This window comes from Pseudomonas sp. NPDC088414, assembly GCF_044753325.1.
GTDB lineage: Bacteria > Pseudomonadota > Gammaproteobacteria > Pseudomonadales > Pseudomonadaceae > Aquipseudomonas.
Genome location: NZ_JBIVMY010000010.1, coordinates 115,344 through 158,499 on the forward strand (window position 1 = coordinate 115,344; position 43,156 = coordinate 158,499).

Genomic DNA, 43,156 nt, shown 5'->3' on the forward strand with positions numbered 1-43,156 from the left:
GCTCAGTGAACTGATGGTCAACCGAATACTGGACGGCCGACGCATCCCGAACTAATCACGCGGTCCCCCGTGTAGGAGCTGCCGAAGGCTGCGATCTTTTGATCTTGTTTTTCAAGATCAAGATCAAGATCAAGATCAAAAGATCGCAGCCTGCGGCAGCTCCTACAGGTCATCATTCATTCAAAGTACCTCGATCGGAGTTCCAGCTGATGCCCGAAACCCCACCCAATGCCTGTCCTCGGCCACGGTCATGCTCAGCGATTTCGCCGGCACGCTAGAGGGGCCGGGTCGCATTACGGCGCTGGGCATTGCGCAGGTAGTGATGCTGGGGGAGTTGGCGGTGAATCAAGCGCTGGACAGAGTCGTGCCGAAGGATTAGGCCTCCAATGTAAAAAAAAACGCCACCCGGGGAGGGCGGCGGTTTTTTGTTCGGTTGTGGACTCAGGCTGCGCTGGTGGCGTGGCTGGTGTCCTCCGGCGAATACATCCAGCGCATCAACGAATGTCGGCCACTGATCCCCAGTTTGATCGCCGCGCGCTTGAGATAGCTTTCCACCGTGTTGACCTTCAACTGCAACTGCTCGGCCAGCTCCGGCGCGGTACGCCCGGCGAGCAGGCCGATGCACACTTCGGTTTCGCGATTGGACAGGCTCAGGCCCAGTTGCTGCAAACGCTCGTTGAAGCGTAGCCGCAGGTTTTCCAGGCCCTGTTGCGCGCCGTCAGCGCTGGACAACGGGTCTTCTGTGTTGGCCTGCTGGGGTTGCAGGGCGTGAATGTGTTTTTCCAGCATCGGCAACAGCACCGGAGAAATGTCCTGCAACAAGCTCTGCTCCTGAGCCGAGAACCGTTGCGACTGGTCGTTGCGATACACCGAAATCACGTAGCGGTAGCCGTCCTTGCGCCGGGTCAGGTGCAGTTGCGAGGCATCGGCGCTGGCCGCGTCCGGCGTATCCATCGGCTCGCTCGAGCGTGCGGCAATCTGTTCGCAGAATACCGTTTCAGCCTGCTGGGCCGAGTCTTTGCCGGGTTCCGGTAGGTGGCGATGGGCGGGGCGGCCCACCGGCTCGACGCGCATCTGGCGAATGTGTGTGGCGTCCACCGCCAGTTGCGTCTGGATCAGGTCATGCAGCATCCGCGGAAAGTGCCGGCTGCCGGTGCTCGCAATGACTTTACCGATATGGGGAAACAGGTGTGAATTCATAAACATCATCCATGAGTTGCAGGTGAAACAGTCCCATTCCTGACCTGCGTCGAGCATGTTCCCTGGTCGGCGCAAATGTCAGGATGTGGATCCTATCCTAGTACAACGTTTGAAAGACGGTTTAATGAAGGTGTTATTAGCTCATAACCCTTCGCCATCGAACTTTGCTTGCAATCGAGCTCAGGGACGCTCGATTGTCCGCTTCAAGTTGACAGTGAAAAACTTTTCAACCGATTTATCGGTTCCGGTGGTGTCAGTAATCTGTGCCCATGTTCAACGCAACCCCCACTACCTCAACCAAGAAAAGGGATTCAAACATGAGCACTGCAACCTACAACCGCCTGAACAAAGACGACGCCGTAGTCCTGCTGGTCGATCACCAGACCGGTCTGATTTCTCTGGTTCAGGACTTCTCGCCGAACGAGTTCAAGAACAACGTCCTGGCGCTGGCCGACCTGGCGAAATTCTTCAACCTGCCGACCATCCTCACCACCAGTTTCGAACAAGGCCCCAACGGCCCGCTGGTCCCGGAACTGAAAGAAATGTTCCCGGACGCGCCGTACATCGCCCGCCCAGGCCAGATCAACGCCTGGGACAACGAAGACTTCGTCAAGGCGATCAAGGCCACCGGCCGCAAACAGATCATCATCGCCGGTGTCGTGACCGACGTCTGCGTAGCGTTCCCGACCCTGTCGGCACTGGCTGAAGGCTTCGACGTATTCGTCGTCACCGACGCCTCCGGCACCTTCAACACCACCGTCCAGCAAGCCGCGTGGAGCCGCATGACCCAGGCCGGCGCACAAATGATGAACTGGTTCTCGGTCGCCTGTGAGCTGCACCGCGACTGGCGCAACGACATCGAAGGGCTGGGCAATCTGCTGTCGCAGCGGATTCCGAACTACCGGAACCTGATGAACAGTTACTCGGCGCTGACCGCGCAGCAGAAATGATTGCAGCGTTGTGAAAGTGAAAGCCTGCCCTGAAAAGCTGATGCTGTTCACTTAAGCCCGACACTGTGACTGTGGCGAGGGAGCTTGCTCCCGCTGGGTCGCGAAGCGGCCCCAAAAGAGGGACTGCTACGCAGCCCAGCGGGAGCAAGCTCCCTCGCCACGGGTTTCAATTGAACGCAAAATTTCTTAAGTGAGCAGCATCTTCCTGCAGGTAGCGTCCTTGCAGGGCCATGATTTCTGTCTTGCTCAGAACGCCTTTTCTTTTCAGGTTGACGAGCAGTTGCTCAACACCATCAAGTTCCACAACATCACCGGCCAGCCGCGTGATGGTCACCGCCATGCAACTGAGGTTGTCACGGTCGGCGGTAACCTTGTGGGCTTTGGCGAGCAGGCGAACTTCAGTCGCGCCGCTGCATTGACGCACGCTACCCGGCGCGGTGAACCGAGCGCTGGCTTCTGCAGTTTTTTGATCGGACTCAGCTGGGTATTCCGTGACGTTTGCGGCTAATCTGCGCATTCGCTGACGACAACAAGACAACAACAGGAGTCACTGATGCAACCGATCCGTCTCGGTCTGGTGGGCTACGGCAAGATTGCCCAGGATCAACATGTTCCGGCGATCAACGCCAATCCCGGATTTCGTCTGGTGGCGGTCGCCACGCAAGGTGCACCCTGTGCCGGGGTGGAGAACTTTCACTCGTTGAGCGAGTTGCTGGAAAACGGCCCCGAGGTGGATGCGATTGCGTTTTGTACGCCGCCGCAAGGTCGATTCGCCCTGGTGCAGCAGGCGCTGGCCGCCGGCAAACATGTGTTGGTGGAAAAACCACCGTGCGCCACGCTGGGCGAGGCGCTGGCCCTGATCAGTCAAGCGCAGCAACAGGGTGTCAGCGCGTTGTTCGCCTGGCATTCGCGCTACGCCCCCGGTATCGAAGCCGCCCGCGACTGGCTCGCCAGCCGCACGCTGCAAAGCGTGCGGATCGACTGGAAGGAAGACGTGCGCAAGTGGCATCCCGGTCAGACGTGGATCTGGCAACCCGGTGGTCTGGGCGTTTTCGATCCGGGCATCAATGCCTTGTCGATTGTCACCTATTTGCTGACGCAGCCACTGTTTGTGAAGTCCGCCGAACTGCGCGTACCGGACAACTGCCAGTCGCCGATTGCCGCGTCGATCAAGATGTCCGACGCGAACCGACTCGACGTGCAGGCCGAGTTCGATTTCGACCACGGTCACGACGAACTCTGGAGCATCGAGATGCGCTGCGCCGAAGGGGTGCTGCGTCTGGACAACGGCGGGGCGCTGCTGAGCATCGACGGCGTGCGCCAGGCGGTGTCGGAAGAGGGCGAGTATACGGCGGTGTATCGACACTTCCGGCAACTGATTGGTGATCGGGCCAGCGACGTCGATCTGCAGCCGCTGCGGCTGGTGGCTGACAGTTTCTTTATCGGCAGCCGGGTCGCAGTCGAGCCGTTTTATGACCCGGCACGCTGATCAGTGGAAGCGGGAGAGCGGTTGCGTGATGACCGCGAACCTGAGCGTCAGGCCTAAGCTAATGCAAAAAGGGTATTTGTTCGTGGTTTTTAAGATCGTTTAGTTTTGTCTCACGACGAATCAAACGCATCAAACCGATAGACCCCCGATTGCCATGACGGCACACGCTGAATCGATCAAAGGCTCTTCAGGTTTGGTTCACACGGGAGTGAATCATGCCGCATACCCTCGATATCACCACGTTGCCGACGCTCGACCTTTCGTTGTTCGAAGGCACCGCGCAACAGCGTTATGAATTTCTTGAAAACCTGCGTCACGCCGCGCGTGACGTCGGCTTTTTCTATCTCACCGGCCACGGCATCGACAGCCACCTGCTCAAGCAAGTGCAGGATCACGCCCGGCAGTTCTTCGCCTTGTCCGAGCACGAAAAGACTGCCGTCGGCATGATCAATTCGCCGCATTTTCGCGGATACAACCGTGCCGCTTCCGAGATCACCCGTGGTCAACCCGACTGGCGTGAGCAATTCGATCTCGGCGCCGAGCGCGAAGCGTTGCCGCTGGACGCGGACAGCCCGTTGTGGGCTCGGTTGCAGGGACTCAACCAATGGCCGGCGGCGCTGCCAGAACTGAAACCGCTGCTGCTCGAATGGCAACAGGCGATGACGCGTATGGCGTTGCGTCTGCTGCGTGCCTTTGCCCAGGCGCTGTCGCTGCGGGCGGACGCGTTCGATCAGTTGTACGGCGACAAGCCCAACGAACACATCAAGTTGATGCGCTACCCAGGCCAGGTCGCCAGCGCGAGCCAGCAGGGCGTCGGCGCGCACAAGGATTCCGGGTTCTTGAGCTTTCTGCTGCAAGACCAGCAGGCCGGGTTGCAAGTGGAGGTCGAGGAGGGGCGCTGGATCGATGCGCTGCCGCGTGAAAACACCTTGGTGGTGAACATTGGCGAGCTACTGGAGCTGGCTACCAACGGCTATCTGCGCGCCACGGTGCATCGGGTGGTGTCGCCGCCCGCCGGCAGCGAGCGCTTGTCCATCGCCTTCTTCCTCGGCGCGCAACTCGATGCCGTGGTGCCGCTGTATCCGTTGCCCACCGCGCTGCTGCGCGAAGCGCGTGGCCCGGCGAGTGATCCGCTCAATCCGTTGTTTCGCGATGTCGGCTGGAACTACCTCAAGGGCCGGTTGCGTTCGCACCCTGACGTCGCCCGGCGCTTCTATGCCGACGCGCTGATGCCCGCTGCACCGGCTCGTAAAACCGCCAACGCCTGATTCATCACTCGCTCAAGGACTCCGCTCATGTTGAAGAAAGCAGGTTTGACCCTGGCCGTGCTCGGCGCGCTGGTGACTTCGTTCGGCGCGCAGGCACTGGAGCCGTTGCGCGTGGCTGCCGACCCGGTGCCCCACGCGCAGATTCTCGCGTACATCCAGACAATCGATCCGCAACTCAAGCTCAAGGTCATCGAGATTCCCAACGGCGTGAACTCCAACGAGCTGTTGGTGCATGGCGATGTCGATGCCAATTACTTCCAGCATCTGCCGTATCTGAAATCCCAGGAACAAGCGCTGGGGCAGAAACTCGCGGTGGCCGCCACGGTGCATATCGAGCCGTTGGGCATCTATTCGCGCCGGCACAAAAGCTTCGCCGATGTGCCGGAAAAAGGCACTGTGGCGGTGCCCAACAACGTCACCAACCTGAGCCGTGCGCTGTACCTGTTGCAGGACAACGGGCTGATCAAACTCAAGCCAGGCTTCAAGGATCCGGCGGCCGATCAGGCCACGCCCAAGGACATTGCCGAGAACCCGAAACAGCTGAAGATCCTCGAAATCGAATCGCCGCAAATTCCTCGGGCGCTGGACGACGTCGACCTTGCGGTGATCAACGGCAACTACGCGCTGGAAGCCGGACTGGTGCCGGCCCAGGATGCGCTGGGGCTGGAAAAGGCCGAGCACAATCCGTACGCCAACATTCTGGTGACCACGCCGACACTGCAGAACGATCCGCGCATCGCACAACTGGCCAAGGACCTGACCTCGCCGCAAGTGGCGAAATACATCACTGATAACTTCAAGGGTTCGGTGATTCCGGTGGAGGATGCCAAGCCATGATCGTCGTCGAGCAGTTGAGCAAGACCTACCCGGCGGCGCCTGCACCGGCGCTGGATCAGGTGTCGCTGAGTATTCCCGACGGCGCGATCTACGGCATCCTCGGGCGGAGCGGGGCAGGCAAGTCGACCCTGTTGCGCTGTCTCAATCTGCTCGAACGCCCGGACAGCGGGCAAATTCTCATCGACGGCGTGGACCTGCTGACCCTGTCTCCCAGCGACCTGCGTCGCCAGCGGCAGCGCATCGGCATGATTTTCCAGGGCTTCAATCTGCTGCATTCGCGCACCGTGTTCGACAACATCGCCGTGCCGCTGGAAATCGCCAACGTCGGCAAACCGTGGCGCCATGTGCGGGTGCGCGAACTGCTGGAACTGGTCGGCTTGACGGACAAGGCGCAAGCCTTTCCCTCACAGTTGTCCGGTGGGCAAAAACAGCGGGTGGGGATTGCCCGCGCCCTGGCAGCGGAGCCGGCGTATCTGCTGTCGGACGAAGCCACCAGTGCGCTGGACCCGGAAACCACCGCGTCGATTCTTGACCTGCTGCGCGACATCAACCGGCAATTGGGCGTGACCATCGTGCTGATCACCCATGAGCTGGAGGTGGTCAAGTCGATCTGCGATCACGCGGCGTACATGGCTGGTGGGCGCCTGGTCGAGTTCGGCCCGGTGCCGCGTTTGCTCGCCGATGCGCAATCGAGTCTCGGCACTTCGTTACGTCCAACCTGCGGCCTGCCGCTGGGCCACGACATCCCCGGGCTCAGCTTCCTCAAGCAATACGGCGTGCGGGCGGCCCAGTCATGAACCGCACGATCAATTGGGATGAAATCCTGCAACTGCTGTTCAACGCCACCGGCGAAACCCTGTACATGGTCTTGCTCGCGGGGCTGTTCACGCTGCTGATCGGTTTGCCGCTCGGGGTGTTGCTGTTCGTCAGTCGCCGTGACGGACTGTGGCCGCTGCCACGGCTCAATGCCGCGCTGGGTTCGCTGGTCAATCTGGGGCGTTCGCTGCCGTTTGTGGTGATGCTGATTGCGCTGATTCCGCTGACGCGTCTGCTGGTTGGTACGACCCTGGGCAGCACCGCTGCGGTGGTGCCGATCACCATCGGCGCGTTTCCGTTTTTCGCGCGGATCGCCGAGAACGCCCTGGATGAAGTCGACAAGGGCCGGATCGAAGCGATCCTCGCCATGGGCGGCGATATCCGTCATGTGATTTTCAAAGTGCTGCTGCCCGAAGCGCTGCCCGCGTTGCTGGCGGGGATCACTCTGACGCTGGTGATGCTGATCGGTTTTTCTTCCATGGCCGGGGTGATTGGCGGTGGCGGCCTCGGTGATCTGGCGATCCGTTATGGCTATCAGCGTTTCAACAATGAAGTGATGGTCGCCACCGTGGTGGTGCTGGTCATTCTGGTGCAGGGCGTGCAGAGCCTGGGCGACCGGCTGGTGCGTTCGCTGGCCCATCGACGTTAAGGAATTTTATGAGTGTGGTCGTGGCCCGCGCACCGCTGATTCAGGTGCGTGAACTGAGCAAGACCTTCGGCTCGAACCGCGCACTGGATCGCGTCAGCCTGCAGATTCATCCCGCCGAAGTGGTGGCGTTGCTCGGTGCCAACGGTGCCGGCAAATCGACGCTGGTGAAGATTCTGGCCGGCAGCCAGCGCGCCGATGGCGGCGAGATTTACATCGACGGCCAGCCCCGCCAATTCAGCTCGCCGCTGTCGGCCCGTCGGGTCGGGATTGTCGCGGTGCATCAGCAGATCAACGAGGGCATCGCCCCCGGTTTGAGCGTGGCGGAAAACCTGCTGCTCGATGAGTTGTGCAAGCCCGACGCGGACTTCTGGCTCAATCGCAAACGTCTGCTCGAGCGCGCCGCGAGTATCGCCGCCGGGTTGGGGCTGGTGTTGCCGCTGGAACAAACCATTGAACAGCTGGGCCTGGCCGAACGGCAGTTGGTGGTGCTGGCGCGGGCCTTCGCCTTGCAGCCGCGTCTGCTGATTCTCGATGAGCCGACCGCAGCCTTGTCGGAGGCCGAGGCGCAACGGCTGTTCGGGCTGATCGACAACCTGCGCAGCCGTGGCGTGGCAATTCTGTACATTTCCCATCGCTTGTCCGATCTGCAACGGGTGGCGGACCGCGCCATTGTCCTGCGCGATGGGCGACTGGCCGGAGAGTTCAGTTCGCGGCAGTTGCCGGAAGCGGTGCACGCCATGCTCGGGCAGGCGCTGGAAGGGCATGTCTACACGCCCGGCACCCTGGGGCAAAAAGTATTGGGTGCGCGAGGTCTACAGATTTTGCCGCACTCCAGGCGCTTCGATTTCAACCTGCACCAAGGCGAAGTAGTGGTGCTGACCGGGCTGCTCGGCGCTGGCAAAAGCGAGATCGCCGAAGTGCTGTTCGGCTTGCGCAAAGCCGTGGCCGGCAGCCTGCAACTGGATGGCGTGGACTGGCTGCCGGGTTCGCCAAGGGCAGCGATTCGCAGCGGTGTGTTTCTCGCAGCGGAGGATCGCGCCAGTCAATCGTTGGTGCCGGATTTCTCCCTGCGCCGCACCCTGACCTTACCGTTTCTACAGCGTTTCACCCGTGCCGGTTTCATTCGCAACCGCGCCGAAGCCGCAGCGGTCGAGGCGCAAGTCGCGGCACTGGGAATCAAGGCCGCCGGCATCGAGGTGCCGATGAGCACGCTGTCCGGCGGCAATCAACAGAAGGTCGTGCTTGGCCGCTGGCTGCTCGGAGAAGGGCGGGTGTTGATCCTCGACGAGCCGTTTCAGGGCGTCGACGTGCGCGCCCGCCGCGAGATCGGCCAGTTGTTGCGCGACAGTGCCGGCGGCCGCGCGACCCTGGTGATCTGCGCCGATGTCGATGAAGCCCTGGAAATCGCCGACCGCATTCTGTTGGTGCGTGATCACGCGGTAATCGCCGAATACCCGCGCGCCGGCCTTGAACGCGCGACCCTGGTCGCCGCGCTGGCCGGCAGCGACGCTAGCGAAAATCCCTTTCACGCCACGCCAAGGAGCAGAGCGAGTGCCTGATTCGAGTTCATTGTTGTCGTCCGCTACGGCACCCGCCGAGCGCCTGCTGCAAGCGCTGATCCGCTACGGCCTGTTGTGGCTGCTGGCGCTGATCGTGGTGTTTTTCAGTGTCGCGGAGCCGGCGTTTTTGCGCATCGGCAATCTGTTCAGCATCTTGCAGTCGGTGTCGATTGTTGCGCTGTTGGCCCTCGGTGTGACCCTGACCATGGCCGTCGGCGGGCTTGATCTGTCGATCGGTGCGGTGGCAGCGATGAGCCTGATGATCGCCAGTTACGTGATGGTGGTGCTCGGCTGGGGCGCGGTGCCGGCGGTGCTGATCAGTCTGGCCGGTGGCGCACTGGTCGGGCTGCTCAATGGCTGGCTGATCGTCAAGCTGCGGGTGCCGGACATTCTCGCGACGCTGGGCAGCATGTTTCTGGTGATCGGTGTGCAACTGATTCCCACGGGTGGGCGCTCGATTGCGGTGGGCATGACCTTGCCCAGCGGCGTGGAAACCGAAGGCACGTTCAGTGCGGCGTTTCTCGCCCTCGGCCGCGGGCGCTTGTGGGACGTGGTGCCGGTTCCGGTGTTGATCACTGCGCTGGTGGCGCTGACGGTGTGGCTGTTTCTCGAGCGCACGCGCATCGGCCGATTGTTTTATGCGATTGGCGGCAACGAGCAGGCGGCGCGATTGGCTGGTGCGCCGGTGCAGCGCTTGAAGTTGCTCGCTTACGTGCTGTCGGCATTGCTTGCTTCGCTCGGCGGGTTGCTGTTGGCGGCGCGCCTGGGCCGGGGGGATGTCAGCTCCGGCAACGGTCTGGTGCTGGACGCCCTCGGCGCGGCGCTGATCGGTTTTGCCGTGCTCGGCGCGAAGAAGCCCAATGCGTTCGGCACGTTGGTCGGCGCACTGTTGGTGGCGTCGCTGCTCAATGGCCTGACCATGCTCAACGCGCCGTATTACGCGCAGGATTTCGTCAAGGGACTGGTGCTGGTGCTGGCCCTGATGTTCACCTTCGGCCTCGCGCATCGGGCGCGCTGAGCCGGTTTATTTGTCGCTGCAAGGAAGATCTATGCACGGTTCAATCAAGCAGTTCGCACGCCATTGCCTCGCCGGCGCGGTGCTCTCGGCATTGGCTTTGAGTGCTCAGGCCAAGGCATTGCCAGGTGCTCCGGCGCCGTTCGATAAAGGTCAGGTGCAGATCGCGCTGGTCGGTTATCTGTTTTCCGGGGACTTTCCCGAGGCGTATCTGCGCGGCGTGGAGAAACAGACCGAGGCGCTGGGGGCCAATCTGCGGGTGTTCGATGCGCGGCAGCAGGCGGCGAGTCAGGGCGAGATGATCGATCAGGCGATCGACCTCGGCGTCGACGGGATCATCGTGCAACTGGGCCTGGCGGAAACCCTCAAGGGACCGATTGACCGGGCGATCGCCAAAGGCATCAAGGTGGTGGCGTTCGACGTTGATCTGAACAGTCCGCAGGTGACTCAGGTCGAACAGGATCACCATGCACTGGCGCGACTGGCGCTGGATCAGGCGGTGAAGGACAACGGCACGCGGTTCGATGCCGGTTACGTGTACATCAGCGGCTTCACGCCGATGGAGCGCCGCGACGAGATCTGGAGTCAGGTGAAAAAGGCCAATCCGGGCATCATCGAAAAGGCGCGCTTCGGCACGCTCAACCCGCCGATAGCCAACTCGGTGGCGGATCAGGCCAGCGCGGTGTTGCGGGCCAATCCGGATATCAGCGTGATCTTCGCGCCGTTCGACGAGTTCGCCAAAGGCGCGAAGATCGCCGTCGAAGAGGCGGGGCTAGGGCGCAAGGTAAAGATCTACAGCGCCGACATCTCCACCGCCGACATCCAGATCATGAAAGAACCTGACAGCGCCTGGGCGGCGACCGCCGCGGTCAATCCGCAAGTGGCGGGGGCGATCAGCGTGCGCAGTCTGGCGATGTTGATTGCCGGCGAAAATCCGGGACATCAGGTGTTGGTGCCACCGACCCTGATCACCCGTCAGCAGTTGCTCGATCTGGACGTGAAAAACGTTCGCGACCTGGCGCAGAAACTCCCGGCGTTCGGCGATACCGCCAATGTGGCGCGGGCTGAGTGGATTCCTGTGGCGAACTGAATGCAGCCGTTATCACCAGGTGATGCGCTGTATGCGCGCCAGGCATCCTGACGCGCTTGGGAGTGAATATGCACAACAAAGCCATGCGCTTGCGCAACAGCCGCGCACCCAAGGCTGACCCGGCGTTCGGTCAACGTTTGCCGCCGGGGCAGGTGTTGACGGAGCGCTTCCCGATCCTCCACGAAGGCACGGTGCCGGAGTATGAATTGGCAAGCTGGTCACTGCGCCTGTTCGGCAAGATCGGGCGTGGCGTCGAGTTGAGTTTTGCCGACCTGCAGGGTTTGCCGCAACGCCAGTTGCAATGTGACATTCATTGCGTGACACGCTGGTCGAAGTTCGACACGCAGTGGAGTGGGGTGCATCTGCAGGATCTGCTGGGCGAATTCGGGATCCAGCCCGCTTCACGTTTTGTCATGGCCCACGCCGATCACGATTACCAGACCAACCTGTTGCTGGACGACCTGCTGCACCCGGACAGCCTGCTCGCCACCCATTACGCCGGCCAACCCTTGACCGCCCAGCACGGCTGGCCGCTGCGACTGGTGGTCGCCGGGCGCTACTTCTGGAAGAGCGCCAAATGGCTGCGCGGTCTGGAGTTTGTCGACGAAGAACAACCCGGTTTCTGGGAACGCAACGGCTTTCACCTGCACGCCGATCCGTTTGCGGAGCAACGCTTCAGTGCACAGGCCCTGGACATTGCCGAGGATGCCTGGCTGGAAAAGGAATTCGACTAAGGTTTTTGCACTTGTTTGCAGTCAAGGTATCGGGTGACTGATTGATCGCCTTCGCGAGCAGGCTCGCTCCCACATTGGAACTGTGGTGGATGATAAGTCTGCGTTCACCCCGCTCAACCTGTAGGAGTGAGCCTGCTCGCGATGGGGCCAGGACATTCAACTTCTTCAGTGGCTGATACACCGCTATCGCGAGCAGGCTCACTCCTACAAAAGATCTTTGGCTGATCTTGAATTAGTGGGTGTTAGTTAGGGTTTAAGTGTTTGTCCAGCAACACTTGTGTTGGACTAAATACATTTAATCAGCCTGATCTAACCTAAGTGTTATTGGTTCTTTTACGGCAGGCCTTCGGCCCGTCTAGCATCGGTGTTCAAGGGGAAACAACTAACTTTGGGGATCCTGCGCTTCACTGACTAATCACGCTAAAAAGCCTTCACCACCTTCCTGCTTTCTAAAACTACAGCAGACATTGCCGTGCATTGATTGCCGACCCCTTATTGTCGGCAACGGCCGGGTATTAGCTGCGATAAAGGAGCTGTCACATGTATCAGCGTTCCCGTTCATTACTGGCCATCGCGGTGGTCGGTGCGATCTGGCAACTTCCGGCGCAAGCCGAAGACACTTCCACCCGCGTTGACGATGACACTCGGCTGGGTACCGTGCTGGTCACCGGCACTCGGGGCACTGCGCGTACGGTGCTGGATTCTCCGGTGCCGGTGGACGTGTTGACCGCCGCCGATCTCAAGTCCACCGGCGCGGCTGACGGTGAACTGGGCCAGGCGCTGCAGACGTTGCTGCCATCGTTCAGTATGCCGCGTCAGTCCAACTCCGGTGGCGCCGACCACGTGCGCGCCGCACAGCTGCGCGGCATGAGCCCGGATCAGGTGCTGGTGCTGGTCAACGGCAAGCGTCGTCACACTTCAGCGGTAGTCAACGACTCGTCGAAAATCGGGCGCGGCACGGCACCAGTGGACTTCAACTCGATCCCCATCAGCGCGATCAAACGCATCGAAGTGCTGCGCGACGGTGCCGGGGCGCAGTACGGTTCCGATGCGATTGCCGGGGTGATCAACATCATCCTCGACGACGCCCCTGAGGGCGGTGAAGTGTCCACCAGTTACGGCGCGTTCCACACTCATCAGGACGCCATCGGCAGAACCACCACCGACGGCCAGAACAGCGTGACCACTGCCAAGATCGGCACGCGCCTGGGCGAAGAGGGCGGGTTCATTCGCGGCGGCACTGAGTACAAAAATCGCAACCCGACCAACCGCGCCGGTTTCGATGGCTTTGCCGATACCCCGGATCAGCGCAACTACGTGATGGGCGACGGCCTGGCGCGGGACGTCAACCTTTGGTTCAACAGCGAGCTGCCGCTGGCCGGCGGCAAGGCCTACAGCTTCGGCACCTACAACCAGCGCCACACCACGGGTGCCGAATTCTATCGCTATCCCTACGAGCAGCCGCAGTTCTACCCCAACGGCTACCTGCCGCAGTCGCTGGGCGACAACAAGGACGTCTCCGCCACCGCCGGCTTCAAGGGCATGATCGGCGAAGACTGGGACTTCGACAGCAGCGTCACCCATGGCCGCAACCGTTTCGACGGCTCCACCCGCCGCACGCTCAACGTCAGCCTCGGCGCGGACTCACCCACGAAGTTCGACACCGGCGATTACGAGCTGCGCCAGACCACCACCAACCTCGATTTCAGCCGCGAATTGCGTTTGGGCGGACGCTCGTTCGTGCTGGCGCTGGGCGGTGAATACCGTTACGAAAACTACCTGACCTACGCCGGCGACGAGGCCTCCTACATCGGCTCCGGCGCTGACGGCGCCAACGGCTTGCGCCCCAGCGAAGAGTCGGACCTGGACCGCAACGTGTTTGCCACCTACGCGGAAATTTCGGGCGATCTGACTGACCGATTTTTCGTCGACGCCGCCACCCGCTGGGAACATTACGACGATGCCGGCAGCAAACTCACGGGCAAGCTCAGTGGTCGCTACAAACTGACCGAGCAGTGGGCGCTGCGCGGTGCGGTTTCGAACAACTTCCGAGCACCGTCGCTGGCGCAGAGCGGTTTCCAGAACACCACCAGCAACTTCGGTGAAGGCGGCACGCTCACCGACATTCGCGTGCTCTCGGTCAACGACCCGATTGCCCGTGCGCTGGGGGCCGAGAAACTCGATCCGGAGACCTCGAAGAACTTCAGTCTCGGTCTGACCTTCCAGCTCAACGAACGCTTTGATGCTTCGCTCGATGTGTTCCGCATCGACGTCAAGGACCGCATCACCCTGTCGCAGCGCATCGGCAGCGACGCCATGGAGCAATACATCAACGACAACTTCGGCGTGGCCGGGGTGCATGACGTCAACTTCTTCACCAACGCCGCCGACACCAGCACCCACGGTGCCGAACTGGTGCTCAACTACCATCAGCCACTGTATGAAGGGACGTTGGGCCTGACCACCGCGTACACCTACAACCACACCAAAGTCACCAGCACCAAAGGCACGCCGTCGCAACTGACGGCGCTGGGTATCGGCAACGACGCACTGGTCGGCGTTGAAGAAACCAACACCCTGACCGACGCCGCGCCCAAGGATCGTTTCGTGTTTTCCGCCAACTGGGCCAGCGAACACTGGGGCCTGCTCGGGCGTCTGACCCGTCAGGGCGAGACCACCCGGGTGTTCGATTTCGGTGACTCGCAACCAGAGCAGACCTACGGCGCGGTGTGGCAACTGGACGCCGAGGTGACCTACAAATTCACCCCGAAATTCAGCGTCGCCCTGGGCGGCAACAACCTCACCGACAACTACCCGGAACGCTCCGGCTCGGCGATCAACTACGGCGGCAATTTGCCGTATGACGTGCTGTCGCCGATCGGCACCAACGGCGCGTACTACTACGCCAGCGCCACCTACGGCTTCTGAGCCGGGCCGCCACGGATGGCGGACCTTCTGCGAGATTCTGCATGAGTCATTCGAGCGGCCCCAAGCGCCATCTGCCGGTGTTGCAGGCATTGCTGATCACGCTGGGCATGGTGATCACCACCGACATCCTCAAGACCGCGCCGACCGTGGCGCTGAACGTCGGGCCGGAATATTTCTATTGGGTCTGGGTGCTCGGCGGCCTGGCGTCGATGGCCGGGGCGTTGTGCTTTGCCGAAATGGCCACGGCATTTCCACATCCGGGCGGCGACTATCACTTTCTGCGCACGGCCTATGGCGAACGCATGGGGTTCCTGTTCGCCTGGTCGCGTTTTTCGGTGATGCACACCGGGTGGATCGCCTTGTCGGCGTTCATGTTTGCCGATTATGTCAATGCCGTGCTGCCGCTCGGTCGGTACGGATCGGGGCTGTTTGCCGGCGGGGTGATCGCCGCGCTGGTGTTGCTCAATCTCACCGGCAAGCACATCGGTTTCATTACCCAGACCTTGTTGGTCGGCTTGTTGGCGCTGGGCTTTCTGAGCATCGCCAGCGCCGGGGTGTGGCTGGTGTGGCAGGGGGTTGAAGCAGCACCAGCGAGCGTTTCGGTTGCGCCGGAAAACACCGGTATGGCCGGGTTTTCGGCGGCGATGATTTTTGTGTTTCTGGCGTTCGGCGGCTGGAGTGATGCGGCCACATTGTCGGCGGAAGTGCGCGATGGACGACGCGGAATTTTTATCGCCATGCTCGGCGCGCTGACGCTGCTGATGGCGATCTATCTGGCACTGAACTGGGCGTTTGTGCGCGGTCTGGGTTTCGCCGGGCTGGCGGCAAGCAACGCACCGGCAGTGGAATTGTTGAACCGTGCATTCGGCGCACCGGGTGTACTGCTGATTCTGCTGATGGTCGGCATCGCGGCCATCGCCAGCATCAACTCGACCTTGCTGGTCGGCGCCCGAACTACCTACGCCGCCGCCCGCGATGTGCCGCAGTTGCGCCGCTTCGGCGAGTGGCACGAGGACGATGGCGTGCCGCGCAAGGCGTTGCTGGCCGAGGGCGCGGTGGCGTTGTTGCTGGTGTTGTTCGGCAGTTTTACCCAGAGCGGATTCAACACCATGGTCGAGTACCTGACCCCGGTGTACTGGTTGTTTCTGAGTTTCAGCAGCCTGGCGCTGATCATTCTGCGGCGGCGTTTTCCCGATGTGCCGAGGCCGGTCCGGGTGCCGTTGTATCCGCTGGTGCCGCTGCTGTTTTTTGGCCTGTGCCTGTACATGCTCTATTCGAGCGTGACGGTAGTGGGCTGGGGCGCGTTTCTGGGGATTGGCGTGTTGCTGGTGGGCGCGCTGCTGTTGGCGGGATTGAGCCGCGTGGCGTCGACGCCTCGGCAAGCTCTGGGGCAGATCAGCGATTAAAACGAAACGTCGGCCGGTTGCGAAAGGCGCAGTACCGACAGGTCTCCGGTAATGCGTTTGTACGCCAGTCGAATCGCCTCGATGTTGGTGGCGTTCTGCGGATTGTTCTCGTGCAGGATCACAATCACCTTGGTGCTCAGCCGCTCCGGCTCCTTCGCCCCATGATCACGCCACTGCCCATAGGCATCGAACACGGTGAAACCGTCGGGAAACCGCGACGTCACTTCCTTGTCGAGAAACTCGCGCCAGCGCGCCGGACTGACCGCGCCTTCCTTGCCATCCACCGTGCCCACCGAGAAGTACAGCTCGGTGCGAATCCACTGCGCCTGCGCCGGGCGCGAGGCGTCGCCTTGCAGGGTCGAACTGGCGGGATCATGGGTGTGAACGGCGGCAGGCGGCGGGCTGGCACAACCGGCGATAGCGACGAATAGCGCTGCCAGTAACAGGCGTCTTTGCATGGAGCATCCTTTTTTATGAGTTGAGTACAAGGGGGCGATTATAGAGGGCGAGGTTAATAGCGATAAAAGATTAAAAAATGGTTTTGTGGTTGATTAGTGGAATAAGGAACGAACCAAGCCAGGATGCCAAACGTACCGCCGCGAAAGCGCCGGTTCAGTCAATAAAGATGCTGGATGCACCAACACCATCGCTGGCAAGCCAGCTCCCACAGGTTTTTGCGGAGTACACAGATCCGCTGATCGACACCATTCACTGTGGGAGCGGGCTTGCCCGCGATAGCGGTGTATCAGTCGCTGGAGATTTTGCCTGTGCCGGCGCTTTCGCGAGCAAGCTCGCTCCCACAGTTTCTCTCGGTGCTTTCCAGCAGCGACGGCATATTAACGCGTCGCTCAACGCCCCTCATGCTGCTTGCGATAAGCCCCCGGTTGCACCCCCACCGACTTGGCGAACGCCCGAGTAAACGCGGCGATCGACTGATAGCCCACCGCCGCGCACACCTGTTCCACCGTGTGATTGGCCTGCAGCAACTGGCAGGCATGCCGAATGCGCAACGCCAGCAATACCTGCCCCGGCGATTGCCCGGCCAGTTCGTTGAAGCGTTTGAAAAACGCCGAGCGCGACAGGCCGATACTCGCCGCCATGCTCTCCAGCGACCACGGCAATTGCGGCTGTTCGATCAACTGATCCAGCAACGGCGCGAACTGCGGATTGCGCGCCAAAGCCACGAGGCCGCCGAGGTATTGGTTGTCGGCCATCTGTTGGCGCAACACGTACAGGAACAGCAGATGACTCAAGCGTTCGAGCAGCGCAGAGGAGGGCGCCGGCAGGCGTTCGCACTCTTGCAGAATCAACTCGAACAAGGCTCGCGCGGCACTCGACGACGGATCGCCGGCACGCAGTATGATCCAGTCCGGCAAGCCTTCGATGATCAGCGATGACAATCCCGACTTGAAATGAAAGAACCCGCAGACCAGCCCGACGCCATCCTGTGCCTGACTGTCGAGCGCGGTCATGGCCATGCGCGGCAGCGTCTGGGCGATGCTCGCCTCATCGGCGCTGGAGAGGCGGTAGTTCAGATCCCGCAGCAGAAACACCGCATCTCCGGCGTTCAATGCAATCGACTGTTCCTGCCCGTCAATGTGCAGCCAGCAGCGGCCCTGCACGATCAAGTGAAAACTGGCGCGCGCCAGTCCATGCGTACTCGCGTGCCATCCACCGCAGTAGCGGCCGACATGAAACAGGCTGGCATCGAGTTCGAGGCTTTCTAATAACCAATCAACCAGGGGGCTGGACGAAATCATCTAATGGAAACACTCAGGAGCAAGTAATCGCTACTTTAGAATATGGATCGAAATTTTTATAACCAACAGACTGGCCGGACACTCAACAGCAGGAGTCCACTCCATGTCGCGCGTCACTCTTCACACCGTGCAAAGCGCTCCCGAAGCCGCCAGACCGTTTCTGGAAAATGCGCAGAAAAACTCCGGATTCATTCCGAACCTGCTGGCCGTGCTGGCCAATGCCCCGGCCGCGCTGGAAACCTACGTTACGGTATCGGCGCTCAATGGCAAGTCCGAACTCAGCCTTGCCGAGCGCGAAGTGGTGCAACTGATTGCGGCCACCCACCATGGTTGCGATTTCTGTGTCGCAGGTCATACCGCCGTGGCGCTGAATAAGGCCAAACTGCCGCCGGAAGTGGTCAGTGCGCTGCGTGAGAAAGCCACCGTGCCCGTGGAAAAACTGGAAACCCTGGCCGCGTTTGCCCGCGAAGTGATTGCCTCCCGGGGCAAGGTCAGCGACCAGACCTTCAACCAGTTCAAGGCTGCCGGCTACACCGAAGGCAATGCGCTGGAAGTGATCCTCGGCATCAGCCTGGCGACCCTGTGCAACTTCGCCAACGTGTTCGCCGACACGCCGCTCAATCCCGAGCTGGCGCCGTATCGCGCGTAATCGGCCAACGCTTCAGGCCGCATCGTCTATGGTTGATGCGGCTGCGTACAAGGAGAGAAACGACATGCTCAATCCGGCATTGATGCAATGGCTGGAACACAACGCCCAAGCCCTGGATGCGGGCGACGGCGATCCGCAACAGGTGCTGACGCAACTGGCGCAGGGCGGGGTGCTACGGGTCGGCATCAGCCCGGCGCTGGGCGGCAGCGGTGGCCACGTCAGTGATGCCGTGGAAACCCTGGCCGCTGTCGCCAGCCATTCACTGGCGGCGGCGTTTGTGTTCTGGGGCCAACGGGCCTTTATCGAATACCTGCTGCACAGCCCCAACGCGGCGCTGAGGGAAAAACTGCTGCCGGTGCTGCTCAGCGGAGAGCTGGCCGGCGCCACCGGTTTGTCCAACGCGATGAAATACCTGTCGGGCATCGAGGCACTGCAAGTGCGTGCAGCCGACACCGCAGACGGCTGGACCCTGAACGGGCGCCTGCACTGGGTGACCAATCTGCGTAAAAGCGGTTTCGTGGTGGCGGCGGCAATCGAGCACGAGGAGGGCGGTTCCCCGTTCGTGCTGGCGATCGCCGATGACGCTGCCGGCGTAAAACGTTCCGCCGATCTGCAACTGATGGGCCTGCAATCGAGCAACACGGCTGCGATCGATTTCGAGCAAGTTGCGGTCGGACGCGAATGGCTGCTGCATGACGACGCGCGCAAGTTTCTGCCAGCGGTGCGCCCGGCGTTTCTCGGCTTGCAATGCGGCATGGCGATCGGTCTGGCGCGACGGGCGCTGGCCGAGGTCGAGGGGCATCTGCAGGACGGTCGTTCGATCCTGCTGGAACCTTTGCAGCAGCAGCGCGAGCAACTGGCGCACACCGTCGGCGAACTCAAGCAAGGCCTGCACGACGGGCGCTTCCTGACCCAGCCGGGCGCGTTGTTCCAGATCCGCATCGCGCTGGCCGAATCCGCCGCCAATGCCGTGCAACTGGAATTGCAATCGAGCGGCGGCAAGGCCTATCTGACCGAGCACGGCAGCGGTTTCGCCCGGCGCTGGCGTGAGTCAGCGTTCGTGCCGATTGTCACCCCGAGCCTGGTGCAATTGCGCGCTGAATTGCAGCGGCAGAAACGGGAAGCGACGGCATGACGGCGCCGGTGCTGGAGGCGCAGGGCATCAGCCTCGGCTACCCGCGAGAGCAGGGCTGGCACACCGTGCTAGAGCACTTCGACCTGCAATTGCAACCCGGCGAAGTGGTGACGATTCTCGGCCCCAGCGGTGTCGGCAAATCCAGTCTGCTGCGAGTGCTGGCCGGTTTGCAGACGCCGCAACAGGGGCGAGTGAGTCTGCTCGGCGAACCGCTGACCGGCGCGCATCCACGGGTGGCGGTGGCGTTTCAGGACCCGAGCCTGTTGCCGTGGCTGACTTTGGAAAAGAACGTCGCCTTCGGTCTCGACTTCGCCCGCCAGCCGCATCTCACGGCCGAGCAGCGCAGGGCGCGGATCGACCACGCGATTGCTGCGGTCGGCCTCGAACACGCGCGGTTGCAGCACCCGGCGCAGTTGTCCGGCGGCATGGCCCAGCGCACCGCGTTGGCCCGTTGTCTGGCGCGGCAGCCGCAGGTGCTGTTGCTCGATGAACCGTTCGGCGCGCTGGATGAAATCACCCGCGCCGACATGCAGCAGCTGCTCCTGCAATTGATCGCCGAGCACCACACCGCAGCCGTGCTGATCACCCACGACATCGACGAAGCCCTGCTGCTTTCGGAGCGGATTCTGCTACTGGGTAACAGCCCGGCGCAGATCCTCGGCGAGTGGCGCATCGACCTGCCTCAGCCGCGTGCCGAGCTGGTCGAGGAACTGGGCGCGCTGCGCATCGACATCCTCAAAACCCTTCGGCGGGCGAGCCGCAACCCCCTCACTCAACCTGTGCCCGCTACGTCGGAGATTGACCATGTGCCTGGACGACTTCACTCACACACGTCGTGACTTCCTCAAACTCAGCGCGCTGCTGACCGCCGGCGGCGCGTTGCCGCTGCTCAACAGCCTCAACGCGCGCGCCGCTGCTGAACCGAACGCGCCGGTGCGCATCGGTTATCTGCCGATCACCGATGCCACGCCGCTGCTGGTCGCGCATAACAATGGCCTGTTCGAAGCCGAAGGCATTCAGGCTGAGCGCCCGGTGCTGCTGCGCAGTTGGGCGCAGGTGATCGAGGCGTTCATTTCCGGGCAGGTCAACGTGATTCACCTGCTGTCGCCGATGACCGTGTGGGCGCGTTATGGCAGCAAGGTGCCGGCCAAGGTCGTGGCGTGGAACCACGTCGGCGGCTCGGGTCTGACCGTGGCGCCGGGCATCACCGAGGTCAAACAACTCGGCGGGCAATCGGTGGCGATTCCGTTCTGGTATTCGATTCATAACGTGGTGGTGCAGCAACTGTTCCGCGACCACGGACTGGTGCCGGTGAGCAAGTCGGCGAGCGCCGCGCTGGCGCCGAACGAAGTCAATCTGCTGGTGCTGCCGCCGTCGGACATGCCGCCGGCCCTGGCGAGCAAACGCATCGCCGGCTACATCGTCGCCGAGCCGTTCAACGCCCTGGCCGAGGAACTCAAGGTCGGCCGCGTGCAGCGCTTTACCGGCGACGTCTGGCGCAATCACGCCTGCTGCGTGGTGTTCATGCACGAACAGGATCTGAACAACCGTCCCGAGTGGTCGCAGAAAGTGGTGAACGCCATCGTCAAGGCGCAGGTCTGGACCCGCGACAACCGCGCCGAGGCGGCGAAACTGCTGTCCAAGGACGGCGAAAATCGCTACACCCCGCACGCGCAACCGGTGCTCGACCGGGTGCTGTCGCCGGCCACCAGCGACCGCGAGCAGTATCTGGCCAGCGGCGCGATCCAGCACAGCCATTGGGACGAGCAGCGCATCGACTTTCAGCCGTACCCGTTCCCCAGCTACACCGAGGAACTGGTCAAGCGCCTGAAGGACACCTTGATTGAAGGCGACAAGGGTTTCCTCGCCAACCTCGATCCGCAGCAAACCGCCCGGGATCTGGTAGACGATCGCTTCGTGCGTAATGCCATTGCTACAGTCGGCGGGATGAAGGCATTCGGATTACCGGAAAGCTTTGATCGCAGCGAGGAGTTCAGCCTCTGATGCGTCAGCGATCTTCTTCGACCGTTCATGGTTTGTTGGGCGTGGCGGGGCTGTTGTGCCTGTTGCTGCTGTGGTGGCTGGGCGTACACGTGTTCGGCGGCAACGACAGCCTGGCGCTGCGCTTTTCACCCGAGGCGACGCTGGCCAGCCTAGGCGAACTGCTGCTGCGCCCGGAGCTGTACGAGCATGTGCTGGTCAGCCTGAAGCGGATTGTGGTCGGCCTGCTGCTGGCATTGCTGATCGGCGTGCCGCTGGGCCTGATGATCGGCAGTTACCGGCATCTGGAAGCGGCGACCACGCCGGCGTTTCAGTTTCTGCGAATGATTTCGCCGCTGTCGTGGATGCCGGTGGTGGTGATGCTGATGGGCGTTGGCGATCAGCCGATCTACTTTCTGCTGACCTTCGCCGCCGTGTGGCCGATCCTGCTCAACACCGTGGCCGGCGTGCGCCAGCTCGACCCGCGCTGGCTGCAACTCAGTCGTAGCCTCAGCGCCACCCGCTGGGAAACCCTGCGCAAGGTGATCCTGCCCGGCGTGCTCGGCCACGTGCTGACCGGGGTGAGGCTGTCGATCGGCATTCTGTGGATTGTGCTGGTGCCGTGCGAAATGCTCGGGGTCAGCGCGGGGCTGGGCTACTTCATTCTCGATACGCGCGATCGGCTGGCGTATTCGGAACTGATGGCGATGGTGCTGCTGATCGGTGTGCTGGGCTTTGCGCTGGATGCGTTGGCGCGCTGGTTGCATCGACGCTGGGCGCCGGCCTGAGGCTCTTCGCGCCACCATCACGTTGACTGACCCACTGCCATCGCTGGCAAGCCAGCTCCCACAATGATCTCGGCCAGTCGCCAACTCCGCGCCCACCGCAGAACCCTGTAGGAGTGAGCCTGCTCGCGAAGGGGGCGTGTCAGTCACCCCCGCTGTGACTGAACCACCGCCATCGCGAGCAGGCTCACTCCTACAATGCTTTAGGCCAGCCGGCACATTTGCGTTAACCGCAAACCCCTGTGGGAGCTGGCTTGCCAGCGATGGGGCCGTGTCAGCCGCCATCACTTCAGACTGACCCACCGCCGTCGCTGGCAAGTCACCTTCCACAGGGGGGGCTGCTACGGGACGGCGGCGGGTTTCGCCAACGCAATCCCCGCATCCCCCAGCCGCTTGAGTATCTCGAACAGCAGATCACTCTTGGTCCCGCCGACAATCCGTGGGCTGCCGACGTAGCCGGTTACTGTCAAGGTGATGCCATCGGGCGAGAGTTTGCTGAAGCGTACGTACGACGCCGGTTTATCGAGAATGTTTTCGTTTTCACGGTAGGTATTCAGCAGCAGTTCCTTGACCTGTTCGGGGTCGATGTCCAGCGGGAACATCAGCTCCAGGCTTGCCACCCCCTGGGCGCTGCCGCCGAGGGTGACGTTGCGCAGGTTTTGCGAGATCAGTTGCGAGTTGGGCACGATCACGATAGAGCGGTCGCTGAGCTGGATTTCCGTGGCGCGCACGTTGATCCGGCGGATATCGCCCTCGACGCCGCTGATGCTGATCAGGTCGCCGACCTTGACCGGGCGTTCGGTGAGCAGGATCAGCCCGGAAACGAAGTTCTTGACGATCTCCTGCAGACCGAAACCGATCCCCACCGACAGCGCACTGACGATCCAGGCCAGATTGGTCCAGCGCACGCCGAGCGACGACAGCGTCAGGAGGATGACCGTGGCATAACCGATGTTGGAAAACAGCGTGCTCAACGACGCGCACATGCCCGGATCCATGTCGGTCTTGGGCAGGAATTCGTTGTCGAGCCAGCGGCGCAGGGCGCGGATCAGGTAGATGCCGATCAGCAGCGCCAGCACGGCATTGATCAGATGCGCCGGGACGATGTTCAGCTTGCGCAACCCGGCGCCACCGAGAATGCCCATGACGTTGCTGGTCAGTTGCCCGAACGTGGTGCCGATGCCGCCGACGAACAGGGTGATCACCGCCAGCAGCAACAGCCCGGCACGGCTGGCACCGGACAGTACAATCGAAATCTGCTCCAGCCGCCGGTCGCCGATGCCCAGGGTTTGCTTGAGGGTCTTGCCGGCCGAGTAGCGCGGCGAGAACAGATATTCGCAGGCGTCCTTGACCACTTGAATCAGCAAATAGAACCCGGCCAGCACGATATAGGCCCAGACCAACTCATAGGTGACGAAGCGGGCCAGCGACACGTAACCGGTGAGCAGCGCAAGCGCCGACACGCACATGCACACCGTGGCAATGCTGTAGATCGCTCCGGCAAACGTGCTGCCGGCCTCCGGTTCATTGGCGCTGATCAGCGCCTTGCGCACTTTGCCGACGCGCCACAGCAGCGGCACCAGAATCACAATCACCACGATGGCGATCACCCCACGCTGGGCGATCACGATCTGGCTGCTCATGCCGGTGGCGTTGCTGACCTGCACCAGCGTCACCAGCACCAGCAGGGTGGCGGCGAGAATCCGTGGATAGGGCCGCAACGCCAGCGCCACCGAGTCGGCAATCGCCGGCAGCCGCCACGACGGATGCTGGGTCGACAGCAGTGCGCGGCTCAGCGCAGTGATCAGGACGCAGGCGTAAACGGCTTTTTCGAACTCCTCGGAAAACGTCTGCAGCACCGGCGTCAGCGGTTCGTGGCGGGTGCAGGCGTAAAACAGCAGGTGCAAAGCGATGGCCGTGGTGCCCAGGGTCGCCAGCGCCGAGGCGAATGCCAGCGCGCTGCGGCGCAGGCGCCCCTCGGGCATGCGGTGGATGCACAGCCAGGTCAGGCCGCGTTCGGCGAGTCGGCGGCCGAGCGTCCAGAAAACCAGTGCGAGCAGCACCAGCACACAGGTGAAAAAACGTTGCCCGGGCGCCCAGACCGTGGCCCAGGTGAGGTTCACCTGGTCGATGAAAAACTTCAGGCGCTGGCGGTCATCCGGCTCCGGCGACACCAAGGGCGACCAGAAGTCCGGGCTCAGGATACTGTCGGTGCGCAGCGTCAGTTCGCTTTCGAGCAGTGTGCGGCGGATGCCGGCGATTTGCGTGATCAGCTCGGCGGCGCTTTGTTTGAGCGCGGCAAGGCTTTTGAGCGTGGCATCGACCTTGTTTTTCTGTTCGCTGAGCATTGCCCGTTGTGCGGCGATTTCCGCCTGTTCGGCGGCAATCTGCGTATCCGGCGCTGCGCCGAGCACCCCCAGTTGCACCGCCAGTTGCGCCTGCTGCGGTAACAACGATGCCGACAACCGATCGACATCCAGAATAAAGGTCTGCACCCGATCTTGCGGACCTTCGAGCTGGTTGTAGTTGTTGGCAGCGGAAATCTGCTGCTTCAGCCCGTCGAGGCGCAGTTGCAGGGCTTGCAGATCACTTTGCGAGACCTCCACCAGCGGCGCCGCAGCGGTCGCTGAGGGCGCCGGCAAATCCGCCGCCCACACCACCGAACTGCCCGCAGCGAGCAGGAGCAGCGCGAAAAAAAACAAAGACTTCAATGTGTTGCGCATGAGAGGGGCCGGTTCTCGTTGATCACACAAGCTATGAGGTTAGGTGATCGAACCGGGCACGGCGGAAAATTTCCGGGGAGCAGGGCGGGCCGGTGAGTCAGCCGCGCCCCGTGCGATCCTGGTTAGCGTGGCTTTTTCGGATTGCCCGCCTCCCGCGCGGCTTTGCGAAAGGGCAGCAGCATGCTGACTCGTTGCTGGTAGTCCAGATATTCGCGGCCAAAAATACCGACCAGATCTTTCTCTTCCAGAGAGGCTCCGATCACGATGTACACGCTGCTCGTAAGGGCGAAAACCAGATGCCCGACCGTCATCTCGGGTGTCGCCCAGAAGGCGATCAGAAAACCCAGGTACATCGGATGCCTGACGATTTTGTACAGCGATGGCGTGATGAAGCGCGGGGGTTGCACTTGAACCTGTTGAAATGCCCGAATCACCTGCGTCAGACCAAACAACTCGAAATGACTGATCAGAAACGTCGCCAGCAACACCAGGCCCCATCCGATCCAGAACAGGCCTGAGAGCAGGGCGACAGCCACGGTCGACTCCACGTGCCAGACGGGTATGGCGATCGGGCGCCAGCTGTAAAATAGCAGCGACAGCATCAGGCTACTGCATAACACGTAGGTGGCGCGCTCGATGGCGGCGGGCACCAGCCGGGCAAGTCTGGCCTTGAAGGTTTTTCTGGCCATGACACTGTGCTGAAGGCCAAACAGGGTGATCAGCAGGATATCGACGAGTATCGATTCGAAGAGCGGGCGTTGCTCCCCGGAATCGATGTGGCTAGGGACCAGCAACTTTCCAAGAAAGCCGATCAGGTACAGGGTGGTAAAGAGGAAAAGCAGATAGCACGTCAGGCTGTACAGAAGATAGATCAGGTGAGTGATCCGGCGTGCTGATCGTTGCGGAGTTGCGGAAGAGGTATTCATGTTCCATGCCTCGTAGTCATGGCGTGGACTGCAAGCTCGCGACTTTGGGTTGGAGTTGGGGGAGGTGATCCGTGAATTTAGCAGGTATTGCCAGTTCCGGCCTGACTACCTGGCAAATCGGAGGAGCGCCCTCAGTCTCAGCTAAGTATTGGCTCGTATCTTCCCCTCAGCGCAAGTTCAGCGCTGGACAGGAGAGGCGATCCACACATGAATCCCGCAAAAGCCGGATGGCTTAACAAAGTCCCCGAAGTGACACTGGCCTTCTGGGTGATCAAGATTCTCTCGACGACCGTGGGTGAAACCGGCGCCGACTTTCTCGCCGTGGATGCCGGTTTCGGCGCTGGCTGGACCAGCATCGGCATGGCGCTATTACTCGGGTGCGCGCTGTTCTTTCAAATGCGTAAAACCGCGTATACGCCCTGGATCTATTGGTTGACCGTGGTGCTGGTGAGCATCGTCGGCACGCAGATCACCGACATCATGACCGACATGCTCGACATCAGCCTGTACGTCAGCACCGCGGTGTTCTCGGTGTTGCTGGCCGTGAATTTCCTGATCTGGTTCACGGTGGAGGACAACCTGTCGATCCGCGAAATCAACACGCCGCGACGCGAGCTTTTCTACTGGTCCACGGTGCTCTGCACTTTCGCTCTGGGCACTGCTGCCGGGGACCTGGCAACGGAAGCGCTGGGGCTGGGCTTCACCGTCGGTGCGGTGATATTCGGTGCGCTGATTGCGGCGACGCTACTGGCTTGGCGGATGGGGGCCAACGTGGTGCTGACCTTCTGGATCGCCTACATCCTGACCCGTCCGTTCGGCGCCTCCCTCGGTGACTTGCTGACTCAGGCCAAGACCTACGGTGGCCTGGGCATGGGCGCCGCCTGGACCAGTGCGATCTTCCTCACTGTCATTGTGCTGCTAGTGGCGGTCGCGCAGACCAGCCTTGGCAATCGCAAAACCCTCACTCAATAAACGTTTGGATACTCCCTCAAGGAATCAACATGCACGCTTTCAAAATTGCTTTACGCCACGTCGCGATCATCTCGTCTCTGGTCCTGCTCGGCAGCCTCGCCGGCTGCTCGAAACCCGCTGACAAACCCGCTGCCGGCACGCCGACCAGCTCCTTGAGCGCGCCGCCGCAATCGGGTTCGAAGCTGGGTGACCTGAGCGAGTTCCGCAACATCGCCGCCGACGTCAGCGCGCGGGTCGAGAAAAACGACCTGCTCGGTGCCAAGACCCGGATCAAGGATCTGGAGACCTCCTGGGACTCTGCCGAAGCCGGCATCAAGCCGCGTGCCGCTGCTGACTGGCATGTGCTGGACAAGGCCATTGACCGCGCGCTGGATGCTCTGCGCGCCAGTTCGCCGCAGCAGGCTGACTGCAAGGCGGCCATGGATGATCTGCTCAAGGCCTTCGATTCGATGAATGGCAAGCAGTGATCGCAGCGCTGAACCGGCGGCGGACAAACGCCGGTGCAAGTGCTTCAATACAGGCGCGATGGCAATGACCGTCGCGCCTTTTTCTGTCGGAGCGCTGCATGCGGATTCTGCTGGTCGAAGATGACCTGATGATTGGCGAAGCCATCGAGGCGGCGCTCAAGGAGGCGAGCTACGCCACCGACTGGGTGAAAAACGGCCTCACCGCACTGGCGGCGCTGGACACTCAGGGCTACGACCTGGTGTTGCTGGACCTCGGCCTGCCCGGCAAGGACGGGCTCGATGTGCTGGATGCCATTCGTGCGCGCAACAACCCCGTGCCGCTGCTGATTATCACCGCCCGCGATGGCCTCGATGACCGGCTGCGCGGCCTCGATGGCGGTGCGGATGACTTCCTGCTCAAACCGTTCGCCATGGCCGAGTTGCTGGCACGCATGCGCGCGGTATTGCGCCGGCGCGGCGGTAACGCGCAGTCGTTGCTGGATAACGGCGAGGTTTCGTTGAACCTGGTCTCGAAACAAGCCTCTACCGCGCAAGTCGCCGAAGTGCAGCTTTCCAGCCGCGAGTTTGCGCTGTTGCAGGCGCTGTTGATTCGTCCGGGGGCGATTCTCTCGCGCAGCGAACTTGAGGACCGGATTTACGGCTGGGGCAACGAAGTCGAAAGCAACGCGGTGGAGTTTTTGATCCATTCGCTGCGGCGCAAACTGGGAAACCATGTCATCAGGAATGTCAGGGGGATGGGATGGATGGTTTCAAAAGGCGTTTGAGCGACTCGGTGCAGTCACGGCTTTCCATCACGCTTTCACTGGCGATTCTCATCGTCGCCTTGCTCGCCGGTGCATTCGCGTTCATCTCGGCGCTCGACGAAGCGCACGAAATGCAGGACGAAAGCCTGCGTCAGGTGGCGCTGCTGTTTGATCGGCAGCACATGACCCTGGGTTACCCCGCTGCCGCGCAGGTTGTTGGTGATGACGAAGACTCGCGGATCACCGTGCAATACCTGGCCGACAGCAGCAAAGCCGTCGGGACTGATGACGCGAGTATCCCGTTGCCTTTTCCCCTGACCCTGACCGATGGTTTGTCGACGCAGAACATTGCCGGTGAACACTATCGTGTGCTGGTCAGAACCACCTCGGCAGGCGAACGCATCGCGGTCGCGCAGGAAGCCGACGTGCGCGACAAGGAGGCGCGGGAAAGCGCCTGGCGCAGTCTGCTGCCGTTTCTGATCCTGTTTCCGGTGCTGCTGTTGGTCGTGGGGGATCTGGTGCGCAAGCTGTTTCGCCCGATCGCGACGCTTGCGGCGGAAATCGATCAGCGTGACCAGCAGGCACTGCATCCGATCGATGAACAGCACCTGCCGAGCGAGATCCGGCCCTTCGTTGTGGCGATCAATCGATTGCTCAAACGTGTGGCGCAGGCCATGGAGGCGCAACGACGGTTTATCGCCGATGCCGCCCATGAACTGCGCTCGCCGATGACCGCGCTGTCGCTGCAGGCTGAGCGATTGGCCGCTGCGACCATGTCGGCTGACACCCGACAGAACTTTTTGCCACTGGCTCAGGGCATCGAGCGCAGTCGCAAGCTGATCGAGCAATTGCTCGCTCTGGCCGCCGCACAATCAATCGCGCAACGCGCCGAGGCCGCTGTATCGGTGCATGCCGTGTTTCGCCGAGTGCTGGAAGACCTGCTGCCACTGGCAGAGAACAAAGCCATCGATATCGGCGTGGAGAGCGTCGAGGATGTGCAGGTCGTCATCAACGAACTGGATCTGATCATCCTGATCAAGAACCTGGTGGATAACGCCATCCGCTATACCCCGGCGGGCGGACGAGTCGACCTCAGCGTCGAACGGACGGAGCAGGGCGTGAGCATCGAAATCAAGGACTCGGGGCCGGGCATCCGCGCCGAAGAACAGGCGCTGGTGTTCGATCCGTTTTACCGCAGCCTGGGCACCGGCGAGGCCGGGTCCGGGTTGGGGCTGTCGATTGTCAGGGCGATCGCCGAACGGACGGGGATTCGGGTGGGTTTGAGTTTTGTTGATGAAGTGGGGCGGCGTGGCTTGCGTGTTTCGCTGTGGTTGTCCTCATAAGGCCGCCCAGTTCTTGTCACCCACTCACGTTCGACAGCCATGCCTGAAGAGTTCGAAGTTCCCAGCCCCCATGAGCAACACATCGAGCACAGCACCCATCATGCTTATGCACAAGGCGATCGCTTCGCCAGCAAGATTGCGGTCATGACGGCGATCATGGCGACCGTCGGCGCTCTGATGAGTTGCAGCAACGCGGGACTTGCGTGCTCGTTCAGAGTCCCCCGAATCCAGAGAACCAGGGAAACATAGCCGTGCCTTTATGTCCTTTGTATTCGGATTTCTTGGCAAGCCGCTTGCGACAATAAAACAGACTGATCGTGGCAGGGATGATGAACAGGGCAATCATCCACGGAAACACACTGGTCAGTCCGAGGCTTATGGTCGCAACAAGGCTGATCAGCACTATGCCAATGATCACCAGGTTGTAGCGAATATGCTGACACTGAATTGAAGCAAAGCTGTCCCAGTCGTAAATCAGCCAGTCATGGGAGAAATTGTCGCACTGAGGGCACTTATGGGTTGGCGGGGGGCTATTTGTCACATAGCCACATTCGGGACATCGAGCTTTCATTCACGATCCGCAGTTGCATGAATGGGATGGCACATTTGTCTTTGCGATCCGGGTACGCAGGCGCGCCACCCGAAACTGAGGTTAGCAGGGCAGTATCGTTTTTCCACTGTTCTGCGCTGCTACGGGCTGTCTACGGGCACAGTTTGTCGCGAGCGCCTTGACGACATGACGGACGCGCGATCGGCAGGAGATACGCATACGGCGCCAGAGGCAGCCGGGCTGACTATGCTGTGGGCGTCTACGCTACAAAAACTGCTGCGCACGGACTCGGCACGGCAAAAAATTGCCGGCCAGGAAAATGGCCAGAAGGGACACGGATGAAGAGCATGGCTTTTGTAATCATTTTTCTCGGAGGCGGCGTTGCGCTCTATCCATTTATTAATGAATTGCAGCCGGCAGGGCACGCCCTCAACCGTATTTATTCCTGGTTTACGCCGGGGCTCAGCGTTGATGTGGCAACCCGTCTGAGCGTGAGCTACTTCTACGCAAGCCTGTTTCATCTGGTGTGGTCGGCATTGTTGGGTGAGTCGGCCAGTGTCTGGGGGCCGACAGTCAGAGGGAAAGATCTTGTCTATCTCGCCTTGCGCTGCCTGGGTTACTGGCTTGTCAGCCTGATAACACTCGGACTGGTCGGGATGACCTCGCAAAAAGTACCTTATTCGGACTTTCACCGATATTTCAGTTACCTGGTGATGTGCATGCTGATCGGTGTTTGGGCAGGGTGCATCAGAGACTTCGTTGTGGCAGCTGTCTATTACGTTCGAGGAAAACGCGTATGAACGATCCCGTGGCAAGCTCCCATTCAGCACTCAAAGCGCCACCCGCTCCAGACATCTGCTGGCCTCCAGTGAATATGCCGCCGGATGCGAGAGCCTGAACATATGCCGGTCCTCGGCATGCCGACTGCCTGTCTCAGCCGACCGAGTGTGATTGAACCCTGGCGCGCTGGATCAGCCCTCGCTGGTTTCAACCGGCTCGGCCGCCGCTTCGGCCGCCATCTTCGCGCGGTCAGCCTTGCTGATGTACTTGGGTTTTTTCGGCGCGAGTTTGGCGCTGGCCTTTTTGGCCTTTTCCTTGAACAACTGCTGCAGTTTCTTTTGACGGTTCATGTTTCTTCTCGGTGAAGGGGCTGGGCATCTGCCCGCCAGGCGCGCATTAAAACCGGCTCGCAGCGTTTTGGCGAGTCTGTTGCAGCGATGCAGGATCGAACTGCTCACGGGTGTCCATTCGCACACCGCGCAACGCCGCGGTTTCCAGCTGCGTCGTGTACAGCGCCTGCGCGCAATAGTTGATCAGAATAGAGCGCCGACGTGCGCCATTCACATTGCGACTGGCTGCATGGAGCAGATCGACGTCAAACAGCAGAATATCCCCCGCGTTACCGGAAAGCTGCACGACGGCGGTCTCGTCGTTGGGGTCGAATGGGAGTTGTTGTGGCGACGGTCGGTGGCTGCCCGGGACGATGCGCGTGGCGCCGTTGGCGGGGTCGTAGTCGTCGAAAAAGGCGATGGCGTTGACCATGTCGCCGGGCCGCTGGATCGACAAGTCGCGGTGCAGTTGCTGATGGCCGCCGCCGGCAAGCGGTTCGCGACCCTCGACCTGGGACAGGAAGAAGCGTTCGCCAATCAGCTCACCTGCCACCGCCAGTACCTGCGGCAGGCGACACACCGCTTGCACGGTTGCATCCAGGTCCAGCAACGAATGGCGCCAGTCCGCGCCGCGCGGGACCGGCCAGTGTTCTGATGCTTGCACATTTGCATCGAATACCGCGCGCAGGTCGGCGAGCCACTTCCCAGGGATCGCACGGCGCAGCAGCGCATAACCTTGCCGGTGAAGGTGCTCGCGCTCGATCATGGCTTCGACGTCGCCAGAAAATCGCTGATCAGCGCCACCACCTGCTGTTGGATCTCCTCACGCGGGCGCGCATGGCCGCCATCCCGACAAATGACGCCATCGCCCGGTGCGTCTTCTTCGAGCACTTCGATTGCACCCGCCGCCAGGGTCGTGCTGTGAAAGCCGGTGGGACGCGAATCCGCGAGTGCGCTGGTGGACAGGCCAAGCAGAAGCAGGGCGCCGAGAGCTGTTTTCAATGTTGATCTTCCATGAGTGCATTTGTTGTTTTGAGATACGGCTGCGCGCAGATTAGTAGGCCGGTTGCAAAGAAGATAGCGGATGCCTCGCCTGTGCAGTGACAGGCCGAATCCGGACTAGACCGCGCCCGTCCGGATTTGAATTACCCGACGTTGCCCGCTAGAGTCGCGCCCCTTGTCCGGCCAGCAGCGCCGGCGATGGCTGGGGAAGAGGGCGGCAGTTGAACGAACACACTTTGTCCATGCGTCTGGAGCGGGTGGCGGCGCAGGTGCCGGCGGGCGCTCGGCTGGCGGATATCGGCTCGGATCACGGGTATTTGCCGGTGGCCCTGATGCGCCGTGGCGCCATCGTTGCGGCGGTGGCCGGCGAGGTGGCGCTGACGCCGTTCCATGCCGCGGTGCGCACGGTGCGCGACAACGATCTGCAGCAGCACATCAGCGTGCGTCTGGCCAGCGGTCTGGCGGCGATCGAGCCTGATGACGGAATCACCGCGATCAGCCTCTGCGGCATGGGCGGCGAGACGATTCGCGACATTCTCGACAGCGGCAAGGCGCGCCTGCGCGGGCACGAACGGCTGATCCTGCAACCCAACGGCGGCGAGCAACCCCTGCGCCAATGGCTGATGGACAACGGCTACCGCATCCTCGACGAGGAAGTGCTGCAGGAAAACCGCTTCTTCTACGAAATCATCGTCGCCGAGCGCAGTGCCCCGGTGAGCTACAGCGCCCGACAGTTGTACTTCGGCCCATTGCAGATGCAGGCGCGCAGCCCGATCTTTATTGCCAAATGGCAGCGTTTGTTACGGCAGAAGCAGAAGACTCTGAACAGCTTCAAACAGGCACGCCAGACGGTGCCCGAGGAGAAGTTGCAAGACATTGCGCGGCAGGTACAGTGGATTACCGAGTTGCTGGCGTGATCTGGCATGTTGGCGCTGGCGGCTCTTCAGGTTTAAAGTCAGCTTCAAGGTTAACGTGCTTGCGGAGTTGGACATGAGAATCGGTGAACTGGCAAAAATCAGCGGACTGGCGCCGTCGCGCATCCGCTTCTACGAAGCGAGCGGGTTGATCACTTCGGTCGCGCGCAAAGCCAATGGCTATCGCGATTACGCCCCCGATACCCAATGGATTCTGCAGATCATTACGGGCGCGCAGGCGGCGGGTTTCTCATTGGAGGAAATCCGTCAGTTGATGCCAATGAATGCCAGCGGTTGGCAGCACGACCAGTTGCTCAGTGGCTTGAAGCGAAAAGTCGATGAAATCGAAGTCCTGCAGCAGCGACTGGCGCAGAACAAGGAACAACTGCTGCGGGCCATCCAGGGTATCGAGGATAAACCTGCGGGGATGGCGTGTGCCGACAATGCGCAGATGCTGATCCATCGGCTGCGCGAAGACGGCGTGGCTTCTGCGCCCGACAAGCAGCCAGCCGCTGCGGCAAGAAAAGCAAACGCCCGTCAGGCATCCCGAGCCTGACGGGCGTTACCGCTTTCAGCGCTTGCCAACCAGCGTGGCGAGCGGCTTTGGTGCGTAAAGTGCGCTCTGGAACTCCGGGACATATTCGTACTTGACCATTTTCCCCAGCTTCAAGTCGCGCAGGTAGGTCGACAGGCTGCCATCGCCCAGTGTCAGCGTGGCGGCATCCGCGTCCCGGCTGGAACCGTGGCTGAGCTGGCGCGACACCGCGTAGCCATAGGCCAGTCGGCCCTGGTGATCGAGGTTGGTGAAACTGCTGGTGACGATATCCTCATCGCGCGACAGTTTGTCGAGCTTCTTCGCGGTGAAGGACACGTCCGGTTTGCCGGTCTGGCTGTCGCTGATCTCATAGATCACCGATTGCCCGTTTTCTTTGCGATCAATCCCGGTCAGCCACTTTGGCAGGTTGTAACCGACGACTCCGCGCACCCGTGCCAGCTCGGTATTGACCGGTAACTTGAGCACATAACCCCAGAAGTCTTCTGACATCGATTGGCCAATCAACGTGAGCGGTCCCAGGTTGGCTTTGCCGGGTTTGTTGGTGATGATCGACACGGCAACTTCGTTATAGGCGTCGTTATCGCAATGCTCGTAGGTGTACGCAGTGAACGCGATCAAACCACGTCCTGGCCAGACTTGCAGCGGTTGCACGGTGGCCAGTATTTCGGGCGGCATCAACTCCCGGAGTCGCTCGAGGTCGGCCGTGTAGATCGCCGTGACACGACTGTTCTGATAGTAGAAGTTTGGCGAAAACGACTCGAAGCCAATGTCGACCTTGTGCTTCGTGAGGCCCTTGAACCAGCTCAAATCAACGCCCGGGACTTCGGCGGCAATCACCGATAACGGCGGATTGGAGCGAAAGCGGTCATAGAGGCCACCCTTGACGACGGGTACTGAATGGCCGGCAATATCGATGGTGGTGGTCTCGGTCAGGTCGGGCATTTCAGGTGTCTCCGCCAACGCAGCGTTGGCAAAAGTGGTGATCAGCAATCCTGTTAAAACGGCGCTTGCGAGTTTCAATCGGACTTTCTCCGGTGGGTAGGCACTACAAAAAGATTCAGCGCGTTCGGTCGTCGGCGTTGAGCACCGCCATCACGGCTTCAGCTACGGCTTTGGGCGATTGAGGGTTCTGCCCGGTCACCAGTCTTCCATCGGTAATGGCAAATGAAGTGAACGGCAGCCAGCCCTTGCGGTAGCGCGCGCCTTGGCTCACCAAGCGGTCCTCGAGGAAGAAGGGCACTTGGCTTTTCATTCCCGAGAACAGCTCTTCGCGGTCAGAGAAACCGGTGATGTTTCGGTTCTTGATGATCAATTGGCCCTGGCTGTCCTTCAGATCCAGCAGACCCGCTACGCCATGGCACACGGCCGACACGATGCCGCCCTGGTTGTAGATGGTTTCGGCGACACGGCGCAGGTCAGGGTTGTCGGGAAAGTCCCACATCACGCCATGGCCTCCGGTGAAATAGATGACGCCGAAGCGGGACGGATCGACCTCGGCGATCGGCAGCGTATTGGCCAGTCGCGCGCGGAACGCAGGCGACTGCAAATGCTCCCGCGCAGCCTTGTCCATGTACAACCAGCCCAGACTGCGTTCGTCCAGAGGCACCGCGCCGCCCTTGGGGCTGGCAAACACGGTGGTGTAGCCGGCGGCTTCCACCACATCGGTGAAGTGCGTCAGCTCGGTCAGCCATAACCCGGTGGTATCGGTGCGAGAGGGATAACTGGCGTGATTGGTCATGATCACCAGGATCTGGCGATCCTTGATTGCCGCCGACTGAGCATTTGCAAACGTCATGAAAGCACCACCTATCAATAGCAGGGCAGAGGAAACAAGGGTCTTGAGCATCTTCCGGGCTCCATCGAGCAAGCAGGTCAGCGCATGCTCACCTTAAACCTCACTTTAAGGTCAACCCCCGCTGCTGCGAATAATTTGCGTCGATGCCATCGGACTTTTGCTTGACCCTCAACCTGACTTTAACGCTAGCGTCTGACGCTGATTGGGCAAGGCAATAACGCCGATCATCAATCCACTCAGGAGCCACGCATGAGTCAGCAAGACCAACCGGATACACCGATGAAATGGATGATTTATGGCGCCAACGGCTATACCGGCGAACTGATCGCTCGCGATGCCGTCAGGCGTGGACTCAGGCCGGTGTTGGCCGGACGTAGCCGTGACAAGGTCGAAGCGTTGGCCCGGGAGCTGGGTCTTGAAGCCCGGGTGTTCGGTCTGGATGACCCTGCGCGGTTGCTGGCGCAGATCAAGGGGCACGGTTTGATTTTGCATTGCGCGGGGCCGTTTTCCGCAACCGCCGCGCCGATGATCGAGGCCTGCCTGCGAGCCAGCGCACACTATCTGGACATCACTGGCGAGATTGCCGTATTCGAACATGCGCAGTCTCTGAATGAGCGGGCGCGGGCAGCGGGGTCAGTCATTTGCCCCGGCGTCGGCTTCGATGTAGTCCCGACCGACTGCGTTGCCGCCGCCCTGAAAGACGCGCTGCCGGATGCGACGCATCTGGCGCTGGGCTTCGATTCACGTTCGAGCTTTTCACCCGGCACTGCCAAGACTTCAATCGAAGGCCTGGCGCAGGGTGGCAAGGTCCGATGTGACGGCAAGATCGTTTCCGTGCCGCTGGCCTATCGGGTACGGCGTATCGATTTCGGTGCCGGGGAGAAGCTGGCGATGACCATCCCCTGGGGCGATGTGTCCACCGCCTGGCACACCACCGGCATCGCCAATATCGAGGTGTTCATACCGGGTTCGGCGGGGATGATTCGCGGCGCCAGGCTCGCCAACTGGATTCGTCCGTTGCTGGGACTGTCGTTTGTGCAGCGGCTGCTCAAGGCGCGCATCGGCAAGACAGTGACCGGCCCGGATCAGGCAAAACGTGCTGACCAAGGCACCTATGTGTGGGGCGAGGCGCGCAATGCTCGCGGTGAAAGCAAAGTCGCCCGCGTGCACACCGCGAACGTCTACAGCCTGACGATCGACGCTGCGTTGGCGGTGGTCGGCTATCTGTTGCAGACACGTCCGCCCGGCGGTGCCTACACACCTGCGCGGTTGTTGGGCGCGGATCTGGTGACGCACTTGCCAGGGTCGAGCGAAATCAACATTGAATGACCTTGAAAAAAGTCATTGACCTTAAAGTTGACTTCAATCTTATGGTGGCCTCATCTCCAGTTGAGGACTGCCCCATGAATGTGTTCGACGCCCTGACCTTGCCCAACGGTTCGACCATCAAGAACCGCATCGCCAAAGCCGCCATGGAAGAAAACATGGCGGACGCCGACCAGGCGCCCTCCGCAGAGCTGATGCGTCTGTATCAGGCGTGGGCCGATGGCGGTGCCGGGCTGATCATCACCGGCAACGTGATGGTCGACGGCCGCGCCATGACCGGGCCGGGCGGCGTGGTGCTGCAGGATGATCAGCAACTCGACAAGTTCAAGCGCTGGGCGCGGATCGGTCGTTCTGCCGGTGCGCAGTTCTGGTTGCAGATCAATCATCCGGGGCGCCAGATGCAGTCCAACCTCGGGCAGAAAACCTGGGCGCCGTCAGCGGTGCCGCTGGAGCTGGGCAAACTGTCCAAGCGTTTCGCCACGCCCCGCGCCATGACCGTCAGTGTGATCGAGGACGTCATTCAGCGCTTTGCCAATACCGCACGCCTGGGTGAACAGGCCGGCTTCACCGGGGTGGAAATCCACGCCGCTCACGGCTATCTGTTGAGCCAGTTTCTCTCGCCTCTGACCAATCAAAGGACGGACGAGTGGGGCGGCTCTCTGCAGAACCGCGCGCGGTTGTTGGTCGAGATCGTCAAGGCAGTCAGGGCCGTGGTTTCCGCGCAATTTGCGGTGGCGGTCAAACTCAATTCCGCAGATTTCCAGCGCGGCGGATTCACCGCTGACGATGCGAAAAAGGTCGTTGAGCTGCTCAACGAATTGGGGGTGGATCTGGTGGAACTGTCCGGCGGCAGCTACGAAGTTCCGGCCATGCAGGGTGAGGCGCGCGATGGTCGCACGTTGGCTCGCGAGGCCTATTTCGTCGAGTTTGCCCGGGACCTTCAGACCGTTGCCAAAATGCCGGTGATGGTCACCGGCGGCATCCGCCGTCGTCCGGTTGCCGAAAACGTCGTGCAGAGTGGTGTGGACATGGTCGGTATCGGTACCGCATTGGCGATCGATCCCCACCTGCCGCGCGACTGGCAGCAGGGCAAGGACAACGCCCCGCAATTGCCGCCGATCACCTGGAAAAACAAGGCCATCGCCGCCCTGGCGAACATGGCGGTGGTGAAGTTTCAGCTGGGTAAACTCAGTCGAGCGAAAAAGCCTGATCCGAGTGTGTCCCCGTTGCGAGCGCTGATTTTGCAGCAGATCGCCATGGCGTTTCGCACTCGGCAATATCGGCGCTGGGTGGAAAAACGTTCGGCGTGAGTCGCAAGGCATTTCAATCGTGACGTTGGCGGACGCTCTGACGAGAGCCCGCCAACGTCAGCCAGTCAATTCGGCATCAGCACCGTATCGACCACATGAATCACGCCATTGGATTGCATGACGTCCGCGATGGTGATCGCAGCTTTTCCGCCTTTGGCGTCCTGCACCCACAGCTTGCCGTCGTGCAACATTACGGTCAGCGATTCGCCCTGGACGGTTTTCAGCATCACTTTGCTGCCGTGCATTTTGGCATCGTCCATCAACTGCTTGGCCGTGTGTGTGCCGGCCACGACGTGGTAAGTCAGGATCTTCGTCAGATCGACCTTGTGTTCAGGCTTGATCAATGTATCGACCGTGCCGGCGGGCAGTTTTGCGAAGGCTTCGTTGGTGGGGGCGAAGACCGTGAACGGGCCCTTGCTGTTGAGCGTATCCACTAGCCCGGCGGCCTTGACCGCAGCGACCAGTGTCGTGTGATCCTTAGAATTGACTGCGTTCTCGACGATGGTCTTGGTCGGATACATGGCCGCGCCGCCGACCATCACGGTATCGGCGGCAAAGCTGGATCCGGCTCCGAGGCAGAGCAGGGTGAAGCAAGCGACAGCAAGGCGTCTGATGAACATGTGCATGGTGCGTCTCCTGGATTCTTCGACCCTTCGAATGAGGGTGTTGAATATACGGAGCAGGGGGTGAAACGGATGCAGTGCAGAGCGGAAAACTTTGGTTTTTCATCCGGGGCATTAGAATGCTGTTTTGGCCAGCAAAAACTTCAGCATGGATGTGCAAGCGCTCGTCCAAAGGAGATATCCGTGATAACAGGGCAGTGTCTTTGCGCTGCAGTACGCTTTTCCCTCACAGTGAAACCGCGCTTTTTCTATCGCTGCCACTGCTCACTGTGCCGCAAGCAAACCGGTGTCGGGTTCAACCTCGCCACGCTGGTCAGCGCTCGGGACTTTCGCTGGGAGGCGGGCCAGGACTTGATAAACAGTTGGGTCAAACCCAGCGGATACAGGAATGACTTCTGCGCACAATGCGGCTCGACCGTGCCCAACCCGCTGCGCGGATCACCTTACGTGTGGATTCCGCTCGGCCTGCTGGATGAGGACCTGAACGTGGAGTGCGCTGGCGATTTCTGTGTGGACGATGCCATGTCATGGGATACACAGCGTTCGACACAGAACCATCACGGTGCGGTGGAGTCACTGGCGTTTCTTCTGCAAGAACTCCGGGTCAATCCTGATTGACCCGAAGCTCCCGCTGCACTTACTTCCTTAGATACGCAAACATGTGTTGCACATAATCCGCCTTGCCCAGCGGCACGCCGTTGTGGCGCAGGATGTTGTACGCGGTGATCAGGTGAAAGTAGAACTGCGGCATCGCCCAGTCCACGGCGTATTCGCGGCCGGTCATATCGAAGGCGATGCCGTTTTGCAGTTCAAGGGCGATGTTCTTGTCCGCGCTGGCGTCGATCTGCGCCGGATTCGCCGCCGCCAGCATCTCTAATGTGCTTTCGATCAACGCCTTCGCCGCCGCCATGTTTTCGGGTGGTGTGAGCTTGGTCAACGGTTGTTGCGTCAGTCGCTGCACGGCGTCCTGTGCCTGGGTGCAGGTGTATTGAACCTGCGTGGCGAGGTTGTGCATGTCCGGCGCCAGACGTGCGTCGAGCAGAACTTGCGCGTCGTAGCCGCGCTCAAGGGCGTAAGCCTCGCTCTTGGACAGGATGGCCGCCAGCGAGCGCAACATCTGGGCGAAACGAGGAAGGGTCACTGCATGGATCGACATGGTTATTCCCTGTGTAGTCATTCAAAGGTGAAACCTCAGTGGCGAAGGGTAGTCGATTCGCTATCTAAAATGGCCGCGACATCGCACTTTGCGCATGATCTTCGTCACGGGCTTTGCCGTTCGGTAAACTGCCTCGACTCGCCCGCAACGCGACCCAGACAATAAAAACGCCGAGGCCCCCCATGATCGATCTTTCCGTAGCACTCCTGTTCGCCGGCGCCTGCTTCGCGCTGGCCCTGACCCCCGGCCCGGACATGCTGCTGATCGCCTCTCGCAGCCTGAGCCAGGGCCGCGCCTCGGGTTTCGTCTCCCTCGCCGGCATTCAGGCCGGCACCTACTGCCACGCACTGGCAGCCGCCCTCGGATTGTCGCAACTGGTCGCCACCGTGCCCGCCGCCTACGACATCATCCGCTTCGCCGGCGCCGCCTATCTGGCATTCCTGGCGTGGAAAGCCTTCACCAGCGCCGCATCACCCTTGGCTACCAGCGAGACCCTGCCAGCCACACCGCTGTTGCGCATCTTCCGCCAAGGGTTGGTGACCAATCTGCTCAATCCGAAGATGGCCCTGTTTGTGCTGGCGCTGTTTCCGCAGTTTGTCGATCCAGGGAAGGGCTCGCTGGTGCTGCAGATGTTAGTGTTTGCGACGATCCTGAATGTGATCGGATTGCTGGTGAATGGGGCGGTGATTGTTTTGGCCAGCAAGGTTGGCAACAAGCTGGCGAGTAATGCGCGGATCGCACGGCGGTTGAATCAGCTGTTGGGGGCGGTGTTTTTTGGCTTGGCTTGTCGGTTAGCGTTGTTTTCGGGGCGGTAGGGGGGGGGCTGCTATCGGCCAAAATCTACCATTCGAGATGAATCGTTCAGGGAAGCGTTGATGGCACTCAGGGTGTTGGTGGTTGGCGGGTATGGAAACTTTGGCAGTATCGTTTGTCGGCATCTGATCGATATGCCTGGCATCGAACTGGCGATCTCGGGGCGCGATCCGCAGAAGCTGGAGCGCAAGGTCGCTGAATTAGGGGTGACCTGCGAGCGCTGGTGTGGTGATGCGAAGGGCGCCGGGTTCGCCGTGGCTCTGCGCGCGATGAATATTCAAATGGTGGTTCACACGGGAGGCCCGTTTCAGGGGCAATCCTATGCGGTGGCCGAGAGTTGCATCGAGGCGGGCGTCAACTATTGCGATCTGGCGGATTGCCGGACATTCGTCAATGGCATCGGCATACTCGATGCGCGGGCGAGAGAGGCCGGTGTCGCCATCCTCAGTGGTTGCAGTTCGGTGCCGACGCTGTCTTCGGCGATCATCGATGAGCAGCGCCATCACTTCAAACGCATCGACTCGATCGAGCACGGCATTTCCTCATCAGCGAAAATGCCGGGGTTATCGACGATCGAGGGTGTGCTGGCATATGCGGGCAAACCGATCCGCCAACTGCGCAATGGTCAAGTGCATGAAGTGATGGGCTGGGAAGACCTGACCCTGCGCAAGCTGCAGAACCTGGGCACTCGCGCGCTGGCCAATGTGGATGTGCCGGACATGGACATCTTTGCCAGCCGGTTTGGCGCTCACACTTTGAGTTTCAAGGCTGGCGCGGGCCTCAAGTTCGGAGGCGTAGCCAATTATCTGTTTGCACTGGCGATGAGGAAAGGGCTGGTGCGTGACCACAGGGTGTGGGCGGCCCGGTTGCATCGCTGGGGGACATGGTTTGAGCGTTTCGGGGATGGCAAAAGTGCGATGTATATAGATGTGCAAGGTGTCGGCTTGAACGACCAGCCGTTGTCGATGACGGCGCAACTGACCGCGCTGAATGACAGGGGGCCGGAGATCCCGAGTTGTGCTGCCGTTGCTCTGGCCGCGAAGATCGCCCGAGGTTACTTGCCCGAACCGGGTGCCCGTCCTTGTGTCGGTGAGATCAGCGTCGACGAATACATGGCAGCGATCAACGATCCGCAGAATCTTGGCCTGTCGGTGCATTTCTCTGACGGGCTGCGTTGAGCATGCTTTATCTGAGCGTGAAGTACGTGCATGTCATCGCTGCGATTTTCCTCTTCGGCTTCGGCATGGGTTCCTATCTGTACCTGATCGCCGCCAGTCGCACGGCCAATCCACAATTGATCGCACATGTGGCGAGAATGGTCGTGCGCTATGACGCCTGGATCACCACGCCGGCGGGCTTCATCCAGATCGCGACGGGTTATTGGCTGACGAGGGTTTCCGGGTTGCCCTTGACCACGGACTGGGTGCTGATGTCGCTGATCCTGTTCTTTACAGTGGGCTCGCTTTGGCTGCCGGTGCTGTTGCTGCAGAAACGTTTGCAGGGGATGGCGGCGGACGCGGTGCAAGGTGGGGCAGGGCTTGATGCTGATTACCGGGCTGTTTATCGGCAGTGGTTCTGGATGGGTGTTTGCGGGTTTCTCGGGATGTTCGTGATCGTGCTGATGATGGTGACGAAGATGACGCCGGGGCAGTGGCTGCGGTTGATGTTGTAGCTGAGCATTCACACCGGCGACTTGAGAAAGCGTCGTTCGTGATCGGGGTTGGGTAACAGGCAGTTGTCGTACTTGCCGAAGATCCGGTAGCGATTCAGTGCGACGCGGTCGTAGGCCCAATCTCTAAGTGCTCGTGGGAAAACTCGCAGAAGCCTGACCGGCGACCAACAAGCGGGCAGTTGTGCAATGACTTCGAAGAATGCATCCGAGCGCACCCAGTAATGCTGGTCGCGGATCACCGCCATAGTGTCGAACTCGTCGACCGGAAGACCGGCCCATGCCAGCAATGCCTGACCTTCTGGAGATTGCACTGCCGCCAGGCGCACCCGTTGCTTGTTGTCGTGGCGAATCACAAAACGCGCCCAGCCGTTGCACAGCTTGCAGACGCCGTCGAACAGCACCACGGTCTCGCCTGGATTGAGCAGGGGGGCTGGAGTGGGGCGAGTTCGGGAGTCAGGCATGGGGGACGATCCAGGAAGTTGGGCTGTCATTGTGAGGCATCATCGGAAATTTTTTCAGGTGATGGACAGTATGCTGCGCATCCGCTGACATTACGTCTATATATAAGCAGGCCTTTTCGCTGCATTGATAGAAAACTGAAATTAACGGTTGACGGCAGATTCAGGAGGTCTATAATTCGCCCCACTTCCGGCGCGGTCGAAACGGAAAACTCCTTGAGATTCAATGAGTTACACGGTTTTCGGCAGCAGCTTGCTTCAGTTCATCGAAGCCTGGAAGGAGTTGAAAGGGCAGTGATGTTTGGCTCTTTTGACGGTTCGATCTTCTCGGTCGAAAGCGGAGAAAAAGAGGTGTTGACAGCAGCGTGTAACGCTGTAGAATTCGCCTCCCGCTAACGAGAGATCGGAAGCGCAAGTGGTTGAAGTTGTTGAAGAATTCTTCGAAAAC

Annotated in this window: 47 protein-coding genes and 1 pseudogene (1 of these 48 running past the window's edge); 32 read left to right on the forward strand and 16 right to left on the reverse strand. The window is 60.9% G+C overall.

All coding sequences use genetic code 11. The features are described 5' to 3' along the window. Positions 1-55 carry the 3' portion of a DUF6124 family protein gene (locus tag ACIP8I_RS12080; RefSeq protein ID WP_400761262.1) on the forward strand. It extends 317 nt beyond the left edge of the window, so the window shows 55 of its 372 coding nt (coding positions 318-372); its start codon lies beyond the left edge, outside the window; it ends in the stop codon at positions 53-55. 177 nt (positions 56-232) lie between these two features. After that, positions 233-379: pseudogene (locus tag ACIP8I_RS12085) on the forward strand (DUF6124 family protein); the annotation flags it as partial. A gap of 62 nt (positions 380-441) precedes the next feature. Here ACIP8I_RS12085 and ACIP8I_RS12090 read toward each other — a convergent pair. After that, on the reverse strand, positions 442-1,200 hold the full coding sequence (locus ACIP8I_RS12090) for a helix-turn-helix transcriptional regulator (protein ID WP_400761265.1): 759 nt from the start codon (positions 1,198-1,200) through the stop codon (positions 442-444). 317 nt (positions 1,201-1,517) lie between these two features. Between ACIP8I_RS12090 and ycaC the strand changes: the two genes are divergently transcribed. Next, a complete protein-coding gene (ycaC, locus tag ACIP8I_RS12095; RefSeq protein ID WP_007966399.1) occupies positions 1,518-2,150 on the forward strand; it encodes an isochorismate family cysteine hydrolase YcaC in 633 nt (210 codons plus the stop codon). A gap of 166 nt (positions 2,151-2,316) precedes the next feature. Here ycaC and ACIP8I_RS12100 read toward each other — a convergent pair whose 3' ends face one another. Then, the gene (locus ACIP8I_RS12100) at positions 2,317-2,574 is read right to left on the reverse strand and encodes a hypothetical protein (protein ID WP_400761355.1); all 258 of its coding nucleotides are present in this window, start codon (positions 2,572-2,574) and stop codon (positions 2,317-2,319) included. A 129-nt stretch (positions 2,575-2,703) separates the two neighbouring features. On the opposite strand from ACIP8I_RS12100, the gene ACIP8I_RS12105 reads away from it, so the two are divergent. The 11 genes from ACIP8I_RS12105 to ACIP8I_RS12155 all read left to right on the forward strand — a co-directional run bounded on the left by ACIP8I_RS12105 (position 2,704) and on the right by ACIP8I_RS12155 (position 15,941). Continuing rightward, positions 2,704-3,639: a Gfo/Idh/MocA family protein gene (locus tag ACIP8I_RS12105; protein WP_400761266.1), complete on the forward strand. Its 936-nt coding sequence runs from the start codon at positions 2,704-2,706 to the stop codon at positions 3,637-3,639. 215 nt (positions 3,640-3,854) lie between these two features. Further along, positions 3,855-4,907, forward strand: a complete 1,053-nt coding sequence (locus tag ACIP8I_RS12110; RefSeq protein ID WP_400761268.1) for an isopenicillin N synthase family dioxygenase — start codon at positions 3,855-3,857, stop codon at positions 4,905-4,907. Between the two features lie 27 nt (positions 4,908-4,934). Then, the gene (locus tag ACIP8I_RS12115; RefSeq protein ID WP_139055991.1) at positions 4,935-5,744 is read left to right on the forward strand and encodes a MetQ/NlpA family ABC transporter substrate-binding protein; all 810 of its coding nucleotides are present in this window, start codon (positions 4,935-4,937) and stop codon (positions 5,742-5,744) included. Next, a complete protein-coding gene (locus tag ACIP8I_RS12120) occupies positions 5,741-6,541 on the forward strand; it encodes a methionine ABC transporter ATP-binding protein (RefSeq protein ID WP_400761270.1) in 801 nt (266 codons plus the stop codon). Before ACIP8I_RS12115 ends, ACIP8I_RS12120 begins: the two co-directional genes overlap by 4 nt. Then, positions 6,538-7,209 carry a methionine ABC transporter permease gene (locus tag ACIP8I_RS12125; protein ID WP_400761271.1) on the forward strand — a complete coding sequence of 224 codons (672 nt, stop codon included), beginning with the start codon at positions 6,538-6,540 and terminating at the stop codon, positions 7,207-7,209. Before ACIP8I_RS12120 ends, ACIP8I_RS12125 begins: the two co-directional genes overlap by 4 nt. Positions 7,210-7,217: 8 nt before the next feature. Then, positions 7,218-8,768 (forward strand): sugar ABC transporter ATP-binding protein, encoded by a 1,551-nt coding sequence (locus ACIP8I_RS12130; RefSeq protein WP_400761273.1) that lies wholly within the window; start codon positions 7,218-7,220, stop codon positions 8,766-8,768. Further along, positions 8,761-9,786, forward strand: a complete 1,026-nt coding sequence (locus ACIP8I_RS12135; protein ID WP_400761276.1) for an ABC transporter permease — start codon at positions 8,761-8,763, stop codon at positions 9,784-9,786. The genes ACIP8I_RS12130 and ACIP8I_RS12135 overlap by 8 nt, the downstream gene beginning before the upstream one ends. Before the next feature lie 31 nt (positions 9,787-9,817). Further along, positions 9,818-10,873, forward strand: coding sequence for a substrate-binding domain-containing protein (locus ACIP8I_RS12140; protein ID WP_400761278.1), 1,056 nt, complete (start codon positions 9,818-9,820; stop codon positions 10,871-10,873). A gap of 68 nt (positions 10,874-10,941) precedes the next feature. Next, a complete protein-coding gene (locus ACIP8I_RS12145; RefSeq protein ID WP_258674744.1) occupies positions 10,942-11,607 on the forward strand; it encodes a molybdopterin-dependent oxidoreductase in 666 nt (221 codons plus the stop codon). Between the two features lie 540 nt (positions 11,608-12,147). Next, positions 12,148-14,535, forward strand: a complete 2,388-nt coding sequence (locus tag ACIP8I_RS12150) for a TonB-dependent receptor plug domain-containing protein (RefSeq protein WP_400761281.1) — start codon at positions 12,148-12,150, stop codon at positions 14,533-14,535. Between the two features lie 41 nt (positions 14,536-14,576). Further along, the gene (locus tag ACIP8I_RS12155) at positions 14,577-15,941 is read left to right on the forward strand and encodes an APC family permease (protein WP_400761284.1); all 1,365 of its coding nucleotides are present in this window, start codon (positions 14,577-14,579) and stop codon (positions 15,939-15,941) included. On the opposite strand, the gene ACIP8I_RS12160 is transcribed toward ACIP8I_RS12155, so the two are convergent. Both ACIP8I_RS12160 and ACIP8I_RS12165 read right to left on the reverse strand, forming a co-directional pair. Further along, complete coding sequence (locus ACIP8I_RS12160; protein WP_400761287.1) at positions 15,938-16,399, reverse strand: DUF3574 domain-containing protein; 462 nt, start codon at positions 16,397-16,399, stop codon at positions 15,938-15,940. The genes ACIP8I_RS12155 and ACIP8I_RS12160 overlap by 4 nt on opposite strands. A gap of 390 nt (positions 16,400-16,789) precedes the next feature. Further along, a complete protein-coding gene (locus ACIP8I_RS12165; RefSeq protein ID WP_400761289.1) occupies positions 16,790-17,701 on the reverse strand; it encodes a cupin domain-containing protein in 912 nt (303 codons plus the stop codon). A 103-nt stretch (positions 17,702-17,804) separates the two neighbouring features. Here ACIP8I_RS12165 and ACIP8I_RS12170 point away from each other — a divergent pair, with 103 nt between their 5' ends. The 5 genes from ACIP8I_RS12170 to ACIP8I_RS12190 all read left to right on the forward strand — a co-directional run bounded on the left by ACIP8I_RS12170 (position 17,805) and on the right by ACIP8I_RS12190 (position 22,253). Further along, entirely contained in the window at positions 17,805-18,350 is a 546-nt protein-coding gene (locus ACIP8I_RS12170) for a carboxymuconolactone decarboxylase family protein (protein ID WP_400761292.1), read from the forward strand. Positions 18,351-18,414: 64 nt separating this feature from the next. Next, a complete protein-coding gene (locus tag ACIP8I_RS12175; RefSeq protein WP_400761294.1) occupies positions 18,415-19,485 on the forward strand; it encodes an acyl-CoA dehydrogenase family protein in 1,071 nt (356 codons plus the stop codon). After that, a complete protein-coding gene (locus tag ACIP8I_RS12180) occupies positions 19,482-20,324 on the forward strand; it encodes an ABC transporter ATP-binding protein (RefSeq protein WP_400761297.1) in 843 nt (280 codons plus the stop codon). The genes ACIP8I_RS12175 and ACIP8I_RS12180 overlap by 4 nt, the downstream gene beginning before the upstream one ends. Then, the gene (locus ACIP8I_RS12185) at positions 20,290-21,489 is read left to right on the forward strand and encodes an ABC transporter substrate-binding protein (RefSeq protein ID WP_400761299.1); all 1,200 of its coding nucleotides are present in this window, start codon (positions 20,290-20,292) and stop codon (positions 21,487-21,489) included. Before ACIP8I_RS12180 ends, ACIP8I_RS12185 begins: the two co-directional genes overlap by 35 nt. Next, a complete protein-coding gene (locus tag ACIP8I_RS12190) occupies positions 21,489-22,253 on the forward strand; it encodes an ABC transporter permease (RefSeq protein ID WP_400761301.1) in 765 nt (254 codons plus the stop codon). The genes ACIP8I_RS12185 and ACIP8I_RS12190 overlap by 1 nt, the downstream gene beginning before the upstream one ends. A gap of 338 nt (positions 22,254-22,591) precedes the next feature. Here the strand turns inward: ACIP8I_RS12190 and ACIP8I_RS12195 are convergent, their stop codons facing one another. Together ACIP8I_RS12195 and mddA are read right to left on the reverse strand one after the other, a co-directional pair. Further along, positions 22,592-24,973: a DUF3772 domain-containing protein gene (locus ACIP8I_RS12195; protein ID WP_400761303.1), complete on the reverse strand. Its 2,382-nt coding sequence runs from the start codon at positions 24,971-24,973 to the stop codon at positions 22,592-22,594. A gap of 122 nt (positions 24,974-25,095) precedes the next feature. Further along, on the reverse strand, positions 25,096-25,899 hold the full coding sequence (gene mddA / locus ACIP8I_RS12200; RefSeq protein WP_400761305.1) for a methanethiol S-methyltransferase: 804 nt from the start codon (positions 25,897-25,899) through the stop codon (positions 25,096-25,098). Positions 25,900-26,106: 207 nt separating this feature from the next. Here mddA and ACIP8I_RS12205 point away from each other — a divergent pair, with 207 nt between their 5' ends. The 4 genes from ACIP8I_RS12205 to ACIP8I_RS12220 all read left to right on the forward strand — a co-directional run bounded on the left by ACIP8I_RS12205 (position 26,107) and on the right by ACIP8I_RS12220 (position 29,424). Then, positions 26,107-26,871 carry a hypothetical protein gene (locus ACIP8I_RS12205; protein ID WP_400761307.1) on the forward strand — a complete coding sequence of 255 codons (765 nt, stop codon included), beginning with the start codon at positions 26,107-26,109 and terminating at the stop codon, positions 26,869-26,871. A 29-nt stretch (positions 26,872-26,900) separates the two neighbouring features. Next, positions 26,901-27,338, forward strand: coding sequence for a hypothetical protein (locus ACIP8I_RS12210; protein WP_400761309.1), 438 nt, complete (start codon positions 26,901-26,903; stop codon positions 27,336-27,338). A gap of 98 nt (positions 27,339-27,436) precedes the next feature. Further along, positions 27,437-28,102: a response regulator gene (locus ACIP8I_RS12215; RefSeq protein ID WP_400761312.1), complete on the forward strand. Its 666-nt coding sequence runs from the start codon at positions 27,437-27,439 to the stop codon at positions 28,100-28,102. Next, a complete protein-coding gene (locus ACIP8I_RS12220; protein ID WP_400761315.1) occupies positions 28,078-29,424 on the forward strand; it encodes an ATP-binding protein in 1,347 nt (448 codons plus the stop codon). The genes ACIP8I_RS12215 and ACIP8I_RS12220 overlap by 25 nt, the downstream gene beginning before the upstream one ends. 211 nt (positions 29,425-29,635) lie before the next feature. Here ACIP8I_RS12220 and ACIP8I_RS12225 read toward each other — a convergent pair whose 3' ends face one another. Next, positions 29,636-29,995, reverse strand: coding sequence for a hypothetical protein (locus tag ACIP8I_RS12225; protein WP_400761317.1), 360 nt, complete (start codon positions 29,993-29,995; stop codon positions 29,636-29,638). Between the two features lie 326 nt (positions 29,996-30,321). Between ACIP8I_RS12225 and ACIP8I_RS12230 the strand changes: the two genes are divergently transcribed. Beyond that, the gene (locus tag ACIP8I_RS12230; RefSeq protein WP_367084746.1) at positions 30,322-30,774 is read left to right on the forward strand and encodes a hypothetical protein; all 453 of its coding nucleotides are present in this window, start codon (positions 30,322-30,324) and stop codon (positions 30,772-30,774) included. Between the two features lie 171 nt (positions 30,775-30,945). Here ACIP8I_RS12230 and ACIP8I_RS12235 read toward each other — a convergent pair whose 3' ends face one another. The 3 genes from ACIP8I_RS12235 to ACIP8I_RS12245 are packed head-to-tail and all read right to left on the reverse strand — an operon-like array spanning position 30,946 to position 32,085. Beyond that, complete coding sequence (locus ACIP8I_RS12235; protein WP_400761319.1) at positions 30,946-31,104, reverse strand: DUF2986 domain-containing protein; 159 nt, start codon at positions 31,102-31,104, stop codon at positions 30,946-30,948. Positions 31,105-31,150: 46 nt separating this feature from the next. Continuing rightward, the gene (locus ACIP8I_RS12240) at positions 31,151-31,849 is read right to left on the reverse strand and encodes a phytanoyl-CoA dioxygenase family protein (RefSeq protein WP_400761321.1); all 699 of its coding nucleotides are present in this window, start codon (positions 31,847-31,849) and stop codon (positions 31,151-31,153) included. Continuing rightward, the gene (locus tag ACIP8I_RS12245; RefSeq protein ID WP_400761324.1) at positions 31,846-32,085 is read right to left on the reverse strand and encodes a hypothetical protein; all 240 of its coding nucleotides are present in this window, start codon (positions 32,083-32,085) and stop codon (positions 31,846-31,848) included. The genes ACIP8I_RS12240 and ACIP8I_RS12245 overlap by 4 nt, the downstream gene beginning before the upstream one ends. Positions 32,086-32,306: 221 nt before the next feature. Here ACIP8I_RS12245 and ACIP8I_RS12250 point away from each other — a divergent pair, with 221 nt between their 5' ends. Beyond that, positions 32,307-33,002, forward strand: coding sequence for a tRNA (adenine(22)-N(1))-methyltransferase (locus ACIP8I_RS12250; protein ID WP_400761326.1), 696 nt, complete (start codon positions 32,307-32,309; stop codon positions 33,000-33,002). Positions 33,003-33,075: 73 nt separating this feature from the next. Then, positions 33,076-33,555, forward strand: a complete 480-nt coding sequence (locus ACIP8I_RS12255; RefSeq protein WP_007966344.1) for a MerR family transcriptional regulator — start codon at positions 33,076-33,078, stop codon at positions 33,553-33,555. A 15-nt stretch (positions 33,556-33,570) separates the two neighbouring features. Here ACIP8I_RS12255 and ACIP8I_RS12260 read toward each other — a convergent pair whose 3' ends face one another. Both ACIP8I_RS12260 and ACIP8I_RS12265 read right to left on the reverse strand, forming a co-directional pair. Further along, positions 33,571-34,575, reverse strand: a complete 1,005-nt coding sequence (locus tag ACIP8I_RS12260) for an acetoacetate decarboxylase (ADC) (RefSeq protein WP_400761327.1) — start codon at positions 34,573-34,575, stop codon at positions 33,571-33,573. A 37-nt stretch (positions 34,576-34,612) separates the two neighbouring features. Continuing rightward, entirely contained in the window at positions 34,613-35,350 is a 738-nt protein-coding gene (locus tag ACIP8I_RS12265; RefSeq protein WP_400761330.1) for a type 1 glutamine amidotransferase domain-containing protein, read from the reverse strand. 249 nt (positions 35,351-35,599) lie between these two features. On the opposite strand from ACIP8I_RS12265, the gene ACIP8I_RS12270 reads away from it, so the two are divergent. Further along, positions 35,600-36,679, forward strand: a complete 1,080-nt coding sequence (locus ACIP8I_RS12270; protein WP_400761333.1) for a saccharopine dehydrogenase family protein — start codon at positions 35,600-35,602, stop codon at positions 36,677-36,679. 74 nt (positions 36,680-36,753) lie between these two features. Further along, positions 36,754-37,986 carry an NADH:flavin oxidoreductase/NADH oxidase family protein gene (locus tag ACIP8I_RS12275; protein WP_400761336.1) on the forward strand — a complete coding sequence of 411 codons (1,233 nt, stop codon included), beginning with the start codon at positions 36,754-36,756 and terminating at the stop codon, positions 37,984-37,986. A gap of 65 nt (positions 37,987-38,051) precedes the next feature. Here ACIP8I_RS12275 and ACIP8I_RS12280 read toward each other — a convergent pair whose 3' ends face one another. Continuing rightward, positions 38,052-38,612, reverse strand: a complete 561-nt coding sequence (locus ACIP8I_RS12280) for a fasciclin domain-containing protein (protein ID WP_400761339.1) — start codon at positions 38,610-38,612, stop codon at positions 38,052-38,054. A 69-nt stretch (positions 38,613-38,681) separates the two neighbouring features. Here ACIP8I_RS12280 and ACIP8I_RS12285 point away from each other — a divergent pair, with 69 nt between their 5' ends. Beyond that, the gene (locus ACIP8I_RS12285; RefSeq protein WP_400761358.1) at positions 38,682-39,227 is read left to right on the forward strand and encodes a GFA family protein; all 546 of its coding nucleotides are present in this window, start codon (positions 38,682-38,684) and stop codon (positions 39,225-39,227) included. Positions 39,228-39,246: 19 nt separating this feature from the next. Here the strand turns inward: ACIP8I_RS12285 and ACIP8I_RS12290 are convergent, their stop codons facing one another. Continuing rightward, positions 39,247-39,765, reverse strand: coding sequence for a DUF1993 family protein (locus ACIP8I_RS12290; protein WP_400761342.1), 519 nt, complete (start codon positions 39,763-39,765; stop codon positions 39,247-39,249). 182 nt (positions 39,766-39,947) lie between these two features. On the opposite strand from ACIP8I_RS12290, the gene ACIP8I_RS12295 reads away from it, so the two are divergent. From ACIP8I_RS12295 to ACIP8I_RS12305, 3 genes are read left to right on the forward strand one after another with little or no spacing between them, the layout of a single operon-like run. Further along, a complete protein-coding gene (locus ACIP8I_RS12295; RefSeq protein ID WP_400761345.1) occupies positions 39,948-40,580 on the forward strand; it encodes a LysE family translocator in 633 nt (210 codons plus the stop codon). Between the two features lie 60 nt (positions 40,581-40,640). Continuing rightward, positions 40,641-41,756, forward strand: a complete 1,116-nt coding sequence (locus tag ACIP8I_RS12300; RefSeq protein WP_400761348.1) for a saccharopine dehydrogenase family protein — start codon at positions 40,641-40,643, stop codon at positions 41,754-41,756. Positions 41,757-41,758: 2 nt separating this feature from the next. Continuing rightward, a complete protein-coding gene (locus ACIP8I_RS12305; RefSeq protein ID WP_007966328.1) occupies positions 41,759-42,250 on the forward strand; it encodes a DUF2269 domain-containing protein in 492 nt (163 codons plus the stop codon). A gap of 8 nt (positions 42,251-42,258) precedes the next feature. Here the strand turns inward: ACIP8I_RS12305 and ACIP8I_RS12310 are convergent, their stop codons facing one another. Then, complete coding sequence (locus ACIP8I_RS12310) at positions 42,259-42,711, reverse strand: thiol-disulfide oxidoreductase DCC family protein (protein WP_400761350.1); 453 nt, start codon at positions 42,709-42,711, stop codon at positions 42,259-42,261. A gap of 220 nt (positions 42,712-42,931) precedes the next feature. Further along, positions 42,932-43,156 (reverse strand): hypothetical protein (locus ACIP8I_RS12315; RefSeq protein WP_400761352.1); only part of this gene is annotated, 225 nt, incomplete at its 5' end.

Excerpts from the sequence above, each read along its gene's own strand:
- ACIP8I_RS12145 (WP_258674744.1), top strand. The coding sequence starts at position 10,942 with ATGCACAACAAAGCCATGCGCTTGCGCAACAGCCGCGCACCCAAGGCT.
- ACIP8I_RS12155 (WP_400761284.1), top strand. The coding sequence starts at position 14,577 with ATGAGTCATTCGAGCGGCCCCAAGCGCCATCTGCCGGTGTTGCAGGCA.
- ACIP8I_RS12305 (WP_007966328.1), top strand. The coding sequence starts at position 41,759 with ATGCTTTATCTGAGCGTGAAGTACGTGCATGTCATCGCTGCGATTTTC.
- ACIP8I_RS12170 (WP_400761292.1), top strand. The coding sequence starts at position 17,805 with ATGTCGCGCGTCACTCTTCACACCGTGCAAAGCGCTCCCGAAGCCGCC.
- ACIP8I_RS12310 (WP_400761350.1), bottom strand. The coding sequence starts at position 42,711 with ATGCCTGACTCCCGAACTCGCCCCACTCCAGCCCCCCTGCTCAATCCA.
- ACIP8I_RS12220 (WP_400761315.1), top strand. The coding sequence starts at position 28,078 with ATGGATGGTTTCAAAAGGCGTTTGAGCGACTCGGTGCAGTCACGGCTT.
- ACIP8I_RS12240 (WP_400761321.1), bottom strand. The coding sequence starts at position 31,849 with ATGATCGAGCGCGAGCACCTTCACCGGCAAGGTTATGCGCTGCTGCGC.
- ACIP8I_RS12150 (WP_400761281.1), top strand. The coding sequence starts at position 12,148 with ATGTATCAGCGTTCCCGTTCATTACTGGCCATCGCGGTGGTCGGTGCG.
- ACIP8I_RS12110 (WP_400761268.1), top strand. The coding sequence starts at position 3,855 with ATGCCGCATACCCTCGATATCACCACGTTGCCGACGCTCGACCTTTCG.
- ACIP8I_RS12235 (WP_400761319.1), bottom strand. The coding sequence starts at position 31,104 with ATGAACCGTCAAAAGAAACTGCAGCAGTTGTTCAAGGAAAAGGCCAAA.
- ACIP8I_RS12160 (WP_400761287.1), bottom strand. The coding sequence starts at position 16,399 with ATGCAAAGACGCCTGTTACTGGCAGCGCTATTCGTCGCTATCGCCGGT.
- ACIP8I_RS12265 (WP_400761330.1), bottom strand. The coding sequence starts at position 35,350 with ATGACGTTTGCAAATGCTCAGTCGGCGGCAATCAAGGATCGCCAGATC.
- ACIP8I_RS12140 (WP_400761278.1), top strand. The coding sequence starts at position 9,818 with ATGCACGGTTCAATCAAGCAGTTCGCACGCCATTGCCTCGCCGGCGCG.
- ACIP8I_RS12195 (WP_400761303.1), bottom strand. The coding sequence starts at position 24,973 with ATGCGCAACACATTGAAGTCTTTGTTTTTTTTCGCGCTGCTCCTGCTC.
- ACIP8I_RS12230 (WP_367084746.1), top strand. The coding sequence starts at position 30,322 with ATGGCTTTTGTAATCATTTTTCTCGGAGGCGGCGTTGCGCTCTATCCA.
- ACIP8I_RS12280 (WP_400761339.1), bottom strand. The coding sequence starts at position 38,612 with ATGCACATGTTCATCAGACGCCTTGCTGTCGCTTGCTTCACCCTGCTC.
- ACIP8I_RS12165 (WP_400761289.1), bottom strand. The coding sequence starts at position 17,701 with ATGATTTCGTCCAGCCCCCTGGTTGATTGGTTATTAGAAAGCCTCGAA.
- ACIP8I_RS12290 (WP_400761342.1), bottom strand. The coding sequence starts at position 39,765 with ATGTCGATCCATGCAGTGACCCTTCCTCGTTTCGCCCAGATGTTGCGC.
- ycaC (WP_007966399.1), top strand. The coding sequence starts at position 1,518 with ATGAGCACTGCAACCTACAACCGCCTGAACAAAGACGACGCCGTAGTC.
- ACIP8I_RS12185 (WP_400761299.1), top strand. The coding sequence starts at position 20,290 with ATGTGCCTGGACGACTTCACTCACACACGTCGTGACTTCCTCAAACTC.
- ACIP8I_RS12300 (WP_400761348.1), top strand. The coding sequence starts at position 40,641 with ATGGCACTCAGGGTGTTGGTGGTTGGCGGGTATGGAAACTTTGGCAGT.
- ACIP8I_RS12255 (WP_007966344.1), top strand. The coding sequence starts at position 33,076 with ATGAGAATCGGTGAACTGGCAAAAATCAGCGGACTGGCGCCGTCGCGC.
- ACIP8I_RS12295 (WP_400761345.1), top strand. The coding sequence starts at position 39,948 with ATGATCGATCTTTCCGTAGCACTCCTGTTCGCCGGCGCCTGCTTCGCG.
- ACIP8I_RS12270 (WP_400761333.1), top strand. The coding sequence starts at position 35,600 with ATGAGTCAGCAAGACCAACCGGATACACCGATGAAATGGATGATTTAT.
- ACIP8I_RS12210 (WP_400761309.1), top strand. The coding sequence starts at position 26,901 with ATGCACGCTTTCAAAATTGCTTTACGCCACGTCGCGATCATCTCGTCT.
- ACIP8I_RS12190 (WP_400761301.1), top strand. The coding sequence starts at position 21,489 with ATGCGTCAGCGATCTTCTTCGACCGTTCATGGTTTGTTGGGCGTGGCG.
- ACIP8I_RS12115 (WP_139055991.1), top strand. The coding sequence starts at position 4,935 with ATGTTGAAGAAAGCAGGTTTGACCCTGGCCGTGCTCGGCGCGCTGGTG.
- ACIP8I_RS12215 (WP_400761312.1), top strand. The coding sequence starts at position 27,437 with ATGCGGATTCTGCTGGTCGAAGATGACCTGATGATTGGCGAAGCCATC.
- mddA (WP_400761305.1), bottom strand. The coding sequence starts at position 25,899 with ATGAATACCTCTTCCGCAACTCCGCAACGATCAGCACGCCGGATCACT.
- ACIP8I_RS12285 (WP_400761358.1), top strand. The coding sequence starts at position 38,682 with ATGCAGTGCAGAGCGGAAAACTTTGGTTTTTCATCCGGGGCATTAGAA.
- ACIP8I_RS12180 (WP_400761297.1), top strand. The coding sequence starts at position 19,482 with ATGACGGCGCCGGTGCTGGAGGCGCAGGGCATCAGCCTCGGCTACCCG.
- ACIP8I_RS12105 (WP_400761266.1), top strand. The coding sequence starts at position 2,704 with ATGCAACCGATCCGTCTCGGTCTGGTGGGCTACGGCAAGATTGCCCAG.
- ACIP8I_RS12130 (WP_400761273.1), top strand. The coding sequence starts at position 7,218 with ATGAGTGTGGTCGTGGCCCGCGCACCGCTGATTCAGGTGCGTGAACTG.
- ACIP8I_RS12120 (WP_400761270.1), top strand. The coding sequence starts at position 5,741 with ATGATCGTCGTCGAGCAGTTGAGCAAGACCTACCCGGCGGCGCCTGCA.
- ACIP8I_RS12090 (WP_400761265.1), bottom strand. The coding sequence starts at position 1,200 with ATGAATTCACACCTGTTTCCCCATATCGGTAAAGTCATTGCGAGCACC.
- ACIP8I_RS12175 (WP_400761294.1), top strand. The coding sequence starts at position 18,415 with ATGCTCAATCCGGCATTGATGCAATGGCTGGAACACAACGCCCAAGCC.
- ACIP8I_RS12275 (WP_400761336.1), top strand. The coding sequence starts at position 36,754 with ATGAATGTGTTCGACGCCCTGACCTTGCCCAACGGTTCGACCATCAAG.
- ACIP8I_RS12125 (WP_400761271.1), top strand. The coding sequence starts at position 6,538 with ATGAACCGCACGATCAATTGGGATGAAATCCTGCAACTGCTGTTCAAC.
- ACIP8I_RS12225 (WP_400761317.1), bottom strand. The coding sequence starts at position 29,995 with ATGAAAGCTCGATGTCCCGAATGTGGCTATGTGACAAATAGCCCCCCG.
- ACIP8I_RS12205 (WP_400761307.1), top strand. The coding sequence starts at position 26,107 with ATGAATCCCGCAAAAGCCGGATGGCTTAACAAAGTCCCCGAAGTGACA.